This is a genomic window from Microcoleus sp. MON1_C5 (genome assembly GCF_036701875.1).
Taxonomy (GTDB): domain Bacteria; phylum Cyanobacteriota; class Cyanobacteriia; order Cyanobacteriales; family Microcoleaceae; genus Microcoleus.
Genome location: NZ_JAUBRN010000010.1, coordinates 1 through 57,671 on the forward strand (window position 1 = coordinate 1; position 57,671 = coordinate 57,671).

Consider the following 57,671-nt stretch of genomic DNA (forward strand, 5'->3'; position numbering starts at 1 on the left):
ATTTGAAGTTTATAAACCTAGAGAAAGACTGCAACCAGGAGATCAATACCTAACTAAACCTGAAATTGCCGCGAAAATGCTCAAACAATTGCGTGCGATGGGATTTAAATTTAATCTTGTCCTCGCAGATAGTTTATACGGAGAGAGCAGTAAAAATTTTATTCAAATACTAGATGAATTGAATCTAAAATTTATTGTGGCAATTCGCTCTAACCACAAAGTATGGGGAGTTACAGACGGGAAAGTCAAATATTCAGAGTGGCAAAGATTCAAACGTGTCTTCTCAGATTTAAGCTCGGAAGACAGATATATAAGAGAGATTATTTGTGGTGATAATCCGGAAATTAAATATTGGCAAATCACAACTGATAAAGAGGAGCTGCCCAAAAACACTACTTGGTATGTAATGAGTAAATTTCCCAACATTACACCCAGAGAAGTAGGTAATTTTTATGGCTTAAGAACTTGGGTAGAATATGGTTTGAAGCAAAGTAAAAACGAATTAGGATGGGCAGATTTTCGCTTAACTAATTATCCCCAAATAGAAAAATGGTGGGAAATTATTTTTAGCGCTTATTTGATGGTTAGCCTCCACTCTGAACAACTGCTAAAATTACCACCACAATCTGAATCTAATTTTTCATCACATCCTTGGTGGGATAAAGGAAAGGGGTGGAAGAATATTCTTAACAACCTCCGTTTAATACTTCAACCATTTGTACTATTTAACTTTATTAAACCTTGGCTACAAGTTTTTACTGTTCCTAAGTTATCCGAGGGCTTTTTTAAGCTTCAAATGCTTGTCAATAATTTAACTCGTTCAATTTTTCAAAACCTCAATATCCCTTATGGCACGTTTTCCTCTGCGTAGAGTGACAAAAGAGGGTTAAGGGTGCAACAATTTCAAATACAGTCATAGTGAGGCTATCGACCCCGTTACAGGTGGCTCCGTCCCACTTTATCATCCTCGACGGGATAACTGGAGCTAACACTTTACTTGGAGCAGCGATTCGACTCAAATGTTGGGCTTAACACCAACTGGACGCGCTACCATCGATCGGCTGCAACTCAACCGAGAAGGAGTAGTCAATCTTCGAGGAGTCCTGCATTCTATCGCTCTACATCCACCTCACAATGATTCGTAACTTAATTATTTTAAGTTGACTCAGATTCTAAGAAACCGGGTTTTTTACCAAATCTGCGGGCGGCACCGAAATATCTTCCTCAAAAACCCGGTTTCTGAACCCCCAAATTAATTCGACTGAATTTGCGAATTCAAAACCTTAGAAATACGATCGCGCGTTTCCTCCAAATGAGCCCGCGTATAAGCATCCGCATTCCGATCCAAATTCCGAATACTCTTGCTCAAACCCTCCCGCAACTGCCGCAACTCGTACCAAGCCAAACTCCGCGCATCCTCTGGAACATTCGTTTTTCGCAGCACCATTCCGATCAAAATCGCCAAATGTTCCCGCTGCAAAGAACGCCGAAAATTTGAAATTTGCATCTTCTTTTCCGGCTGCAAAACCTCTTGCCAGATATCCTTTTGCACAGTATCCAACACTTCCGGCAACCTCAAAGCAGTTTCCGGGGTCGATTTTAACTCCGCATCCCGCAGCCTCGCCAGCCGCGTCGGAGATAGCAAAACTCGCAACACAAACCGCTGCAAAAAAGTAATTCGATCGCCGATCGGGTAATCTAGAGGAAACACCAAAGCCGGACTTCCCCAGTGATCCCAGCGCGAAGGCGCCAATTTGTTGAGCAATTCCGGCGCAAAACTAAACGCATCCGGGGCAAAAACGTACTTCTCTAATGTTGCTAAAGCTTCTCGCTGCTGAGAAAGTTCGATCGGCACAAACGGCAACTTCGCATTAGTATCTCCAGGGCGAATCCGGTTAAACGACTGTCCCCCCACATACAAAGTAGTATTCATCACCTGCTGAACATAATACCCGAACACCGAATCAAACATCACCCGCAGTTCGTTATAACCGTCTTCCCCAACCGGCATTCGCTTTTCTAAACGCTTCCACATCGCCCTAGCATTATCCAATTGCCATTGCGAATACCTCAGCATATTAGCGCTGAGATCGAAAGTATTCGCAGCCGGATCGAGAATATCAACAGAATCCTCATCCGCCGCGTAAGCTAATTGCTGTTCCGCACCGCGGCTGGCAATTTGTTGCAGCGCTGGCAAGTCGCTGTTCGGGTTTGGGCCGCCAATCACCTTGTAACCGTACTCGATCGCCCAATCGTCATAAGGCCCTACAATCGTTGGAAAATAGTCGCCCTGCACAGTTCCCTGCGGTGCCAAATTAATCGGCACATAATCCATCACCGACGCCACCATACCTTGCGTGCGAGTTACCTGAGTATTGTTCAAATCCTCCGGTTGCAGCATCGTACTCCCGTGAAAATTGTGCCTCAAACCGAGAGTATGACCGACTTCGTGGGTAGTCAAAAATCGGATAAATTCATTCACATAATTGTCAATCGTCCCACTGCTAGGCGCTGCATTTTCCAACAGTGACCTCGACATTGCCCCGATCGCAAACTGTCGGCTCGATTCCAACCCAAAACACATATCCGAACTCGACATCAACCGCGATAAAGGCGAGCGTTTTTGCTCCTGGTATCTTTCTACCAAAGTCGGCAAATCATCAGCAATTCCACCTCGATCATTTTCCCCGCTGCTTTTTCCTAAATCCCCATTTTCTAACAGATTCAAATAGCGAGAATACATCCCGAACTGACAGGGATTAGTATTAGAACCGTTTCGCCCTTGAAAACTCTTAGATACCGAGCGATTTTGTTCCACCAAAGACCGATAGCCTTGTTTGATTTGCCAGACAATATTAGCATCCAACAGAATGTCAGCATCTAAAATTTGCCCCGTCAGCGGGTTAGTGCGAGACGGCCCAATGCCGGCAAACTGAGGATCAAAAGAACTCGACCAGCGAATAGTATTGTAGCGAACGTCAGCCGGGTCCCATTTAGCATTGTCCGGCATTTGTTTGACCTGAATTGCCTCAGTAAAACCTGCCTTTTCAAAAGCTTTGTTCCACTCCAAAACGCCCTCGCGAATTGCGTTTCGGTATTCGGGAGGCACATTATTTTCAATCCAAAACACGATCGGCTGCACCGGAGGCGACATCGGCGCCGTCGGGATTTGCTTTTGCAAATGCCAGCGATTGATATAGCGCACAAAAGGCTCGCGGCCGCTCTTGTCAGAAAAGTCCTTATATGCTGTGAGGAAATAGCCCACTCGCTCATCCGCAAGTCTGGGGCGGTAGCCGTTATTTAGCGGCACTTCCGAGAAACTGTAGTGAATGCGGAGGTTAAAAGCCCGACTGTCAGGAACCGAAGGTAAATAGTTAACCGCACTGTCATCATCGCTAGAAAAACCGTAAATAGAAGCAATTTCTACATTCAGCGGAAACGCTTTAACATCTTTAAAATAAGACTTGTCTTCATCGATCGAGTAAGAAGCGCCCAAAATCATCGGCAAAATCGCTTTTACCCCTGGTAAATCCCGCTTTTCGCTCATCAACAAATCGCCTAAATCGATCAGCAGAGTTTGTCTTTGCGAATGAATGCTTTTGAGCGGCAAAGAATAGAGAATCGACTCGCTAAATCCCCGTTCTACCGAACCTGCTTGCGGGTCGCCCGGACTTGTGCGAAAATTTATATTAGGAATCACAAACTGCACGTTATTTTGGACGCGCCGCAGTTGAAACAAGAAATCGCCGATCGGCATTCCGCTCAAAATGCCCGCTTCCCCCAAACCAGATGCCAATGTCACAAAGCACAGGAACTTTTTGTCGAGTTGTTGCGGTTTAATTTCCAGATATACTTTATCAGTTGCTTGATTGCGGTAAAGAGTAAATAGTCCCTCTAACTTTTGTGCGCCTTGGACAACCTGTTCAAAGGGTGCCAGAGTTTGCTGTTCGCTACTTTGTTCGTTGCTGGGCGGCCCAGAGGATAAAGCTAAAGGTAACCAGAAACCTTTATACAAACTGAAACAGAAAAATGCTAAAGATAAGATAAAAAATATCAAAGGCAGATTTTTTCTCGGAATTTTTATCTGTTGATTTTGGCTATTTTCAGGAAATATCAATCTTTTCATTTTCAGTATTTAGCCGCCGGAAAGAATAGTTTTGAGATAGTCGCGCCGCACTCGCAACGCTGGGAGCATCTAACTTCTAAAATAGCTCAAAACTCAAAATTCAAAACTACTGTTTCGCCGGCCAGGGAATCATGGGATCTTGAGCCAACCGCTTAGAAACTGCAATAGCACCGTAACGGTTGAGGTGGCTGGGGTCGGAAAAAGATTCCCGCGCCTGGGGCCACAATAAACTATTATCTAGGAAAATTAGTCCGCTTTGAGCTGCTAACTCTTGCATATATTGCCGGAATTCTTGTTCGTAACCTGTCCGCACCGGGTCTAAATAATCTTCAGTCAGAGGCATATTCACAAACACGAGATTGATGTTGCGAACCTTGGTAAATTCGATCAAATTTTTGAGTGCTAGAGCTTGTTCGCCTATCAATTTAAAATTTTGATAGTCGGAGTCGTAATAACCAGATACTTTCGGGTGCTTCTGAAAGTAAGTCTCGGGATTGAAGCGGATATCGATCGGCAAAAAGCCATTTGGTTGAAACTCGCTGACGGGTTTACTCGCAGCAGTTGGCTGGGCATTTTCCGTTGTTTGTTCACCCAGGGCTGCAGTTTGGGGGCTGTCAGTTGCAGCAGGGGCTGATGGATTAACGATCGATCGCAAAAACCCTTTGAGTCGATCGCGCTTTTTGTAAATTGCAGAACCCTCAACCAACTTTTTACTCACCAATTGCTGAACGTTAGCTTGAGTTTGCCCCAAATTGTTCACCAATTCAGTGGCAGTCGCCACCGGATTGTTGGCGCTTGCGTTCGATGTTTCGGCTTCTAATTGATTGGTGCGGATCAGAAAACTACCCCGGCTCAATTGCCTGTAACCTTCCGAAGAAGCGATCGCACTAAAAGTCAAATCCGGCCGCCCGCTGTTGAGAGCCCTCGCCCCGTCCGCCAACACCAGCAATTTCGGCAGTTGTTGCGGCGGCAAAATCCGGCGGATGAGCGAATCTACAACCTGGAGAGTAGCTCCATTCACCCCAAAATTGTAAGCCCTCAGCCCCGGGTAGCCCGAAGCTGCCAAAGCTGTTTCCAAAACCGCCGGGTCGATGCCCCGCAGCGCCCTCGAACTACCGACAATTAAAATATCCGGCGGTTTTTTGTGCAGGTGGATGTACTCTTGATAGCGCGCTATCTGCTCGTCAAGCTGCTGGCTCCTCAAAGTTGGGAACACCGCAGGAGCAGAAACATCAGCTACAGGAACGCTAGTATTTCCCGGTTTCGTAAACCCAGAGCCATTGAAAGCCTCTTGCTGGTTCGCGGGCGGCGACGGCTGCAACGGAATTTGAGGCAAATTTACCTCATCAGCAGGGGGAACGGGGTTCGGGGTTTCGTTCGGAAGTCGGGCTGTAACGTCGTCCACAGCCTTGGGAGAGGGATTTTGACAATTTGGGCCGCTGCAAACTTCCGAGGCGCTAGGAGCTTGACTGACAGTCGCAGATTGCAGAAATAGACCGAGGAGCCAATCGGTATTGAAAGTCAGCAGACAGCCGGCGATCGCCCAAATCAAAGCCATGCCGGCCGCGCGATCGGCTCTCACGCCACCGGGCGCAGCAGCATTCGTTGACAAACCATCGTTGGGAACAAACAAACCCGAAGCGACAAGCGGTTGCACCGCAGCTTGAACTAACTGCTCGCCCAGATTGTATCCGGGGAGTCTGATTTTGAAGCGGGGCCGCCAGGAGTTGGGCGTCGGAGCATCGAACACCAAATTGTCGCCCAAACCCGAAAAAGCCCCCTCATCCGCCGGTGCAAACTCCGGCACTGGTTCCTTTTCCAACACAGCCAGTTGCGACGGAGCAGGTGCGGGTGCCGCTGCTGATTCCTCGTCAACAGCCGTTCTGAGGTCGATTGCGTAGCGCCACAGCGGCACTTTCTGGCCCGCGCGGCGTCCGTAGACTCGCACCCCTGACACTCCCGGAATTTGTAACTGCCGCAAGAATTTAGCCACCGGCGGCCCGACCTTCGACTGAGAAGGGCAAGTCAGAGCTTCAGTCATGACGTGGAGCACGTCGGCTTTTTGCAGCACGACCGCCCGAATCCCTCCAGTTTCCAGCTTGCGCCTGAGACTGGGGTTGAGCAACCTGTTCAATAAAAAAGTCAAAGCCAATTGGTCGCCCTCAGCAGCCAGCGTTCTGGTGCTCGCAGCCAAGTCGGGATGGTGGGCAGCAGGCAAGTCCACCCAGTCTATCCACACCGGAGACTCGGGCGCCGCCTGAGAGTCCTTGGCTGGTTCTACGCCGTAGATAGTAGCTGCGCGGATTCCTTGGGGTGCGAAGGAAGCCAACAAAGGGGCGATCGTGTCGGTGGTTTGCTGCTTGTCGGGGTATTCTTGCCGTTTAGTCTTTTGTCCTTTTTTGGCAGTTTTGCTGCAAAACAGGTGGAGGGTTGCTTCTTTGAGGGTGGCCCGCACTTCGACTCTCGATGCTGCCAAGTGTTGGTTTAGCAGTTTGGCGATCGCAGGTACGTCTCCCCACCTGGCCCATTCCTTGAGAATTTTGTCCGGCGAAGTCAAATCCACCCGCAGCACCCAGTCCGGCTTCGCTTCGCCGCTGACTTGGCTGCCGATTAATGCTTCCCCGAAATCCTCTAGTTGCAGTTTCCGCAGCCTGGCTGCGATAGGTTCTGCCAGCAAGGAAGGGTCGGGGCTGTAAGCTGACTCGCACAGCACCAGCAGCCGGCGTTCCTTGGGCTTGATATTTTCCGGCGCCTGAGCCGGCAGGTTTTCCCGGCTGCTTTTGAGTTCTTTTTCGCGAATGCTTACTTTCACCGAAACTCCCATCGGCCCGAGGATTTCGCTGAGATAGCTGGCGATCGCCTCTGGATAGCCCCGGCGCGCCAAAGTTTCCGGCGAAACCGTCAATGTTCCACCGCCATCGCCCTCGCCTGAGTCAGCTTCGGGGGATTGAATCAAAGCCACCGCGCCACGGTTCGCTTTCTGCTGCGGGGGAACGGCGGAACGGAAAACTTCCCGCGTCGCAGCACCCGAAGTGTCGATCGTCACGGCGGAAGTTTCAAAAACTTCTGGGTATTGAATCCGGGAGGCGACGGGCAGACTTTCGGCGTCAAAATCCAGTTCTTCCCGTACTTGCGGCGGGTGGGTCGATGTTTTTACAGCCTCTGGTGTCTGTTTGAGTTTGTGATTTTGATTCTTAAATTGGTCGAAAAATCCGCCTCTTTTAGGGCTGGCTGGCGGTTCGTCGGGGGAACTCGCTGGCGGCGGCACTTCGGCAACTTTTGGTTCCGGTTGCTGTGGCTGTGGCTGCTGCTGTCGCTGCGGACTGCTGCAATCGAGCCGGACTGTCCAGTCATTTTGTCGGGAACCGATTTTGCGACCGCACAGAAACAACTGGTAAATTTTAGGTCGATCGGGCAGCAGTCGCGTTAAATCAGTGTGTTCGAGGGCGTTGGTAAATCTCGCCGTCACCAATTCTTGAGACGGGCACTGCGCTGCTTCGCACAAAATGTGCAGGTGATTTCCCCGCAAACGCGCTTGTACTTGAACTTCGGGAAGCCCTAAAGCTTCCCCGGCCCACTGCGACGCGCTCGATCGATTGTCTGCCAATATGCTCCCGTTCGCATTCAACATGAAACTCTAAATTTTGCCAAAGCTGGTTTTGTTTTCTAGAAATAGCACAGTTACAGATTTTACAGACAATTATTTGATTTGCCGAGCCTAACCGTTTTGTCTGGTTTAAGCCATGCTGGACTTAGTGTCTTGCCTTGTATCCCCTCGGCTTCGAGCCGTTGGGGAATATTTTTTTGATAATACCTCGACATTTTGGCACAGATAGGTTCAACTTAAGCCAAGTAACAAGTTATTCGTCATTAGTCATATCGTTTCCGTTTGCATCCGAATAATAATTAGACCTCTCTCATAATTCTTGTGGAACAGGCATCCTGCCCGTTCAAGACTGGCTTTTCGGGAAATGTCTATTATTTTCCGACTGTAGTGCTGTGGTTTCGTCATGCTCCGCGGAGAGAGTCGCACGATCGATATAATTCGGGGAGCATCCCGATTTTATACAAAGCGTTTTTTCCGAGTGCGAGCTTAAGATCTCGCGAGAAGATATTTATAGACTTGGCTGCCCGGGGACGATCGCTTGCAGGATATCATTCGGATATCACCGGATTTGATATCAGAAGTCATTAGTCAGAAGGCAGCGGTCAAGATGATTATTTGCCTTGTAAACTGAGGATTACGGATTGACACAGGAGAAATTTATGCCGTCGGAAAACCAAGACTTGCTCAAAACTAAAACACCTAACAGTCCAAAGTTGCCAGTTCCCTCAGACATTTTATTGAGCTTGGTCGCCTTACCCATGCTGGGCGGGTTGGTGGTGGCTAAAGCTGCTGCTGAGTTTGTTGCGTCGATCGGCGTTGAAAGCGAAGAAGTCTTTCGGGGTTCGCGCCTCCCCGTGCTCAACTTTCCTCAATCACACGACTAGAAAGCCCAAGGAAGGATGCTGCAGCTAGAAGTTTAATTTTTTGACCCCGCCTAAAAACGGATACGGTGCCACGTACTCCTGTCGTGGAGAGATAAAAATTTTCGACCCTAGTTCAACTTCCCAGATTTATCTTTGGAGTAAATCTAAAATTGTTCGACTGAGCGCGACTCAACTGACCGCTCGCCGAACCTCTCAGGCTGAGCGTCTAAAATCTAAAATCGCAAGTCAACAGATATGAAAGCTTGACAATAGGTACAATCTGTGGCCTAAGAATTAATCTTTCCTTATACTTTGTACATAAGTGCCTTCTACTTTCTACGTTGCAAGAAGTTGTCTCAAATTTGACTGCAAACAAAAGTGTTTTAGGCGAAACTAAACCATACAATTTTCTTGACACCCGCAGCTATTGAGGAACAGCCCGATGAGTTCAGTCCTCCAGTCTTCAGAACAGGCTATTGATGCAACATCTATTTCCCATTCTCCCGCTTACTCAAAATCAGACCTGTTTCTGCGCAATCGCCTCAAAGTAGTAGAGGACTTGTGGGAATCGGTGCTGCGACAGGAGTGCGGGCAGGAATTGGTGGATTTGCTCCAACAAATGCGATCGGTCAATTCCGCTGAGGGACAAGCCACTCACTTTCGCGACTCGAATGTCGTACAGCTAATCGAAAAGCTCGACCTTAACGCCGCCATCCGCGCGGCTCGGGCTTTTGCACTGTATTTCCAGTTAATCAACATTGTCGAACAGCACTACGAACAGCGAGACCAACAGCTAGCTTACGCTAGCAGCAACGACGCTGGGGGGCGGATGTTTTCTAAGCTGCCAGGACAAGCAACGGATGCCCCCGATCGCCCGCGGCACAGGGAAGGCCCAAGCCCCGCCCAAACAGCTCTGACCAATGCAGACAGCAGCGAGACGATCGCCCGAGATGCCGGCACTTTTCACCAACTGTTCCCGATGCTGCTGCGCTTGAACGTGCCGAGCCAGCAAATTCAGCGCTTGATCGATCAGTTGGACATCCGCTTGGTATTCACCGCTCACCCGACGGAAATTGTCCGCCACACGATCCGCACCAAGCAGCGGCGGATGGCGAAGATTCTCCAACAGCTAGACCAAGTTGACGAGAAATTTCAGGTGATCGGGGCCGACTCTCCAAGCCCCTATCCGGTGTCTTGCTGGGAAGCGGCGGCTCTCCAAGAGCAACTGATGGAAGAAATTCGCCTCTGGTGGCGCACTGACGAACTGCACCAGTTCAAGCCGACTGTGCTTGACGAGGTGGAGTACACTCTGCACTACTTTGATGAAGTCTTGTTTGATGCAATTCCAGAACTCTACCACCGACTCAAGCAAGCGCTGCACGCTTCTTATCCTTACCTGAAACCGCCGAGTTACAATTTTTGCAAATTCGGTTCTTGGGTAGGTTCCGACAGAGACGGCAATCCTTCTGTGACTCCGAAAGTTACTTGGCAAACCGCTTGCTATCAGCGCCATTTGGTGCTGTGTAAGTACATCAACGCCGTGAAGCGGCTGAACGAACTTTTGAGTTTGTCGCTGCACTGGAGCGACGTGCTGCCGGAATTGCTGGAATCTCTCGATCGCGACAAATCGGAATTCCCGGAGGTTTACGAACAATGGGCAATCCGCTACCGCCAAGAACCTTATCGGTTGAAGCTGGCCTACGTGCTGCAGCGACTGGAAAATACGCGCGATCGCAATTGGCGGCTCTACAAAGGAGACGAGTTGCAGCGGGAGCGCGAAGCTTTGTCAGAAAATCCCGGAATGACCGGCCTTTATCGATCGGGCGCTGAGTTTTTGACCGAGCTGAAGCTCATCGAACGCAATTTAGTGGAAACAGGTTTGAGCTGTCGGGACTTGGAAAATCTGCTCTGCCAAGTAGAAATTTACGGATTTAATTTGGCTTACCTAGATATCCGCCAAGAGTCAACAGTACACTCTGACGCTTTGAGCGAAATTGCTGAATACTTGCAAATTTTGCCCAAGTCTTACAATCAAATGTCGGAAGCCGATCGAATTATTTGGCTGGCAACGGAACTGCAAACTCGCCGCCCTTTAATTCCAGCAGAATTGCCCTTTTCTCCCAAAACTTGCGAGACGATCAATACCTTCCGGATATTGCGGCAAATGCACCAGGAGTTTGGCCCGGAAATTTGCCAAACTTACGTCATCAGCATGAGCCACGATGTCAGCGATTTACTGGCGGTTTTGCTGTTAGCAAAAGAAGCCGGACTTTACGATCCGGCGACAGGAATTAGCAGCATTCAAGTAGTTCCACTGTTTGAAACTGTGGAAGATTTGAAAAAAGCGCCGGAAGTAATGCAAAAAATCTTTGATTTGCCGCTTTATCGAGCTTTGCTAATAGGAGGATACGCGCAGGAAGTAGCGGAAAAAAGCGAAGAAAATATCCAATGTCCAATCGACACTCTCAAATTGCAAGAGGTGATGCTGGGCTATTCGGACAGCAATAAAGATTCTGGTTTCCTCAGCAGCAATTGGGAAATCCACAAAGCTCAAAAGGCTTTGCAAGTGGTTGCGGAAAAATACAATGTAGAGTTGCGGATTTTTCACGGCCGAGGCGGTTCTGTAGGGCGCGGCGGCGGGCCTGCTTACAAGGCAATTTTGGCTCAGCCTGGAAAGAGTATTAGCGGGCGAATTAAGATTACCGAACAAGGCGAGGTTTTGGCTTCTAAATATTCTTTGCCGGAGTTGGCGCTTTACAATTTGGAAACTGTGGCGGCGGCGGTAATTCAAGCTAGTTTGCTGCACACTGGTTTCGATGGCATCGACCCTTGGAATGAGATTATGGAAGAGTTGTCGGCGAGATCGCGATCGCACTACCGCCATTTAATCTACGAACAGCCGGATTTAGTTGATTTCTTCCACCAAGTTACCCCGATTCAAGAAATCAGCCAGTTGCAAATTAGTTCTCGCCCGGCCCGTCGCGGTGGCAAAAAAGACATCAGCGGTTTGCGAGCGATTCCGTGGGTGTTTAGCTGGACTCAAAGCCGCTTTTTGCTGCCTTCTTGGTACGGTGTCGGCACAGCTTTGCAAGAGTTTTTGCTGGAGGAACCGGAAGAACACATGAAACTTTTGCAGTATTTCTACTTGAAATGGCCATTTTTTAGAATGGTAATTTCTAAGGTGGAAATGACTTTATCTAAGGTGGATTTGCAGATTGCAGAACATTACGTGCAGGAGTTAGCTTTGCCTGCTGATAAGGAGCGGTTTAAGGCTTTATTCGATCAAATTGCTGCCGAATTTCACTTGATTCGCGATTTGGTTTTAACGATTACTGGACACCAACGTTTGTTGGACGAAGATCCGGCATTGCAGCGATCGGTGCAGTTGCGAAATGCGACGATTGTGCCTTTGGGTTTGTTGCAGGTTTCGCTGCTGAAACGCTTGCGGCAGCACGGTAGTGGCGGGGTTCCGGGGGTGATTCACTCGCGTTACAGCAAGGGTGAATTGTTGCGGGGAGCTCTGCTGACGATTAATGGAATTGCTGCGGGGATGCGGAATACCGGCTAAGGAAATAGTTTTGAGTTTTGAATTCGTAGCAAGGTGCGCGCTTACGCACCTTGCTACTGGTAGTTTCAGAATTCAGGCTATCGGCTAAACACTAAACAACATTGGACAACCAGTGCATTTGGTGAGAGATAGCCAGTCTCAGCCAATAGCTACGTTACTCCGGTCAAGACACCAAAAAGTGCTTTCCAGCTTTTTGCTCTGTCGTTCAACTTTAAACATCTGTATTTAGCTAAGGAAGTGAGTTGAGCCAAACAAGCCTGAGTAACTTTGACGAGGAAAAAATTACCTGAGCAATCAGAGTTTTAAATCAAATGTCCAACTTTGTCTTTGTTATTGACACCAACAAACGCCCCCTTAATCCTGTTCATCCAGGGTTAGCTCGTTTACTTCTTACCCAAAGAAAAGCTGCCGTCTTTCGTCACTTTCCTTTTACGATCATCTTAAAAACTGCATCAGCAGAAATAACTCAGCCTATCCAGTTAAAAATAGACCCTGGCTCTAAAACTACTGGCCTAGCATTACTCTCGAATGATGCGGTTATCTGGGGTGCTGAATTAACCCATCGCGGGCAAGCGATAAAAGATTCATTGGAATCCCGCAGAGCCATTCGTCGTAATCGGCGGCATCGTAAAACTCGTTACCGTCAACCACGATTTCTCAATAGAGCTCGTAAAAAAGGCTGGTTAGCTCCGACGCTCGATCATCGAGTGAAAACTACTATAACTTGGGTGAATAGGCTCATAAAGTGGGCGCCTATTACGGGTATTTCTCAGGAGTTAGTACGGTTTGATACGCAAGCTTTGATGAACCCGGAAATCAGTGGTACAGAGTATCATAGAGGCGAGCTAGCAGGGTTTGAAGTCAAGGAATATTTGTTAGCAAAATGGGGAAGGAAATGCGCTTACTGTGGAGTAGAAAATACTCCGTTAGAAATTGAGCATATTTTGGCGTCGAGCAAAGGGGGGACAAATCGGGTTAGCAACCTTACCTTGGCTTGCCATGATTGCAACCAGAAAAAAGGAAATGACCCCATTGAGAAATTCCTAAGTAAGAAACCAGATGTTCTCAGGCGGATTTTAGCCGCTTCAAAATCACCATTAAAAGATGCTGCTGCTGTTAACTCTACCCGATGGGCATTGTATCAAAGGCTTCAAGAAACTGGATTGCCAGTCTCCCTTGGAACTGGTGGCCGAACCAAATTCAATCGCGTCAAATTAGGTATTCAAAAACGTCACTATTTAGACGCTGCTTGTGTTGGGGTGGTGGAAAAGTTGTCGATAAAAATTACCAAGCCCTTGCTGATAACTGCAAAAGGATGGGGAACTCGCCGAATGTGCACGACTAACAAATATGGGTTTCCAATCAGACATCGTACTAGACAGAAAGCTTTTTTTGGCTTTCAAACTGGGGATATAATTCGTGCTATTTTGCCTACTGGAAAATTTGCAGGAACTCATGTTGGGCGCTTAACAGTTCGCGCAACGGGGGTATTTGAAATGGTTACACAGGTCGGCAAGGTTAGCCCAGTTAGGGCTAAATATTGCCTTGCGGTTCATCGAGTCGATGGATACAGTTATACCGCATAATCCACTTGTGTCCACTGAATCAGCGATTAGATTTGATCCGATCGCCCATTGTAGTCACAGCCATAGAAAACTGTTCGCTATCCTAGCTGAGATTTTTTATGTCTAAACGCAAACAGTCTGAAGGTTGTCGCCCGATGCTGCGGCGCACTTTTTTATTTTTAACCGGCATAGCTTTGGCGCGGGTTGCGGCTGACTATTTTGCGATCGCCCAAAACCGAGATAGTTTCTTGACTCTCGCTGGTCAACTGTGGCAAAAGTCACTCGCTTTTTTATCCAGTATACAATCCAATCAAACTCCTCAACCTCTGCCTAGTAATTCCATTCTAAAATCCGCGAAAACTCCTCAAACTCAGCCCAGCAATCCCATCGTTAAATCGCCGGAAACTCCTCAACCAAAGGCCGCGAATTCTCCTTTTGTGAAGTCTCAAACTCAAGTTATTAGACGTTCCGCTAATCAAGCAAAACCTGTACAACTCAGCAGTCAAAAGCTAGCTGGCGCAAGTTTTTATCTGACAACTATTGACATCGCCGACCCAGAAATTTATATCACAATTGGGTTAGCTAATGATGCAGCTTTTGCAAATACTTCTAAAGTAACGCGGGGTGACGAACCTTTTGAAAATATGGTGTCGCGTTACCGGGCTGCTGTTGTTGCTAACGGGACTTTTTTTGGTAAAGATGAGCAGAAATCTGTGCTGGGAAATATGGTGGCGGCGGGTAAGTTTCTCAAATACAGCCGATGGGAAAATTACGGCACGACTTTGGGGATTAAAGCGGGAAATCAATTGGAAATGGTGACGGCTAGAACTGAAGGTAAGCCGGATTGGAGCCAACATTGGTTTTCTCTGACTTGCGGGCCGAGATTGGTTAAAGGGGGGAAAGTTTGGCTGTCTCCTTTATCGGAAGGTTTTAAAGATTCTCATGTTTTGGGCGTGGGTTCGAGAACGGCGATCGGCTTTCCGGCTTCGAGGGATAAGTTATTTTTGGTAACTTTTTTTGACAGTTTGTCTTTGGAAGCAGAAGCTAAAGTTATGCAGGCGATCGGCTGTTTGGAAGCGATGAATTTGGACGGGGGCGCTTCGGTGGGTTTGGCTCATCAAGGGCAGATTTTATTGCCACCGGGCCGGAATTTGACGAATGTGCTGGTGGTTTACGATCGCGAAAATCCAGCGCCGGCTCAGTTAAAGGAGTCCTGGGAACGCTTTCAAAAGGGATCTCGACCTTCTCCCGATCCGTCCGTTTTTTTTGATTGATCTAGCAGAAGGAAGTTCGGCTTCCGTTGCACGCGATCGGGATGTAACGGATGGAAGAAAGAAGTCCGATGGAAGTCGGAATCGAGGGAGCATCGCGATTTTGGGTAGTGATCCCGAGGGAAGGATGAGAGAATTAGAGATAATGCTATAACCAGTGCTGGGGATACGTCCTTTCTGCCGCTAAATTATTAAAGATGACGGCGCACAAGACCAAGATTATTGATCCCTCAAAAGCAGGTGTTAGCAAAAATTTCCAGTCTGGTTTGGTCATCATGACGACTAAGGCAACTGCTCCCGAAGGCGGATGTAGAGTTCTGGTAATCTGCATAATTCCGATCGCACTAGAAACAGCCATTCCCATCGCCCAGGGAGAAGAACCGAGAAAATGCACAATCATTAAACTGGTGAGAGCAGCTAAGAAATTGCCCCCAATGACATTCCGGGGTTGAGCCAAAGGGCTGTCAGGGACACCAAAGATCAGAACGCTTGTAGCGCCAAACGGAGCCATTAGTAAAGGAGTATTAGTTTTTAGAGCAAGATAGGACGTTGCAGTAATTGCCAAAAAACTGCCAATCAAACTCCAAAAAATATGCCGAGGATGAGGTCTGTCTATTGGGCAGGTCAATGGACACGATCGCCATCTCCCAAAGGTTTTAAACCAATAACTTTCCCATTTCAGTCGAATTTTTTTACTGTCAATCATAAATTAGGTTACTTGATAACCAGGCTTCTTAAATTGTCTGAACTAACCTCCGGTAAAGTTAAGATATCATAACAATTGCTCAAAAAGTAGCTAAAGGCACAGATTTTTTACTTCTATGCCACTCAAGCAGCAGCTAACCACTCGCTTGGAACCCACTAGCAAGTTTGGTCGGTTTTGCAACAGACGTTATCGGCACTCGCACAACTTCACCGTTAGCCGTCAGAGTTATTGATGAGGGTAAAGCCAGAGGTTACTTGTAAGGTGCGATGCCCAGTAAGCATAAATTGAAAGATCGCACCCACACTTTGGATAAGTCTCTAGTAGAATGCGATCGCCGTTTTCTGGTTAGTGCGATCTTCTCGCTCGCACTCGGATATAATTACGAACTTAATCTTGGTTACGGAGAGTTTTGCCACTCGGCGGTAAGCTTGCGGAAATTGTATTGAGACGCGCCGGGGTGACAAGTAACGCAACTGCTGATATTTGCGGGTTGTGGCAGTTTTACTTTAGGGTGCAGTGCTTTGAAATAGCGAGAACTGGCGACTCGGTAGGCGAGTTCTTCGTCTTTGGCTTCGGAACGGGAAAAAGTTTGCAGGTAGTTCCAGACTAGCAGGCGGGGCGGGTCTACTAGCAGTTGGATGGTTTGTCCGTAGTGTTGGGAATCTTGCAGCAAGCGGCGCCAAGTTTCTGTAGGTAATACTTGCGGCGGTAAACCGATGTGACAGGTGGCGCAGTTTTCTAGGTACAGTTGCTGTCCGAGTTGGTAGCGTTCGGGAATGCGATCGACCGTACCAGTATCCTCGATCGAAGACACCTGAGCAAGTCGCGCGGGAGTGCGAGAGTAGGCAGTCTGAGCTGCAACCCATCCGCCACAGGTACAGCAGATAATTATCAACACTAGCAACGTTGAGTAAAGCCCCCGCAAGCCTACTCTGCGACGTTTGCGGGGTTTTTGCTGTTTCATAATTCTGAATTTATTTTTGGTTAAATCACTGGTATGCTCATGCCTTCGCGGGCTAAGCAGGCATTGGCGAACGTTGCCTGCACCTCTGCTTCGACTCGATCGAGAAAATTGTCGTCGTGACCCGGATCGTGGTGAAACATCACGATTTTTTTGACTCCAGCAGCTTTCGCTACTTCTACTCCTGCTTGCCAAGTCGAGTGTCCCCAGCCGACTTTCGGGGTTTTGAAGTTGTAATACTCTTCGTTGGTGTAGTTGGCGTCGTAAATCAGCACGTCGGCGTTGCGAGCTAGGTGTACCACGTTCTCGTCGAGGCGATCGGGAAAATGTTCTGTATCGGTGCAGTAGACGGCCGTGTGTCCCTCCCAGGTGACTCGATATCCGATCGCGGTGTTGGGATGGTTGAGCAGTGCTGTTTCTATTTTCACATCGTCGAGTTCGAGAATATCCCCAGGCGTCAAATCGTTGAATTTGAGGTCTGACTGCATCACTTGGATGGGGACGGGAAAATTGGGGTGCACCATTTGGTCGGCAAGACGGTGTTTGATGGTAGTGCCGTTGGGGGCGATCGCACCGTAAATGTGAAAGCAGTTCCCCGGGATAAAGGCGGGAGTAAAAAACGGAAACCCTTGAATGTGATCCCAGTGAGTATGACTAAAAAACATATGGGCTTCCACTGGCATTTGCCGCAGCAAGTTTAGACCCAGAACTCGCAGGCCCGTACCGCCGTCAAAGATCAGGCGTTTTTTACCCAAGCGCATTTCTACACAGGAGGTGTTACCTCCGTAGCGAAGTGTTTTGGTGCCGGGGGTGGCTATGCTGCCCCGCACGCCCCAAAACTGAACGACAAACTCGGTCAAAGGACTATTTTCCATTGTGGCTTTGCGATCGGAAGGCTGTGAATTGGGTAGAGAGGGTGCGGAATCTGGCATTTTTTTTAGTTTTGGCGGCAGGAACTTGGGAGTTGAAATCTTAGTTTTTACTTTTTAGTTTTTAGTTTTTAGCAATCTGTACTATAATCAAGCGCTTTATCGGGAAACCATCCGAGTGCCGAACACTTGGGCTGTTAGAATTCTCAACCTTACGGGTTGGTGTAGGAGATGTCACGCTTGAGAGATTATTTTTTGCATCATGCGGGCTGCCCGGCGTGTTCTGTGTTCTGAGATTAAGATAGCGCCGATCTATCTAAGTGTTAGGGTAAAATTTCCTCACACGTAGAACGCATTCCCCAGGGGTATAATTTGCGCTTAATCTTACTCTAGGAGTAGTATTTTTTTCAAGATTGGGGCTGGGGCTGGGTTTTGAGGAATGCCGTTCCGGTGACTCGGCATTCACGACTGATTTGACCTTCTAGCTACCCGTTCCTCGACTGCATCCTTAGACCGGCAGCGGTTGCCTTAAGTTCGGCCTCCTGAGTTTTTAGTCGGGTTGTAGTCGAGGAGTGCGGGCTAGGGGCTTATTTGCGATCGGCTGCGATGCACTTTTCCACTAAGGCCATGACTTGATCGACATCTTGCCAACCCTGAATTTCCGTGACTTTTTTCTCCAAATTTTTGTAGGTTCTAAAAAATTCGGCAATTTCGTCCAAGCGGTGGGGGGCTACGTCTTTGAGGGACTTATAGTGAGCGTAGCGCGGGTCTTTGTCGGGAACGCACAGGAGTTTTTCGTCCCTGTCGCCTCCATCGATCATTTCCAGCATTCCGATCGGACGGGCTGCGATTATGCACCCTGGAAATGTGGGCTCATCCATCATCACCATGCCGTCGAGGGGGTCGCCATCATCGGCTAAGGTATTGGGTATGAAGCCGTAGTCGCAGGGATATTGGACTGAGGAAGAAAGCACCCGATCGAGAGCAAAGGCTTGCAAGTCTTTATCAAATTCGTACTTGTTTTTGCTACCGGCGGTAATTTCGATGAGGACGTTGAGCAGTCCTGGTTTCGGCTGTGCCGGAATTAGCGATAAGTCCACAACAATATCTCCAAGTTAACAGATGATTGGGATGAGTGCTACTTGCCAAATCCCTTTGATAGCATTTTACGGGCGATGGGGGCCGACGGTTGCATGAGATTGACACAAAGCGGGACAGTGCGATCGGCGTTGCACAATTTGAGGAGGATGCTTGCGGGGTGTCCTGCCTGCTGGGAAAATACACTGAATGGGCGTCCCGCCCGTCCCACAGTTTGAGGGGGCTATGGTTTGAGAGGGCGAGGGAGATATTTTCAGAACCATTTATTATTTTTACCGTCTGTCAAAGTTCTTTGAATTTTCAATCCCAACCACTGGCTTAGTTCTGTAGCTAACCACTCGATTTCTGATTCACTTAGTCTCTGCTTTACTCCTAGTCTATATTTTTGGTTGCCGGCTTGAATAATCATCTGAGAAACTCTGTTTGATTTCTGTTGCGTGTCGGGAATAGTATATTCAACTTGTTCAATTTCCAACTGGCCAATGTCCGGTCTGGGAGCTGGCTGGAAATGATTCCATCTCAGCCCCAGCAGATGGCTGCTATAGGATATTTGTTGGCGATCGATTACCAGATGCAATTCCCGAAATAGTGCAAAGAGCGACATTACTCCAGCCGCTAGTAAAAAACTTCCTGATATCATCCTCAAAACCAATGGATTTATCGGAATTTCGTAATAATTAATCCACAACACCATACTCGCAGGAACCGCACCCGAAAGTATGGAAACCCAATCAAAAGCGAATCCATGCGGCGGAATTACAATCTCTATCAACTCCGAATTTTTTGTTAATTTAATATCGCTGCCTCGCGGCTGCACGGGCATCATACTTTTGGGTATCTCGCGGGGATTTGCGAGGGAGTTCCATGCTTCCCCAGCCGAAGATAACCGTTTTTCCAAACTCGGTTCGGTCATCCACTCCAGCCAATCAATTAAATTAGGATTTAGTTGCGTTACCCGATCGGCAAATTGAATTTTTAAATCCTGCTGCGACAGTTCGGTGGGATGTAAACCTGTGACCAAATAAATTAAAGTTGCACCTAAACCGTAGAGGTCAGAAGCTGGAACGGAGCGCCCGCCAAATTGTTCTGGTGCCATATATCCGTAAGTTCCCACTACTGTAATTGTGCCGCCAAATTTTGCCGCTTGGTTCTGCACCGAACCGAAATCAACTAAATAAACTTGTCCCACCGAGTGACCGGATCTGCTGTGCAGTAAGATATTGCTGGGTTTAATATCGCGGTGAATAACAGGCGGATCTTGCTGGTGCAAATAAATCAAAATTTCTAACAGCGATTTAGCTAATTCTTTCACCTCGCTTTCGCTAAAAGTACGCCCCGATCGCAAATGCTCTTCCAAATTTTTACCCTCTACATAAGTCTGTACCAGGGCAAATCCTTTGCTGTCTGGTTCGTCAATTTCCAGGTAGTCGAGGTAGCGCGGAATTGATGGGTGAGAAAGTGCTTTTAAAGTTTCCGCTTCCCGTTCAAATAGCTTAAGATCTTGCCATTCAAAATCGCTGCCGAGGAATAGCTGTTTGATGACAACTAATTCTTGAGTTTGTAAGTCACGAGCCAGCAAAGTTTGCCGACCAGTTTGTTTTCCCAGTTGTCGGTGCACTTCATAGCGTTCTGCTAATATTTGGCTGGTCATGTTTTTTTACATTAATTTTAATTTAAGGTTATCGTCGGAGTCCATAAACCTGGTTTTTTAGCGAGTCTGGGGGTGGCAGCGAAGTATTTTCGTAAAAACCAGGTTTCTAGGAGTCGGAGTGCGTCCCGGACTGTAAAATGTAGATTACAGTCCGCTTTCTATTTGATACCACCGGGCAATAGACTTGCTACTTGCCCCCATTGACAGTCCTGCAATCAGCGACGGTGCAAACAGGAAGATAATATCCATATCAATATTGTGGCTCGGCGAAACATTCATTATCCCCTCTATAATCGCATTCACGATAAAAAAGTAGACGATGCTTGTCGAGGTACAGAGTAAGATACTAATCGCGGTTAAAACCTGTCGGTGAAGTTTGGGATTAGTTAGGGGAAAAAACCACAAGCGCGTGACGATTCCTACCATTATTCCGTTCCCCAACCCCAGCAGCAAGCCGAGATAAAGACCGATAAATCCTCCGAAAATTGTCCCCACTACCGGAATAATAAAGGTGCTGTAAATTGCTGCACAAGCTCCTACAGCTAGGGTTCCCATCCCAGTGCTGCGCCCGATCGCATTATTGAACAAGCTAGAGGTATTCACGGTTTTTCCCTGTCTCAATGGCAGGGAATATTTATTGATTTGCTGCGGTTTTTCTAGAACTTCTTTTGCGATCTGGACTGAGGCGGGACGGCGTTCTAAACTGGGATGTGTCATCCACTTCAGCCAATTGGTAAAACCTGGACTCAGTTGGCTGAATTGCTCGAATTCGATCTGCAAATCTTGTTGCGGTAAATCGGCAGGATGCTGCTTGGTAATTAAGGCAATTAACGTCGCTCCCAAGCCGTACAAGTCGGAAGCGGGAACCGCCCTCCCGCCAAATTGTTCGGGTGGCATATAGCCGTAAGTTCCGACAACTGTGACTGTTTTTCCCTGTTGGGTTGCTAGAGTTTGAACTGCACCGAAATCGACTAGGTAAACTTCGCCGACGCTGTTTCCCGATCGATTCTTGAGTAAAATATTGCTGGGTTTAATGTCGCGGTGAATCACCGGGGGCTGTCGCTGGTGCAGGTAGGCGAGGATGTCTAATAATGCTGTTGCTAATTGTTTGACTTCGCTTTCGCTGAAGGTGCGGCCGTCTGAAAGATATTCTTGTAGGGATTTGGCTTCGATGTAACTCTGAACTAGGGCGAATCCTTTGCGGTTGGGGGTGTCGATTTCAAAGGAGTCGAGATATCGGGGAATTGCCGGATGGGATAGGGATTTTAAGGTTTCGACTTCTCGCTCGAACAGTTTTAAGTCTTCCCAGTTAAAGTCGCTGCTGAATGAGAGAAGTTTGACTACTACTTGCTGTTGCGTTTTTAAGTCGCGGGCGAGTAAAGTTTGCCGTCCTGCTTGCTTGCCGAGCCGCCGATCGCACTGATAGCGATCGGCTAATATTTCTTTTGACAAATCGCCGATGTTTTGTCCGCTCATGTTCTCTTGCCCTAGAACCGATTACACCTAGTGTAGTTGACAAAAGTGCAATAATCGGAACTTTTCGGGCTACAGCAAAAAACTTTTTCTGTCAAAGAGCAACCGCCTTTAAGAGCCAGCGATCAAGCACCATAAAGACGCCCCTGAGTTAAGCTTGAATTTAATTTTGGATTTGCTTGTAAATTGACTGCACTACGTCGAGCAGGCTCAAAACTTGCTGCCATTCGGGGGCATCGGGCTTGTAGCTTTTGGCGCGCTGAGTTTTCAAACTGTGGTGCAAGAGGGAAAGCAGCTCGTCTGGAGACTGTAAGGAATTTTCATCTTCATCTGCTGGGGTTTGGGCTGCATTTTCTTCGATATCTTCTTTAATTTTTTGTGCTCTATCGGCGAGGGCTAAAGATCTGCCTGCAAGGTTTTCCGGCATTTTGGGCTGTTCCGACAAAGACGCGCTGGTTAGTTCTACCAATAGTTGACAGACTCGATCGACCCATTCGCGATCGTTTACTGAAAAGGAACCAGATTTGAACACTTGCCCGTCAGGTCTTTGCTGAATGCTTTGTACCTTCTGGATCAGAGGGATAGCCTTAACAGTGATGTTTTCCGGGATTCTGGGGATATCTGACAGGGAGCTCCGAGCAATCTCCAGCAATAGTTGGTAAACCTGATCTACCCACTCAACATCTCCCGATTGCGAATTCCAATTATTCATAACTGACGCTAGTGGTTTTCTATATCTAAGACTAGAACATTGATTATCTGCGAAGGAAGCTCTTTTTAGGAGCCACTAACGCTATTAAGACTTACGCGGGCGGTGTGATAAACCCGGTTTTTGAGCGGATGTTTCGTCGCCTTTCTCCAAGATTTTTCTCAGAAACCGGGTAACGCTGCCGCCAGTCATAACTATTTTTAAGCGCTTCAAATAATAGAAGTGCTAAGTTTGTTGCCGTAGGTAGTGCGAAGGAAACACGTAGGGCGAAACCCCGGCATCTCGCTTGCAAATTCAAATCCGGTTATATAACCATAATACCTGTTGGAGCTTATTTACAATTACCTCAATAGGATATTCAGGTTAATAGGTGGTGGGGTGGGAGGCGCACCCCCCGATCGCGATTGCCCCACCCGGAACCCTGGCGCCACCGCGAGGATTTGCTGTGGGCTACTGCTATTTTTCTGTGAGATTCCACACACCATCCCAGTTGAGTACATCTGAAAACGCATGCTGAAATAACATACAGCGATCGACGTGCAATTTAGCTGCCTTGTTTTTCGGGTCAACATCCAGAACCGCCTTAAATTCGCCTTCAGCGTCTGTAAAGGCTTGCTTGGCTTTTGGTTCTAAGGCTTTCTTAAACTCGCTCAGCAGTTTTTTCACCCGATCGAGTCCCAGGTTTTCAAATTCCTCATCTAACATTTCTGCAACTGTCTCGCAGGCCCGACTTTTAATTTTCGCCTGCAATAGCTGCCTGATCTCTGCGGGTTTCAGCCTCTTGATTTGGGGATTTGATGGTTGTAAGATGTCTGCTTCCAAGAGCTTTTTGACTTCGCCTTCTTGCAAGTATTTAATATCGTCTGCTGATAGCGGCTTGATTTTTGCTTGCAGCAGCATTTTGGCTTCGTCTTCCGAGAGGTTTTTGATTCCTTCCAATTTCAGCAGTTGGATTTCTGTCTGCAACAGTACGATGAGTTTGTCGGCTTCTGACAGGTTTTTCGGATCGTACTCTGACAGCTTTTTCAGTTGATATAACAGCTTCCTTAGTTCGTGTTCCAACTGTTGCTCTAGATTGTAGGACAGTTTCTTAATCTCTGCCTCCGGCATTTCGGCGACATCCTTTAAGATGTTTTTCACCTCACTTTCTGAGAGTCTTTGGCTGACTGGAGTTTTGTAATGTTCGCGCCCCTTGGTGTAATGTTCTATAATTTGTTGCTGTGTTTCGGTTAGTGACTTGCCCACTGGCGAGTATCCCTCGCGGATGCCGACGAGTTCGTAAACGATTACGGGTTCGCTTTTGCCCTTGACAGTAATAAAGTCGAGTTCTCGCACGTAGAGCCGATCGGCATAATCTCTGTAAGTATTGTCGCTGATGATCAAGTCGGTGCCGTATTGCTTGCTGGCGCCTTCTAAGCGAGAGGCGAGGTTTACGCCGTCTCCGATCGAAGTCAATTCCATGCGTTTGCTACTGCCGATGTTGCCGCTGACAACTTCATCGGAATGCACGCCCATACCGATGCCGATCGGCAATTCCCCATGTGCCATGCGCTCTTGATTGAACTCTGCCAGTTTTTCCCGCATTTTCACTGCGGTTTGCATCGCGCACCAAGCATGATCCTCTAGGGGCGCTGGAGAGCCAAAAACTGCCATCAGAGCGTCGCCGATGTATTTGTCGAGAGTCCCTCCGTACTCGAATACGACATCTACCATCACTTCAAAATATTTGTTGAGCATCACTACCACTTCTTCGGCTTGCAATTTTTCCGTAAGTGTGGTATAGCTGCGAATGTCTGAGAACAGCACTGAAACGTTTTTGCGCTTACCGCCCAATCCAATATCCCCTGAAGCTAACAAAGCTTCGGCTACTTCAGGCGTCATGTAACGGTACATCAAGTTCTTGACTTGCTTGGCCTCGCTAATATCTTCCATGACGACTAACGCGCCGTTGACCTTGCTGGGGTCGATCGCATCCGTCATAGAATTTATCGAGAGATTGATACTCTGCGGTTTCCCTACACAGGATACCAAAACTTGATCGGGGTAATACTGCTGGCGATCCTTATCGTCTTCGGGAGACAAAGACGCATCAAACCACTTAGCAAAATCGCCTTTTTCTAACTTAATTAACTCGCGCAAAGATTGACCTTCGGCTAATTCGGCATCGCTGACACCCAGTAATTTTGTGGCACTGGGATTGGTCGCTACTATATGGCCTTTTTTATCTGTAGAAATCACGCCGTTAGTCAGGGCGTGCAGCATATCTTTTTGTCTTTGTTCTTGCTGTTTGACTTCTGCAAACAGTTTGGCGTTTTGCAAGGCGACTCCTGCTTGGATATTAAACGCCTTCATAAATTCCATGTCGCTGCGATTGAAACTCGCTTTCCATTGTTCTGGGGCTTGTGGCCAGTTTTCGGGGTTGTAGGGGGGAAATTCTCCTTGTTTTTTTTTGTTCATTAATTGAGTAACTGCGATCAATTTGTGATCGGCATTAAAGACTGGCATACAGAGCATACTGCAAGTACGGTAGCCAGTTTTTGGATCCACTTCTTTGGCCATTTCAGCGCGAGGATCGTCGTACACGTCAAAGGGAATCAACAGCGGTTCGCCGGATTCGGCCACGATGCCTGCAAAACCTGCTGTTCTGGGTATGCGAAGTTCTTTCAAGCTGCCGGCGAACGGGATTTTCGTCCACAGTTCGTCTTTCTCTTCATCGATCAGCCACAGCGTGCTGCGATCGGCGTTCATGAGTTCTTGGGCCTGATCCATCACCCTTTTTAGGGTATCTTCTAAGTCTAAACCGCTCTGAGAAAGAGCGTTGACGGCGTTCATCAGCGCTGTCGCGGCCCGTTGTCTTTGAGTTGCTGCGTAGAAAGATTTAGAAGACTCTAGAATTAGGCGAATCGACGGGGCAAATTCTCGAAAAACTTGTTCGTCTTCTTGAGTAAATCCTGCCTTGTCAATCTGTGATTCTAAAGTACCATAATGTTGGTGGTTGGGTTTGAGTTTATTAATCAGTTGAACTACTGCTACTAACTCTCCTGTTTCTTCGTTGAGCAGGGGCATCGCCAGCATTGTATAAGTGCGATATCCATTTTTTTCGTCAAATTTTTGGGCGTTAGCCGATCGGGGGTCGTTATAAAAATCATAAGGAATGTTCACCACTTTTTTTTCCGTGGCTACTTCTCCCGCAATGCCCACATGGGCGGGAACTCGGATCTCTAGACTTTTGCCATTTTCGTCTTTAGCGACGATCGCCCAGAGTTCATTTTTTTCGTCGTCTAATAAATATATCGTGCTGCGATCGGCATTTAGCAATTCCCCGGTTTTGAGGGTAATCGACTGCAACATTTCGTTAAGGATGGCGTCGAATCCCTGCGCGTCAAGAATATTGTCCAGCATTCCCAGGGTTTGATTGACAACCTTAAGTTTCTCTTCTACTTCCTTAACTACTTCTGTAAAGCTTTCCTTATTTAGGAGATCGAGAACACCGGATAATCCTGGACTTTTGGCAAGAGCGCTACTGCTAGAGGAAGGCTGAGAATATTTTTCCTGATGGTTTTCACTGACAACAGTAAAATCATGGTTTTCACTGACAACAGTGGCCTCTACTGTCACTGTCGTGTTGTTTTCCATAGCTGGCAGATTGGGAGATGCAGATTTCATAGACCTTTACAGAATCTTAAGCGTAAGGGTTAGTCTCTAAGCTAGGAGAGCGGGCAAGTTCATTAGTGAGTCACCTGTCGCACAAAACTCAATTATGTGTGAAAGTATTTCCCAGTTTACAGAACTCCGGCCACAGGCCAAGGGAAATTCAGTTGGCCTTGCTGCTGAACGGAGGGTGGGAGAGTAACGAGGCTATGGGAGTGCTGCAATCTTTTTAGAGATCGCGAATGTTGTTTAAATGGTTTATTAACTGATTTTGACATTGTGCGTACCTGGTTTAAGTAGGTTCTGCCGATCTTTGAGCCGATCGCCTGCAGGAACATGAATGCGTACTGCTGGGAGGACTGCTGAAAGAGGGATGGCATTGTAGGACTATCGGCAATTGTGACACCACCAGTTGCTAGTGATGTGTGCCCTTCTCTACACAATTGTGGTTTTTAACTAGAATTTCTCTCAATTTTGCTGCTCTTAGCTTTCATCCCGTAACTAAACTCACGGGGCTTTCAGCTTTTTTTTGTAAAACTTGCGGTTGCCATTTTTAGTGTAACCTCCGGATCGGAAAAACTCCGCCTTTTAACCCCACGATCGGCTTGAGGGTCAGCTTAGGGTTTGGCAGACTGAGTTTGGCGCAATCCGGCGGCTTCGACAAGCAGGGATTCGGCGAAGGCGATGGCTTCTGTTGCTGAGCGGCCGCTGGCGAGTTGAGCCAGTTCTTCGCGCCGCTGCTCACTGTTGAGGGCGGCCACTCTGACTACTGTACGTTCCATTGGTTCGGAGTTGGCTGCGGGTTCCTCGATACTTGGTTCTGCTTCGATCGTCTGTTTGTTGACGCGAAAATGAAAATCAGCCATCGCAGCGATCAGCGGCTGGTGGGTAACGCAGAGAACTTGGTGTTTGTCGGAGAGTTGGTAGAGTTTTTTGGCGATCGCCCCGGCGACTCTCCCGGAGACTCCGGCGTCGATTTCGTCAAAAATCAGCGTACCGGCACTTTCTATTTGGGAAAAACAGGCTTTGATGGCGAGTAGAAAGCGGCTCATTTCTCCCCCGGAGGCGATCGCGCCCAGAGGTTGCAAAGGTTCGCCCGGATTGGGGCTGAAACAAAAGGCGATTTGGTCGGCACCGGTAGCGGTTGGGGTACAAGGCGAGATCTCGACTTGAAATTGCACTTTTTCCATTGCTAATGGCTTAAGTTCTCCTACGAGGTGCGTTTCTAGTTTGAGGGCTGCTTCGCGTCGCAGGGTGGTGAGGTGGTTGCAAGCGTCTTTTAATTGCTCTAAAGCGTTCTGATATGCGAGTTCTAAGGCTTCCATTGACTCGCCTCCTTCTAAAAGTTCGTTCAGTTCGTTTTGGATGCTTTGGTAGTAGGCGATCGCTTCTTTAAGCGGCCCGTATTTGCGGCAAATTTGTTTGAGTTCGCGAATCCGATCTTCTACTTCTTCGAGTCTTTCGGGATCTGCTTCTAATTGTTCGCCGTAGCTGCTAATTTGCCGGCTGGCTTCTGTGGCTTGAGCTAAAGCATCGCTGACCATTTCTAGGATTGGTTGCAATTGCACGTCGTAAACCGCCATGTCGCTTAAAATTACTTCGGCTTTGCTCAACAAGTCGGCGGCTGATGCGCTGTCGCCGTCGTTTTGGTACAGGGCTTGGTGGACTTGGTAACTCTGCTGCTGCAATTCGACGACGTGGCCGAGTCGGATTGATTCTTGTTCTAGCTGTTCGAGTTCGTCGGGGTCCTCGATGTGGGCTTCGCCGAGTTCTCGGACTTGGTATTCTAACAAATCAAGTCTTTGCAGTCGCTGCTGTTCCGACTGACGCCTGCGTTTGAGGGCTGTTTTGGCGTTGTTGGCTCCCAGCCAAGCGGAGGCGATGATCGATCGTGCTTCAGTAAGCTTTTTGCCGCCGTATAAATCGAGCCATTCTCGCTGGAGGGTTTCTTGTCCGAGGTGGACGGTTTGGCCTTGGGCGGTAATTTCGACCAGCCGATCGCGCAGTTGATCCATTAACTGGCGGTTGACGAGAATTCCGTTCAAGCGCGATCTGGTGCGTAGAGCACCGCTTGATGCGTTAATTTCCCGGCTGCAAACGGCTAAATTTCCGTCTATGGGTTCGATTTCTTGCTCGCCCAGCCACAAAGCTGCGGCTTTGTCCAATTCAAAGGTAGCTTCCAATATTGCCCGCGCTGCTCCGGTGCGAATCGAGCGGCGATCGACTTTCCCGCCCAACACTGCATCGATCGCATCTAGAATAATCGATTTGCCGGCCCCGGTTTCCCCTGTAAATACGTTCAAACTCGGGCCAAAATCTAGATCCAGGCAGTCAATTAAGGCAAAGTTTTCTATTCTGAGGGATATTAACATGGGGAATTTGGAATTTGGAAATTGGAATTGGAAATTGGAATTAGTAATTAGTAATTAGTAATTGGGAATTGGTAACAACTGTCAACTGGCAACTGACTTCGGCTATAGTTTCAACCACCCAAACAAATCTCCTACCGTCAGCCGCAATTCTGCTGCCCAATCTGGAACGGGCAACACTTCTTCGGGTTTTGCTAAAATTTCTGGTTGCTTTCCAGGGGAATAAATTAAGATCGAGCGCACCATCGGATCGATCAGCCAACCCATTTGAGTGCCGTTTTTCAGACAGTGTAAAATATTCCCAGTTACTTTAGTTTGACTCTGCCCTGGAGACAGAATTTCAATTGTCCAATCTGGGTAAGTTTCAAATACATTAGCAACATCCCCATTTTCATCAACTGGTATTCTTTCCCAAGTAAATACTGTGACATCTGGCACGATTGACCTGCCGTCAAAAGTACACCGCAATTCAGGAAAAGCTAAGGCAATTTTCTGAAGCTTAACAGCGACATTGATGGCTGGGACTAATTCACCTTGAATCCGGCTATGTTTTCCTTGTGGCCTAGGTTTTTGGATGATTTGACCGTTGATATATTCGCTAGCTGGTTCGGTTTCTGGCAGTTTTAGAAACTCGGACAAAGTTAGTGTTTTTGTTTGTATTTGTACCATTTTTTACTCCTTTTATTCCATAAAACCCAAATGTTTTCTAGCAGCAAGAGTTACCATTCTGCCCCGACTTGTCCGCTGCAAAAATCCGATTTGCATTAAGTACGGTTCGTATACATCCTCAATGGTTTGAGTATCTTCTCCTGTCGAAGCTGCGAGAGTTTCTAAACCCACCGGCCCACCGTTAAAGTTCTCAATCATTGCTGTCAAAATCCGTCGATCTGTCCAATCTAAACCCAGCGGATCGACGTTGAATAATTCCAGGGCTAGTGAGGCCACTTCGGCATCAATTGGCTTTAAGTTTTTGACTTCGCTGTAGTCTCTAACTCGCCGCAGCAAACGGTTAGCGATCCGGGGCGTTCCGCGAGCTCTGCGGGCAATCTCTATGGCTCCTTCAGGAGTGATTTTAGTGTCGAGAACTTGGGCGGTTCTTTGGACAATTAGACTGAGTTCGTCTATTTCGTAGTAGCGCAATCTTTGGATCAAGCCGAAGCGATCGCGCAATGGAGATGTCAGGGACCCGACTTTTGTGGTTGCTCCTACTAAGGTAAAGGGTTTCAGGGGAATGCTGCGGATTTTGGCACTTTTGCCTTGACCGATCGTAATATCTAAGCGGCAGTCTTCCATCGCCGGATAGAGGATTTCTTCTGTAACTTTAGATAAGCGGTGAATTTCGTCGATAAACAGCACGTCGCCTGCTTTGAGGTTGATCAGCAATCCCACAATATCTCGCGGTTTTTCTAAAGCTGGGGCGGTGGTGATTTTGCATTCAACTTCCATTTCTGCTGCTAGAATTAGCGACATTGTGGTTTTGCCCAACCCTGGCGGCCCGTAGAGTAACAGGTGATCCATCGGTTCGCCGCGAGATTTTGCGGCTGCAATTGCGATCGCCAAAACTTCTCTCAAGTCTTTTTGCCCGATGTATTCAGCTAACCGCTGGGGTCGGATTTTGTCGTCTTGTTTGCTGTTGATTTCGTCGGGTAGTTCTTGCGATTCTAGCAGCGATTCCGCCTCGGGTTTGGCCACTTTTTTGCGACGGGCCGGGGCTATGTCTTCGGGTAGATTTGGGTCGGGGGGCTGTTGTTTGGAGGAGATAATAGCCATATTTATTTGCGATCGGGCAGCGGGAAGTGTTTACAATTGTTGTTAGCAGAATCTTTAAAATTATTGAGTTCGTTATGAGTATTCCATCTTCTTTATTAGCATCGGAAAGCATAACTTTTGAGGGGGCGATCGAGCTGACTCAATCTTTACTGTCGTTCATTGAGGCTAATCGACTTTTACAAGCCGACATCCAGCAAGCTGTTACATCTCTGGTGAAAACACAGAACGGTGCTAGGGGTTTTTTTGTCACCTATCTAACGGATGATCGACAGGAGGCAGATCACCCGTCACCCGGAGTAGTCGAGGCGCTGCGATCGGCTCCTGAGATCGTAGCAGAACTGCTGGTGAAAAATTTGGCGATGTCGGCGGCAATGGTTGTGCATCATTCGCGCCAGCAAAAGCAGGAAATGGCGGCCGATTCTGCTAGAGTGCAGGAGCGATCGCGCAATTTAATTCAAATCCTGCAAATACCAGCCTGTCAAACTATAGCGTCGCAAATGCTAGAAAGTTTGCAGAGTGCCAACGGCAAGTATGAAAAATTTTTCCAGCGGTGGGGCTACGACGACGAGCAAAAACTAGCGATGGGTTCGGCAGTTCGATCGGCGATCGGCTAAAATAACCTCCGAAGGAAGAGGAAAGAAGAAAGAAAGAAGAAGCCGAAGCTAGGGTGGCAGATCCTTGATCAAAGCGGCGGGGCTGTGGAATAATTGCGGTTTAACAAAAGCTGCACAATTGTAGCTTGAGTTGATTTAGGTGTGAAGCTAGTGAACGAGGGCGAAAAAATTGCTGAGAACGGTGAAAGGAGTTGCCCAAAAAGCCCGAAGGGTGCGCGGCAGGCTGCCCGCAATTACGCCCCGGCGGTGGGCGAAGCTGAATCTGCTGGCAACATTGGTGCGCCGGGACTTGGAAGCTCAATACAAAGGCTCGATTCTGGGCAATTTGTGGCCGCTGCTGAATCAGCTATCGCAATTGGTGATTTACACATACGTATTTTCGATCGTCCTCAAGGTAAAGCTCAGCCTTGCAGGCTTCCCGGAAAACAGCGACATTACATTTGGAGTCTGGCTGTTTGCAGGTTTGTTGCCTTGGAGTGCCTTCACCAGCGGTTTGATCAAGTCGGGAGTATCGGTGGTGGGGCAGCCGAATTTAGTGAAAAAAGTGGTATTTCCTCTCGGTTTGCTGCCGCTAGTGCCGATTTTTACAGCTTTTATTGAAAGTTCTCTGGGTTTAGCAGCTTTGATTGTGATAGTAGCAGTATCGTCGCAAAAGCTCAACGCTACTTTATGCTTACTGCCGTTGGTGTGGATACCTCAGTTGCTGATAACTGCTGGTTTGGGATATTTGACAGCGGGCTTGACTGTATTTTTGCGAGACATTCCTCAGACATTAGGTGTTATTCTAAATTTTTGGTTTTATTTGACGCCGATCGTCTACCCAGCATCAATCATCCCCCAAGAGTGGCGAGGGTGGGTATTTTGGCTAAATCCAATGGCCGCCATCTCGGAGGTTTATCGAGACCTCATACTGCTTGGAGAAGTGAAGCATTGGGGCGAATGGGGTGTCGCCACGCTGATTTCTGCTGTTATATTTTGTGGAGGTTTGGCGGTTTACCGGCGTTTGCGTCCCGCTTTTGCTGACGTGCTGTAAATTTGTGTGATATCTACAGTCAATCTAAAATCTAAAATCTAAAATCTAAAATCGATTGTGCTGTAAATATGTTTGAGATTTCAAGTCAATCTAAAATCTAAAATCTAAAATCTAAAATCGATTGACTGCCGCCAATGACAGAAAATGTAATTTCACTAAAAAATGTTTCCAAATGCTTTAAGCGGTACGATCATCCAGGAGACCGCTTAAAGGAAATTATTTACCCCAGCAAAAAACTGGCTGACGAATTTTGGGCCCTACACGACATCAATCTGGAAATTCCTCAAGGACAAACTCTGGGAATCGTCGGTCGCAACGGTTCGGGAAAAAGCACTCTCCTGCAAATAATTGTGGGGACGCTGACTCCTACCGCAGGAAGCGTGGAGGTTAAAGGGCGAGTCTCCGCTTTGTTGGAACTCGGAAGCGGGTTTAACCCGGAATTTACCGGGCGGCAAAATGTGTTTTTTAACGCTCAGTTACTGGGATTCAATCAAAAACAAACTGAAGAAAAATTTGACGATATAGCTGCTTTTGCTGATATTGGCGATTTCATCGAACAGCCAGTCAAGACTTATTCTAGCGGTATGTTTGTCAGGCTAGCTTTTGCTGTTGCAACTAGCGTCGAGCCAGATATTTTGGTGGTTGACGAGGCGCTTTCGGTGGGCGACGAAGCTTTTCAACGCAAGTGTTTTGCCCGCTTGCAAAGCATTCAGGAAGGTGGCGGAACAATTTTATTTGTTTCTCACGCTGCTACTTCTGTGGTGCAACTTTGTACGTCGGCGATTTTAATGGATAGCGGTGAATTGCTGCTGGCTCACACGCCGAAGGTGGTAATTTCTAAGTATCAAAAGCTGATTTATGCCGATCCGGATCAGGTTGTGGGGTTGAAGTCAGATATTCGAGCTCTGAACCAACTGACAAAACAGGAAAGTCAAGACCACCTTCAGGAGGCTAATTTAGAAAGCACAAAGAGGGAAGTTAAACCGGAGCAACATCTCTCTAAACCCAAGGAATATTACGATGAATTTTACGATCCGGGGATGATACCGTCGAATACGGTAAGGTATCCGTCTCGCGGAGCGGAAATTATCAACCCCCACATCGAGACGCTGAAGGGAAATGTGGTAAATCACTTGCTAGGCCGTCAAGATTATATTTATACTTACTCGGTCACTTTCTCGCGGTCAACTTCCAAGGTTAGGTTTGGAATGTTGATTAAAACGATAAGCGGTTTTGAGTTGGCGGGTGCTTCTTTGAAGGCTTCTACTCAGTCAGTTAGGTATGTGGAAGCGGGAACGACAATTGTAGTTAAGTTTCAGTTTAAATGTTTGCTGAATCCCGGGGTTTATTTTCTGAATGCTGGGGTTGTGGGAACGGTTGATGGAGATTTAACTTATCTGGATCGCTGCGTTGATGTGGCGATGTTTAGAGTTCAGTCTTGTACAGAGTCCTGCGGTAACGGCATCGTTGACTTGCTGATCGAACCGTGTTTAACTGTTGTTAATGCTGATTCTATAGTGAAAGAGCAGTCAACAGAGGTTATCTAAAATTCTGTAAAAACAATGAGCGATATCAATTTAGATTTAGTCGAAAATCCCGTAATCAAAGCATTTATTCAAGATCAAGCTAAGTTGCCCGAAAATTTTAAACTGAATATCTGCGAAGACGATGAAATGTATTTGTTCAGCTTGAAGAACGTCAAAGACGATCGCGATCGGGCTTTGGTGCGCTATTATTCGATCGGGCGTCGCATCTTGGATACGGTTAAACAAGTTGTGGAATGGCATTTTGGCAGTTTTGAAAATGTCCCCTCTTTTCTAGATTTTGCCTGCGGTTACGGTCGATTTACCCGGTTTTTGATTCAGGAAATGTCGCAGGAACAAATTTGGGTTTCTGATATTTATGCTAACGCGGTTAAGTTTCAAACGGAATACCTGGGCGTCAACGGTATTGTCTCAACGGGAGAACCAGAAAATTATTTAATTGACCGAAAGTTTGACTGCATTCTGGCTAATTCTTTTTTCAGCCATATGCCGGAAAAAACTTTTACAAGTTGGTTACAAAATTTGTATGATTTGTTGACTCCTAACGGCATTTTGATGTTCAGCGTTCACGATGAGTGTTTGCGTGCAGCTAATACAGAAATGCCGACCAAGGGTATTTTGTTTAGTCCTAAAAGCGAAAGTCAGTCTTTAGATAAGGAGGAATACGGCACAACTTATGTAACTGAAAAGTTTGTGAGAGAATGTGTCGAGAAAGTTAGCGGAGGCAAAGCTTTTGTTCACCGCCTCAAAAAAGGCATATGCAGGTTTCAGGATTTGTATGTTGTAACAAATGAGTTAGTTAGAGATTTTTCGGAGTTGAAATTCCATCATCATCCGGAAGGATATATTGATGTTGCTGCTTTTACGAATAAGGAAAATTTGTATCTGGAAGGATGGGTGGCTGATGTGAATTCCGGCGGTCGAGTTGAGGAGCTGCAAGTGCTGGTAAACGGCGAGGTTGTACAGAAGTGCGAGCCTTTTTACGATCGTCCTGATGTGGCTGGATATTTTGAAAATGATGGGGCTTTGCAGTCGGGTTGGAGGTGTTATTTACCAAAAAACACGGTGGCGCAGCAGGATGTGTTAATAGTCAAAGCAATCAATAACTATGGTTTAGAATGGATTCTGGAAACTTGCACTGTTAAATCGCTGCTTAACCAAAGGCAATCGCAGTCTTTGTTGGGGTCTACCCAGACAAAACTCAAATTACTCGAGACTCAGTTAGCCTCGGCTAAGATAGAAGGGGAGCAAAGCCAAAGTGAGTTAATGATTACTCAAACGAAGTTGGAAGAAACTCAAACTGAATTAGTTTTAGCTCAAACGCAGTTGGAGCAAACTCAAAATCACTTATTATCGGTGCAAATGCAGTTGGATAAAACAGAAAATGAGCTAATTAATTTTAAGCAAAAACTAGAGCAAGCGAACAGTCGGGTTTTGGCAATGGAAAGCAGCAAGTTCTGGAAGATCAGAAGCGCGTGGTTTCAAGTCAGGCGCTCCCTGGGCTTAGCGGGAGAGTAGCGAGTAAATTTGGTGTGGGAATTAGGGCGAGGGAGAGAAATTGTGAGTACAAATGACAGCAAACCGTCGGTTTTTATTGTTACCGGAATGCACCGTTCCGGTACGTCTTTAACAGCTTCTTTGTTTCAGAAAGTCGGGGTTGATATTGGCAAAAAGTTAGTGGGCCCGGCCGACGGAAATGTGAAAGGTCATTTCGAGAATGTTGATTTTGTGGAGTTTCACAAAAGTGTTTTGCGATCGCAGGGTATTGATGAACTCGGATGTACGTTTGAAAAAACGATTCCGGTAGCAGCGGAATACGTGGAAATCGCCAAACGCGCGATCGACCAAAATCAACAAACTCACAAACATTGGGGTTGGAAAGACCCGCGAACAGCCCTTTTTTGGGATTTTTGGCTGACTTTGCTCCCCGAAGCTAATTTTATCTGTGTTTATCGATCGCCCTGGGAAGTAGTCGATTCCCTTTACCGCCGGGGAACCGATGTCAGCTTGCTGCAAAATCCCGAAATGGCAGTAAAAATGTGGATTCACTACAATCAAAAAGTTTTAGAACTTTACGAACGTTTCCCCGATCGCTGTCTCCTAGCCAATGTTTACCCCATCGGCAACACTCCTGAACTTTTCCTCGATCGAGTCAACGAAAAATTTAATGTTAACTTAGGTGCCATACCGGGCGACAATTTTGAAGAATCTTTATTAGTCAACGATATTGTCAAAAGTCACAGACCGAGTTTAATAGAAAAATATTTTCCCGAAGCATTAGAACTATATGAACTTTTGGAAACCCAAGCTGGCAATCTCAGCAGCGAATCGAAAGGTGCGATCGATCAAGTTATTCATTTCCCAGCCTCTCCAGGCTGGCCATTTGAAGATTGGCTAAAAATCCGCTTACTGGAAAAACAGCAAAAAATTAGGTCTTCCGAACTCAAACAGTGGCAAGAAGAATTTCACCAGGCCCAGGCGAAAGTGTTGGGATTAGAGACAGAATTAGGAGCAACTCAAGTACAGCTTGCAGGCAAAGAATCAAATTTTCAAGAAGCTTTAGCAAAACTCCTCGGATTAGAAACAGAATTAGGACAAACTCAGGTACAGCTTGCCGGCAAAGAATCGCAATTTCAAGAAGCTTTAACAAAAGTCTTAAAATTAGAAGCAGAATTAGGACAAACTCAGGTACAGCTTGCCGGCAAAGAATCGCAATTTCAAGAAGCGTTAGCGAAACTCTTGGGATTAGAAACAGAATTAGGACAAACTCAGGTACAGCTTGCCGGCAAAGAATCGCAATTTCAAACAGCTTTAGCGAAAGTATTAGAATTAGAAGCAGAATTAGGGCAAACTCAGGTACAATTTGAAGAGACTGAATTTATATTGCAGCAAAAGTTAGCTGAGTTACTTCAGTTAGAAACAGCACAAAGTCAAACTCAGGAAAAATTAAAGGATACTCAGGAAAATTTAGAACAAGCCCGCCAGGAAAATGAAAAATTTCGTGCAGAACTTGCTATAATTAAGTCTTCAATATGGTGGCAAGTGAGAGAAAAGTTGTGGGAAGTTCAGCGCAAAATCCGCGACTTGTTCCCTAAATTTATTTTTTCGTTAGATCAACCCACTACTTGGCAAGTTTGCGATTCCCACCTGCTAATTGTCGGCTGGGTTTTTCACCAAAAAAGAGAGACTACAGCAGTCCGGGCCAGAATTAAAGACCAGAGTTTCGCAGGCGTTTACGGCCTAGACAGAAGTGATATAGCGCTCGCACACTCTAATATTCCGGCTGCGAAGAAATCAGGTTTTACAATTCAATTGGAAGCGCCTGCCGGACGGCACGAAGTGCTACTGGAAGCGCAAGATGAGCGAGGTAAATGGCATTTGTTGGCAGCTTATCCGTTGTTAGTTTCAACGATTCAAGCATCGTTAGATGTACCGGTGGTGTGGGAACAGCGTCAGGGTCAAATTTTGTTTGCAGGTTGGTGCTGCCACCACGATCGCAAAATTGCTAAATTAAGCTTGTTGTGCGGCGATACTTCTGTAGAATGCGCCTACGGTTTGCGGCGAAAAGATGTCGGCGAAGTCTTCCCCGACTGGGTTAACAGTTCGGAAAGCGGTTTTGAGGCCCTTGTCGATTTGCCTCCGGGCGAATGGCACGTTTCTCTGCAAGCTGAGTTAGAAACCGGGGAAATTTTGTCTTTTCAAGCGCCGAAAATATTGACTGTGCGGCGCTACCATATTTGGCAGCGAAGTGCTGATAAATTTGAGGAGTTATCAAGGTTTACAGCCGCAATCCAGCAGCGGGCGAGGGAAAGAAAACAGCGTCTGGGCAGGATTGTGCCGATGCCTTGGGAAATTGTGAAAGTGCTCCGCCAGTTGGGGAAGATTTACCGACAGCAAAAACAGTTTACTGCGCCGGGAGATTTGCTGCCGCCTGCGGGTTTTGTGGTGCCTCAACCCATTGATAGATATGACGCATGGCTGGGTGTGAATCAGTGGAACGATCGCGCGCGCGATTACTTAATTTCTCGGTTAAAATCCTGCCGGGAACCCCTGCCAAAAATTTCGGTAGTAATGCCAGTTTACAACCCGCAGATAGATTTTCTCGAAAGTGCGATCGACAGCGTAATCAATCAAGTTTATCCAAACTGGGAACTCTGCATTGCCGACGATTGCAGCACCGATTTCACTGTTGCTGACACTTTGAAAAACTGGGTTCAAAAGGACGATCGTATCCGCATCACATTTCGTACAGAAAACGGCAACATCAGCGCAGCCACCAACAGCGCCGCCGCCCTCGCAACAGGCGACATCATCCTGTTTTTAGACAACGACGACGAACTCACTCCCGACGCATTAGGCGAAGTCGCCTTATATTTTGCCTCACATCCAGCCACAGATTTTCTCTATTCCGACGACGACAAAATCGACACTAAAGGTCGCCGCTTCGCGCCGCAATTTAAACCGGAATGGTCGCCGGAACTGCTGCTTTCCTATATGTATCTCGGTCATTTGTGCGCCGTGAGAAGACACATTTTTGAACAAATAGGCGGTTTGCGGATAGGTCTTGAAGGCTCGCAAGATTACGATTTTGCATTGAGAGCAACCGAAATTTCTCGCCACGTCGCGCACCTGCCGTTAGTGCTGTATCACTGGCGAACCGCACCCGGTTCTACAGCCATATCTGGGGCCGCGAAACCTGCCAGTTTTGCCGCAGGTCAAAAAGCCATTCAAGATGCACTAAACCGTCGCCAAATTAACGGCAATGTCGCTCAGCACGCATGGGCGATTAAAGAAAATTTGGGCATATTTTCCCAGGATTTCCCGGATAATGGCCCATCAGTAACGCTAATTATTCCTACTAAAAATCAGCTTAAATTGCTGAAAGCCTGTCTGGATTCTCTAGAAACTACCACATATAAAAATTATCAAGTTGCCGTCATCGACAACGAAAGCGACGATCCTAAAACTCTAGAATATTTAAAGCAATTAAATTGCCAAGTTTTGCATATAAAAAATCCTGGTGGCAAGTTTAGTTTTGCAGCAATTAATAACCGCGCTGCCGAACAAGTTTATAGCGAATATGTGTTGTTTTTGAACAACGATACTGAAGTAATTAACCCGCGCTGGCTGAGTCAAATGGTGGGATACGCTCAAATCCCTGGCGTGGGTGCAGTCGGCGCGAGGCTGTTATATCCCGACGGCAGAATTCAGCACGCGGGCGTAATTCACGGGCTGCATCACGGCTTGGCTGGTCACGCTTTTAAGCTGATGAACAGCGACAATCGAGGCTATCTGTCTCAAGCGATGGTAACGCGAAATTACTCTGCGGTAACAGCCGCTTGCACGATTACTCCGCGTCAATTGTTCTTAGAATTGGGCGGTTTTGATGAGGAGAATTTTGCTGTTGCTTACAATGATGCAGATTACGGATACCGACTGTTAGAACGGGGTTATCGGTGCGTATATTGTCCCGATGCGGAGTTGTTGCACAAAGAGGGAACTTCTAGGGGTTTTACCGACAATCCTCAAGAAGTGGCGGCTTTTAGACGCAAGTATGCGGGGAAAAAGGACAGTTTTTACAGTCCTCACTTGTCTTTAGAAGATGAGTATTTTCATATTCAACCCCGACGGGTTTTTATGAAGGAAGAAGGAAGTTCGGCCACGGATTCTGTAACGGATGTAACGGATGTAACGGATGTCAGGAATAAGGAAGAATTAGAATTTGCTGAGTGTGGTTTGTTATCAGTAGCAAACAGTTCTATCCACCCTATCAAAGTTTTGATGTGCAGCAATTCGCTGGATTTCACTGGTGCGCCGCTGCATCAGTACGAAATCGCGGTGAAATTGGCGGCTGAGGGTGTGATTAAGCCGATCGTACTTTGCACAACAGAGGGGCCTCTGCGTCAAGCTTACCAACAGCAGGGAATTGAAGTAATTGTGCGCGACAATCCTCTCGAACACATCTACCAGCGCGATGCTTATGATGAAGCCATCCGCAGTTTTAGCACAGAAATTGCAAGTTTAAAAGTAGATACAATTTATGCCAATACTTTAGAAAACTTTTTTGTAGTTGATGCGGCGCGCCAAATCGGAATTCCTGTGGTGTGGAACGTCCACGAAAGCGAACCTTGGCAAACTTATTTTAACAGGTTTGGTTCTGAGATTGCGGCCAGAGCTTTAGAGTGTTTTCGCTTTCCTTACAAGGTAATTTTTGTGGCGGATGCAACGCGGGACAGGTATTTGCCTCTCAACAGCCACCACAATTTTACGGTGATTCACAACGGCTTAGATTTGAGCAAACTCGAAAATTCGCAGAATTCTGAATTGGCTAGAAAAACTTTAGGTGTTGCAGCGGAAGATGTGGTTATTTTGCTGCTGGGAACGGTATGCGAACGCAAAGGCCAGCAGGATTTAGTTAAGGCACTTTCACTTTTGCCGGACAAATGGCACAAAAAAATTAGGTGTTTTATTGTGGGCGATCGCCCGAGTATTTACAGCAATAAATTAGCCGATTTGGTGGGGGAATTGCCAGAAGAGTTGCGGCAAAGGGTGACAGTAGTCCCAGAAACTGGAGAGACGGCCAAATATTACAAAGCGGCTGATATTTTTGTTTGCACTTCTCGCGTTGAAAGTTTTCCGAGAGTGATTTTGGAGGCGATGGCTTGCGATTTGCCAATTATTACAACGCCTGTTTTTGGAATTAGAGAACAAGTGCGGCCGGGAATTAATGGTTTGTTTTATACGCCCGATCGTCCGGAGGAATTAGCAGCCTCATTGAATAGTTTATTGGAGGATAAATATTTGCGTCAGCGATTAGCAGAAAATGCTAAATATGTGTTAGAGTCGTTGAATACTTTTGCAGAAATGACTGAAGCTTATGGTCAATTTTTTAGAGAAGCTTATTTTACTCCTAAAAACTAATCGTTCAAGATTCAATGGTAAGAAAGTATGGCGTAAAATTTCGAGCATCAGGGAAGAGAACACCTCAAATGAATTAACAGCTAAAATTTACTGGGAGACTAACCCAACAGCCGCCATTGGGAAGCAGGGTTACTGGTTGTCTAATCCGATTATTGAAAAAGCTATAAACCATCGGCTGTCAGGTGGTAAGACTCAAGGTTACTGGCTAACCTGGTTAATCAATAATTTTTTCAAAAAGCGACGGTTTGATAACCTGTTGTCTATTGGTTGTGGTGTGGCAAATCACGAAATCTTGAGGGATAAATTAGGATTTGTCAATCAAATTGATGCCTTTGACTTTTCAGAAAAATCTTTAGAAATTGCTAGAAAAGATGCTGCCGCAGCAGCAGTAGAAATTAATTGTTATCAAGACATTTTTAATTCATTTAGTATTGATGATAAAAAATACGATATAGTTTTTTGCTCAGGTTCGCTGCATCACGTCATAAAACTAGAACGATGTTTATCAATTCTTTGGAAATGTTTAAAACCAGATGGATATTTTATTGTCACTGAATACATAGGAGATTGCTACAATATATATAATCAAGCTCAATTGGATTTGATTAATCGCATTTACAAATGTTTTCACTACACGCTAAGGTCTGGAACAACTGAAATATTTTCGAGTCCAACTATTGAGAAAGTATTTACGAGAGACCCTTCAGAAGCAGTCCGGTCAAAGCTGATACTTCCGTTTTTAGAATTCTACTTTGATGTGGAAGTCTTGAATCTAGCCGGTGGAGGGTTGCTTCACGAACTTTACCCTTTGTTAGATCACGATCAACTTTCAGACGGAGAACCCAAGAGTGAAACGATCGTCAAGTTATTGCTTGACATTGAACAAATCTTAATGGCTGTACCCGGAGGACTATTAAGCGATTTTTGTTTGTGTATTCTGAGACATAAAAAACCAAAAACAGAGGATAAATATTTGCGTCAGCGGTTAGCATAAAATGCTAAAGATGTGTTAGATTCATTGAAGATTTTGGCAGAAATGACTCAAACTTACGGTAAAATTTTTCTAGAAGCTTATTTTATTAAAAAGTAACCGTTCCAGATTCAAGGGTGAAAAAGTATGGATTCAAATTATGATCGTATGGAAGATAACATCTCCGATCAATTTACCGCTAAAAAATATTGGGAGACTAACCCAACAGCCGCAATTGGGAAGCAAGGTTACTGGTTGTCTAATCCCATTATTGAAGCAGCTATAAACGAGCGGCTGTCAGGTGGTAAGGGTAATGGTTATTGGCTAAACTGGTTAGTAAATAAATTCTTCAAAAAGCGACGGTTCGAGCGTCTTTTGTCTATTGGTTGCGGCGTCGGCAATCACGAGATTCTGATGGCCAAATTAGGATTAGCTACTCAAATTGATGCCTTTGACTTTTCAGAAAAATCTTTAGAAATTGCTAGAAAAGATGCAGCAGCAGCGGGAGTAGAGATTAATTTTTATCAAGATGACTTTAATTTGTTTACGATTGATGATAATAAAAAATACGATATAGTTTTTTGCTCAGGTTCGCTGCATCACGTCAGAGAACTAGAACGATGTTTATCAATTCTTCGGAAATGTTTAAAACCAGATGGATATTTTATTATCAATGAATACATAGGAGATTGCTACAATATATACAATCAAAATCAAGTGGATTTGATTAATCGCATTTACAAATGTTTTCACTACACGCTAAGATCGGGAACAACTGAAATATTTGCTAGTCCAAGTATTGAGAGAGTATTCGCGAAAGACCCTTCAGAAGCAGTCCGGTCAAAGCTGATACTTCCGTTTTTAGAATTCTACTTTGATGTGGAAGTCTTGAATCTAGCCGGCGGGGGGTTGCTTCACGAACTTTACCCTTTGTTAGATCACTATCAACTTTCAGACGGAGAACCCAAGAGTGAAACGATCGTCAAGTTATTGCTTGAGATTGAACAAATCTTAATGGCTGTACCCGGAGGACTATCAAGCGATTTTTGTTTGTGTATTCTGAGACCCAAAAAACCAAAAACAATGGAAATAATACCGCCTAAAATAGACTACGAAGAAGCTTGGGATAGCTACGCCCAAGAATGGAAAGACAATAATCCTGAACTCGCTTATTTGGGCGATGAATGGATAGGGAAAGGTGCCGGTGCGGCTAACTCGCTATCAGAATATGAATCCTTGATAGAACAGCAATTTATTGCACCGTACATCAAAAAAGAACATAGGGTTTTAGAAATTGGTATCGGCGGCGGAAAAACAGGTTCGCTGTTGCTGAAATATTGCGATCGACTAATTTGTGCCGACATTTCCAGTCAAATGCTGCAAGCCGCCCGATCGCGCTTGGGGAGCGATCGCGTTTCTTACGTCAAACTCGACGGTTTAACATTAGACAGCATCGCCCCGTCCTCAGCCGATGCCTGCTTTTGTTACGATACAATGGTACACATAGAGCCGGTAGACATATTCAACTACCTAACTCAAATTCCCAAACTACTGCGGGGCGATCGAATTTGCGTCTTTCACCACGGCAATATTCTCAGCGAATTAGGGTGGCAAAAATTCGCCAGCGAGTGGGACAAAAACCTGCTGGGACGCAGAGACGGCACTGCATTTTCAGTTATGACTGATACAATTATGGAAAAATTTCTCACTCATTTAAACTATGAAATCATCCTGAAAAATACATCTTCAGTACCGCGAGATTGCGTCTGGATATGCAAAGCACCAACCCCCAATGAATAAAACCAAAGCTTTTTAGCCGACTCTAAATATTTTATTCCAACTAAGAACAGAAAACAGTCAACAGTCAACAGTCAACAGACAACAGACAACAGACAATGAAAGCATTATTTCTCCATCCCAACTTCCCCGCCCAATACCGCCACATTATCACGGCGTTAGGCGCAGATCCCAAAAATCAAATTGTTTTCGGCACTAAAAACGAGCGCCCAGAGTGGAACATTCCCGGCGTTCGCAAAGCAGCATTTACCCCCAGCCGGGAACCCCACGCGCAGACTCACCAATACGTCCGCCCTTTAGAAAGTGCCGTCATCTACGGACAAGCCGTATTTAGAATGGCAGAACAACTCAAAGCAGACGGTTTCGTACCCGATATTATCTGCGGACATTCCGGTTGGGGGCCAACATTATTTGTCAAAGAAGCTTTTCCAAATACGCCGCTTTTGTGTTATTTCGAGTGGTTTTATCATGCTATTGGTTCCGACGCAGATTTCGACCCAGCGGAACCTTTAACAGTTGACGATATGGCCAGAATTAGAATCAAAAATGCGCCGATTCTGATCGATTTATATTCTTGCGATTGGGGTGTGTCGCCCACTTATTGGCAGCGATCGCAATTTCCGCCAGAATTACAACAAAAATTATCCACACTCCACGACGGCGTAGATACCGATTACTTCAAACCAGACCCCGGTGCTAAACTGGTTTTGCCTAACTTAGACTTGTCTGGCGTTGATGAAATTGTCACCTACGTATCGCGGGGAATGGAACCTTACCGGGGTTTTCCCGAATTCATTGAGTCGATCGCCTATGTACAAGAACGCCGCCCCAACTGTCACGTCGTAATTGTTGGTTCAGAAAGAGTTTGTTACGGGCGTTCTTTACCCAACGGCGAGTCTTACAAAGACTATATGCTCAAAAAAGTACCGCTAGATTTGTCGCGAGTTCACTTTGTCGGGCCGCTACCTTACGGACTGTATTTAAAAGTAATTCAAGCATCGGACGTACACGTTTATTTGACCAGACCTTTTGTACTATCTTGGTCGATGATTGAATCTTTATCGACAGGATGTTTAGTAATCGGTTCCGACACAGGGCCAGTCAGAGAAGTTATCCGCGATGGAGAAAACGGTTTGCTAGTCGATTACTTCTCACCGAAACAAGTAGCCGATCGCATTGATGAAGTTTTAGACCATCCTACCCGCATGGCAGAAATTCGCATCAAAGCCCGTCAAACTGCCCTAGAACGCTACAGTTTAGCTAAAATGCTACCGCAACATTTACAACTAATTGAGCAAGTAGCCAATCGTTCCATGCCGCCTACAGTTGGTATGGAACCAGAACGGGAATTAGCAGCATCTTTTGCAGTGAGAATTTAGCAATAAAGTTGGTCAGCACTAAACCCCTGAGCATAAGCTCTCCTGTGCGACTACACCGCACAGGAGACTCCACCCACTAGACGATAAACATCGGGACATCTGGACGTTTTAGTTGCCAAATTAAATAGTTTGATAGCAGTCCGTTAATCCCTTCTAGGCTAGTCGCAAACTAGCTTCGAGAGCAATAATTTAGGCGTTGCATAATAGCGGGATGATTTTGATTTTTTTTGTGGGATGGGCGTCCCGCCCGTCCCGTGTATTTTCGGGCGTTGCATAATGGAAGTATGAACTGTCCTAAATGTGAATCCGCCCCAATCAGCAATAGCAATGGAGCATCTCATATTTGTAAAAATACTTCTTCTCCTTCCTTCCTTCTGCCTCCTGCCTCCTGCCTCAAAACTCCAATTTCTAGCTTGGCTGCCAAAGTGAGAGGCTACCGAAGGCTTCTATCCGTTTCTTACTTCATTACCTAAAGTATTTGAATATCCCCCTGCCCGATCGATTTTGATATAGTTGTGCAACCCTTAAAATTTATTGAACTCCCCTTCAGTTAAAATCAACTAAGAAATACCCAAAGCTGTTTCAGACATCGTAATTAAATTATTAGCAAAATTTTTCTGGTGAATTGGAATATCAATAATAAAGATTGCCCCCTGATTAGGAGCTGAAATACAATTGAGCTGGCCCCCGTGTTTATCCACTACAATCTGATGGGAAATTGACAGCCCAATACCAGTACCCTTCCCGATAGGCTTAGTAGTAAAAAATGGCTCAAATAGGTGTTGGCTAATTTCTTCGGTCATCCCAGGGCCGTTATCCTTAATATGAATTAACACCCGATTAGATTCCGTGACCTCCGTGCGAATGAAAATCTTAGAAGGATTAGCTTTCATTTCACTTAACGATCGCGTCGTATTATAATCATCTATGGCATCAATAGCATTAGCAACAAGATTCATAAACACCTGGTTAAGCTGACCCGCATAACACTCTACCAGAGGCAGATTGCCGAATTCTTTAACCACCTCAATGGCAGGTCGATCGCCCCTTCCTTTAACGCGGTTATGCAAAATTAACAGAGTGCTATCAATACCCAGGTGAATATCCACCGGTTTCATTTCAGATTCATCCAATCGCGAGAAGATTCGCAGCGACTGAACAATTTCCCGAATCCGGTCTACACCTACCTTCATTGAAGTCAGCAATTTAGGTAAGTCTTCAACCAAAAAATCTAGTTCTATTTCGTCTATTTTATCTTCAATTATTTGCCCAGCCGCAGGGAATTCTTGGTGATAAAGATTGACTAGATCAATCAGATTTTGGGTATAATCATGGGCATAAGAAATATTCCCAAAAATAAAATTAACGGGATTATTGATTTCATGGGCTACACCTGCAACAAGCTGACCGAGAGAAGACATTTTTTCGCTCTGCACAAGTTTAGTTTGGGTCAATTGCAATTCGCGAAAAGCTTTTTCTAAACATTGAGCTTGGGTTCGCAATTGAGCTTCCGATTCTTGCAATCCCGCCTCTGCTTGCAGACGCTCTTGAATCTCCTGTTTGAGCAATTGATTGGATAGAAAAAGTTCAGCCGTCCTTTCGTCAACTCGCCTTTCCAACTCCGATGCCAGCTTCAACAGCGAGGATTCCGCTTTGACACGCTGTTCGATTTCTGCTTGCAAGCACACATTTTGCTCTAGGAGTTTCTTCGACAAATTGCGGAGCTTCATGTGGACATTAACACGAGCTAAAACCTCTTCATGCTGAAGAGGTTTAGTGATATAATCCACCGCACCCAGACTCAAACCTTTAACCTTATCCACCGTATCAGCAAGAGCCGTCATAAAAATCACCGGAATGTCTCTCGTTAAATCATTCGCTTTCAAACGGCGACAAGTTTCAAACCCATCTATTCCCGGCATAAGCACATCCAACAGAATCAGATCGGGCGCAGCATATGCGACCTTCTGGAGAGCACTTTGTCCATCCCTAGCTACCAATACTTTGAAGCCATAATCAGCCAAAAAATCGAACAGGACACCTAAATTAGTCGGAGTGTCATCTACGATTAAAATGGTGCTTTGTTCGGCAAGTTCACTACTCATTGGTTGTCGTCCTATATTGTTTAATAAACTGTAGGATTTGTTGTTCTTCAAATCCTTTCGCTAACTGGCGCAGATGGGTAGCAAAGGGAACCCATTGCTCATTGAGTTGTTCGAGTTTTGCAGCTCGCTCCGCAATCCCTCGGAGATCGCCCATCATTGCTAGATCGAATAGAACGGCCATTTCCTCATCGGGGGGAGCTACAATTTCAGAACTTAGAGATTTTTTTTCTCCTTCTGCTCTCCTAATCTCTTCCAAATTTTTTTCATAAATCCATTCTAACTCTAAGTGAGTACGTAATTTTTCTAAAAGCTCCTCGAGTCGTATGGGTTTCGGAATAAAATCATTGCAACCTACCTCGGCACTTTGTTGTCGATCGAAATCAAAAACGCTGGCAGAAGTAGCAATCACCACTAACTTAGTCTGACCTAGTGATTGGCGAAGCCGGCGCGTTGCTTCTAAGCCACTCATTACTGGCATCATCAAGTCCATTAAAATACAGTCGGGTTTAAACTCTGCTACCTTGTTTAAACAGTCCTGACCCTCCGTTGCTTCCAGAATTTCAAATCCTAACGGCTGAAGCATTCCTGCCATGATCGAGCGATTCTGCCACTTGTCGTCAGCTATGAGAATTTTTCGTTTTCCGCCTTTGAAACCAACGATTGTGTGGGCATTGGCTTTGGCTGCATTAGTCGCCCATTCCGATACCTCTGGCAAATCTAAATCGAAGAAGAAAATGCTCCCTTGTCCTAATGTACTCTTCACCTTTATTTCACCGCCCATCATCTGGACTAATTGGCGGCTAATTGCCAGTCCCAACCCGGTTCCTTCAACCTTGCGGTTGGCATCCCCTACTTGGTGAAAAGGCAAAAATATATCTTGCAATTGCTCTGGTGCCATACCAACTCCGGTATCTTCAACTTGAAACCGGATTTTGCCATCCTGATATCCTACTTTGAATGCCACCCCACCTTTTTCGGTAAACTTAATCGCATTGCCGAGTAAGTTGATTAAAACTTGCCGCAACCTTTTTTCATCACCCTGGACGGCAATAGGTAGTGGGGTAATTGCCTCGTAAATCAGGGAGATTCCCTTTTGTTCTGCGCGAATATTGCAAATTTCAGCCAGACCTTCCAAAAATTCTGATAAATGGAAATTACTCAGGTGAATTTCCATTTTTCTCGCTTCGATTTTAGAGAGGTCTAAAATATCGTTAATCAGGGTTAAGAGGTGATCGCCGCACTGACTAATCACGTTCAGACTATCCTTTTGCTGGTCAGGTAAGTTTTTTTGTCGTTTGAGGATTTGCGTGTAACCCAAAATGCCATTAAGTGGGGTTCGGAGCTCGTGGCTCATATTAGCCAGAAACTCACTCTTGGCAGAGTTGGCGGCTTTCGCTAATTCTTCTGCTTTTTGTAAATGGATATTTTTTTCTTGTAACTGTTGCGTTCTTTCTGCCACCTTCGCTTCTAAAGTAGCGTTTGCTGCTTCCAAATCGTTATAAAGACGGGCATTTTCAATCGAAATAGCTGCTTGAGAAGATAAAAGTTGTAAAACTTCTAAACGCTCGGGAGTAAAAGCACCAGTTGTGAGATTATTTTCTAAATACAGAATCCCAGTAAGTTTTCCTTGATGGATGATGGGAGTACATAATACTGACTTTGGTTTTTGGTTGACGATATAAGTATCCGCCGTAAAGGTTCCCTCACAAGTCGCATCGCTTAATACAACATTTTCCTGAGTTCGGGCAACATAGTTAATCAAAGATATGGGTAGTTGCTGACTATTTTCCACTGGTATTGTTTGCAGCACTTCTACATCGCTATCTACGGTTCCATAGGCTTCTATTAGTAAACTTCCCGCTTTTTCTAAAATGAAAATGCCACTTTGAGCGCCCGCATTCTCAATCGCAATTTTCATCAATTTTGCCAACAGCTTACTCAGTACAATTTCACCAGAAAGAGCTTGGGATGCTTTGATCACAGTAGCTAAATCTAGAGATCCTGCACTTCCTGCACTCGTCGAGGTAGTGATCATCGTGACCTGGCTACCTTGACTTTCGGGCTTGGCTATCCGGGAAAATATTTGAGGATATCTCGCTTCCAAATCTTTGACTATAGCTTTAGCTCCCCAGCGAATATATCCGTAGCGAGCATCGGTTAAATAAATCCGAGCAATTTTATCTTTAGAACGGGAAAAATAAAAGTCTCCTGCTAATTCGTTGGCTAATGCTTCTTCTTGGATGTATCCCTGTTCTTTGGCTCCTGCTATGGCGCGATCGTAATAATCGCTCGCTTCTAAAGGTTGTCCCAAAATCCGCGCTTTTTCTGCTTCTACTAACTCATACTTGTGCTGAAAATTGCAGGGCGCATGGAACGCCCAAGTCTTCATTCTTTCTTGGTTAGCTGCTACTACACTTAGATATTTTTCTTTCTCTTTTGGCGAGGCTTTTGGATACAGTGCTAGGAGGGAAAGAGAATGGTAAAAGTTGTCGATACTCATGTGGATTAATCCTGCACCCATGCTGGCGTATTTTAATGCTAAATCAGCAATCCTCACTGTTTGATTAAACTCTTTAAATAAATAAGATAGCATCATTTTGCCGGCATAATAGGCATAGAGCAAAGTCCCATTGTTAGAAGCTAGAATTCCTGGCAGTAGTTCTTCTTCATTAAAGCTTGCACCTAGTAAATTGTATTTGTCTGAGTTTTTGTCCAGTAAATTGTCAACTATTTGCTGGTGAACTTTCACAAATAAAGTATCATATTCTTGTTTGAGCTGAATAGTCATAGCAACATATTTTGCCTGTTCTTGCTCAACTTTTTGTAGTTCTCCCCCGCTAAAAAATAAGTGATTGCAATAATTTGCTATACTGTGACAAGCATATTCTATATCTCCAGTTTCTATACCACTTTGAATAGCCTCAACCAAAGATTCTAGGGTTTCCTTAAGCGGATCTTTCCAAAATCTGGCTAGACAATTAAATATACAAATTATTTTTGATTTAAGGGTAAGTGCGTTAAATTGTTCTAGTAAAAAAATAGCTAATTTGCCAAATCGATATCCAGAATCTATGTCTCCTAATCCTCCACAGAGTAACACTCCATACCAAAGATAAGCAAAAGCAGACTCAGGCGAATTTCCATACTTAATAGACAAGGCTATTTTTGTATAAAGAATTTGCGGAAACATCGCAGGATTTACAATAAAAGCTGGTGTTATAATAAGATTTAATATTCGCATAGCTGCGAGTTTATCGGGAGCTGTCATTGTGGGCAAGTTAGCTAAATCATCAACTCTCAGTTCTTGAGGTGGTTCTGGCTCTAAGCTAATTCCGAACATTTCCAGAACGGCGAGTCCATTATCTATAGCTGATATTCTCCGATTTTGAGACATCTCTAATTGAATTCTAAGTTCATAGACCTTGCCTTTTTCCAGAAGGGTTTTCGCTTGTTTCAGGCTCGTCTCAGATAACTGTTGCGCTAGCTCATAATTAGTGTTTATATATTCAGTTTCTGCTGCTTCCAGATGCAGGTTAAACGTCAGCTCATATTGACTCTCCCAGCTATCCTGAGGGAGAACTCCTAAACCCACATTCAAATATTTGACAGCCGACTCATAAGCTGTGGCAGCTTTGGCTTTCTGTCCAGCGATCAGATTCAGTTCTGCCAACTCATATCTTTCCCACTCCAAAGTGATTAAATCGGTGCCGTAATTTAGTTGGTTAACCAGTGCAAAGATATTTTCTTTTCGTTCTTCAGGGGTTGTGGAATTCAGCAGTAGTTGACCAATTTTTCGGTGAGTTTCTTTTTTTTGATCCTCGGGTATCAGAGAATAAGACGCCTGTTGCACTCGGTCATGCAAAAACTTGTAGGTGACATTAAACTGCTCCGTTGAGTTTTCTGTAGATATTTCCGATTCAAATAGCAGGGGGATTTTGTAGAAATTATTTAGTGGCAGAACGAAACCCGCTTGTAGCGCTTCCCATAAATCCCTTGCCGTCTCTGACTGAGATTTTTTATTAGCAATTGCCAAAACGTCTAAACTAAATTTATCTCCTATACAGGCAGCTAATTTTAAGACATTCTGCGTCTGGGAGGATAGCTTTTGAATTTGGCTGACCATCAATTCGACGACATTATCGCTGATATCAATGCCTTGAAGCAGTTGGATATCCCATTGCCAACAAACTCGATCGAAATCAAAGGATAAAATTTTGTCTTGATAAAGGGATTTGAGCAGTTGAGTTAAGAAGAAGGGATTTCCCTGGGTTTTGTTAAAAACTAACTCAGCCAGGGGTAAAACTTCGGAAATGTGACTGCGAAGAGTTTCGCTCACTAATTGGTTAACATGAGAGAGCTCTAAAGATTGGAGGATAATATTATTTACTCTTGCCCTAGTATTTTGAATTTGCTCTAAGGTATAAATTAAGGGATGAGTGGCACTGACTTCATTATCTCGATAAGCCCCAATTAATAGCAGATATTTACTATCTGGATCGGTCATAATTAGCTGGATAAGTTTGAGGGAAGCCGAATCTGCCCACTGCAAGTCATCCAAAAATATCACTAGGGGGTGTTCGGGTTTACTAAACACCTGTATAAATTTTTGAAACACTCGATTAAATCGGTTTTGAGATTCAGTGGATCCCAAAGTCGGAACCGCAGGCTGTGGATCAATAATCTTTTCTACTTCGGGAATAACCTCAATAATAATTGACCCATTGGCACCAAGTGCTTCGAGAATTTTAGCTTTCCAAATTGCTATTTGAGCAGAATTTTCAGTGAGCAGTTGCCGCATCAATCCTTGAAATGCTTGAATTAAAGCAGCATAAGGAATATTCCGCTTAAACTGGTCAAATTTACCGGAAATAAAATACCCTCGTGCTCCGACTATAGGTTTATCAACTTCGTTAACTAAGGAAGATTTGCCGATACCTGAATAACCGGAAACTAGCATCATTTCCGTTGTCCCACCACTGACGCGAGCGAAGGCTTCTAGCAAACTAGCAACTTCTCTTTCCCGTCCATAGAGCTTTTGCGGAATCATAAATTGGCTGTAGGAATCTAGTTGACCTATCATAAAGGGGAAAATCTCTCCAGCCGAAAGCATCTGCTGGCAGGTTTCCAAGTCAATTTTTATTCCGAAAGCACTTTGATATCTATCTTCAGCAGTTTTAGATAATAATTTCATTACAATTTCAGAAACTGCATCCGGGATTTCTGGATTGACCTTTTTAGGTGGTATGGGTGCTTTAGCTATATGGCAATGAACGAGTTCTAGGGGGTCTTTTGCGGAAAAAGGTAGCTTACCCGTCAGCATTTCATAAAATGTAATACCAAGGGAGTAAAAGTCGGTACGGTAGTCCACTGACCGGTTCATTCTGCCGGTTTGTTCCGGTGAGATATAAGCAATAGTTCCTTCTAATAAGTTGGGATTTGTGACAGTTTGATTTTCTCGCTCTAAAAGAGAAGCAATGCTAAAATCAATAATTTTTACTTCTTTTGTCTCTGAGTCAATTAGGATATTTGAGGGTTTAATGTCTTTATGGATTACATTACTGTGATGAATTTCTCCCAGAGTTTTTGCCAACTGAATTCCGATTTTTAGAAAGGCGTTTATAGCCAAGGGTTGATTGTTAAGAAAATCTTTCAAAGATTGACCGCTAAAATTTTCTACTATCAGCGCTAAGCCGTTATGATAGTTTTCTAAGGCTATGGGTTTGACTATTCCTTGACTGTCTAAATGTCGGAGTATTTTATGTTCGTGTCTTAATCGGGAAATTTCTTCGATTGTCGGATGCTCAGCTTTGAAGGTTTTGATAATTGCTGAGGTTCTATCACTCTCTTTGATGCCGCGATAAATAATAGTATTGACACTTTCGTAAATAGCTGCGCTTAGGTTGTAACCCAAAATAGTAATGCTCATGTGCGTAATTTCACTAATAACAAGTTTAAAAGCAGGCGGTATTTCAGTAGGTCTACTGATATTTATGACAGAACAGAATTAAAAAACAATTTTCAATGCACTATAAATAAGTATAATCAAAGCTTTTTGAAGAATATTTAAATTTTAACAAATCTCAATATGGTTGTTTGGTAGTTAATATGCGAGAATATTAAAAATATATTAAATGTTTAAGTAAAGTCATGAAAAAATTCACGGCAAAATTGCTGCATATACCGATGTGATAGTAGAGGATAGCTGGGACACAGAAGAGACGATTATTTTATCGCTTAGAGTAATAAAGAAAACAGCAGTTGATCCACTATGTAGTCCAACCAATTATTGTCTTTATCAAAATAAGGTAGTCCTACATAGTCACGACTACCTTATTTTAACAGCAAAAAATGGCTGTACTTGCTTGAAAATACCGATTTTTGTTATTATTGTTAAAACTCAACTAAATTCCTATGAAATCAACTACTAGGGCGCTGAAAGAATGGAATGTAGCAGTTAATGCTTTGGAACAAGGTCAAACGATTGTGCTGTTGCGGAAGGGGGGAATTCGCGAGCAAGCAGGACAGTTCAATGTCAATGAGAAACAGGTTTTGCTGTATCCAACTTTTGAACACCAACAGCCTGATTTATTAAAACCGGATTTTGCGAGTCAGGTAAAAACTGTAGAATCTGGTTGGCATCCGGAAAATATTAGAATTGGCAGTTGGGCGGAGATTACTGATGTTTTTTTGGTAGCTTGGGAACCGGCAATTACGGCGCTATTTTCGTACCATATTTGGAATGAAAATTTTGTCAGCGATCGCCTGAAATGGAAACAAAATCAGCCAATTTATATTTTATTGCTGCGGGCTTATCGCCTTGCAGAAACCCGCGAAATTCCATACATTCCTGAATACGGCGGTTGCCGTTCTTGGATCGATTTGGCAGATGCTATTTCGCTGGAGGGGAGCCAAGCTGTTTTGAGCGATCGAGAGTACATTGAACGCTCCAATGAAATCCGCAATTTGATAGCAAATCCTGCGAATGCTTCTGGTTCGCAGAGAGTGACAACGCTGACGGAAGGTAGCCAGGATTTTAGTCCTCATTAATAGTTTTTAAGGTACTTTTCGAGAGGCGCGCTTCTACCACACCCAGCCCAAAATCCGCAGCTAAGGCCATTAAAGCCGCCGGAATTGCCCCAGCCAAAAGTAACTGATTGTTGACGGTAGCAACGCCGCGAAAAATAAACACCCCCAAGCCACCCGCGCCAATTGCAGCGGCGATTGTAGCAAGTCCGATCGCAATTACTGTGGCAACTCGCACGCCCGCCAGAATCACGCCCAGTGCCAGGGGAATTTCCACTTGCCATAACAGTTGCATATCAGTCATCCCCATGCCTCTTCCTGCTTCCGTAATCGCTGGATCGACGCCGACAATACCGGTATAAGTATTGCGGATAATAGGCAGTAAAGAATACAAAGTGAGGGCGATAATTGCCGTGTTATCGCCTATTCCACCCACTACCGGCACCGGGATTAGCAAGCCAAACAAAGCTAAACTGGGAATTGTTTGCATAATATTAGCAAATCCCAAAATGGGCTTTTTCAATTTTGGTTTTCTCGTGACTAAAATCCCGAGGGGAATCCCCACACTAATAGCGATAAAAATTGCAACAGTTACTAAATATAAATGCTCGGTGGCGCGCTGAATTATCTCCGCGCCATAGCGGTTGATAAAAATTATCATCGGGTAATTGGTTATTGCTGATTGCTGTCAACCTTATAAATCATTTTCTATTTCAGGACTTGGTTCACCAGGATAGAAGCGAGAGTCCAGAATTTCCTCAAAGCTATAAAGGCAATTTTGAGGAAATGTTTTGAGAGGTAAATCAGTTTCTCCTACTGCCAAATCTCTACCGTTTTGATAAGCTTCTTGGAAAGCTTCTTGCAAGTAAGGTTTCAGACTGGGGTTATCTTGTATCAGTCTCTGAGTGTCCCGCCGCTGCACTCGAATTGTAGACAGCCAGCTACGACTCCGCTGCTGGGGCTGATATTGCCACTTCAGCAAATGTCCCAGCAAAATGCTCAAACGATTTCTAAGCTCTTGACGTTCCTGTTTGCCCAAAGATTCAATCTCTTCAATTAAATTGGGCAAGTCAAGTTGACTCCACTGACACTTGCGAAGTAACTGGGCTTGTTCTTGCGTCCAAGCATAGAAGTCTGTCTCGTAAAGACTGTGCATCGTTTGATTATCAGCTTAGTTACTAAAACTATATTATCCAACTTTTGCTAAAATTATTCTAATCTAGCTACTTGCAAACAGTCAATAAATGCGCGAGCTTCTGGATGCTGAGATTTTAGAAAATCATCGGGCGATCCCACTTCAACCAACCGTCCGTCTTGCATCAAACCAATTCTAGAAGCTAACAAAAAAGCTTCTTGAATGCCGTGAGTCACAAAAATCACAGTTTTGCCGAGTTGCTGCTGCAATTGACCAAATTCTCGCTGCAATTCCAGACGAGTAATCGGGTCTAAAGCACCAAACGGTTCGTCCATTAACAATATCGGAGGGTCAGCCGCCAGTGCTCTAGCGACGCCTACCCGCTGCCGCTGTCCCCCGGATAACTGATGGGGATAGCGTTTGGCGAAGTGCTGGGGGTCGAGGTTGACTAATTCTAACAGTTGCCGGACGCGAGATTTAATACGATCGCCCTCCCAACCTTCCAATTTCGGCACTAAACCGACGTTTTGCTCGACGGTAAAATGGGGAAATAAACCGATTTCTTGAATCACATAGCCAATTTTTCGACGCAGTTGAATGGGGTTCCACTGAGTTGTCGGTTTTCCCATGACAAGAACTTCACCGCTGCTTGGCGTTAGTAAATTGTTAATCAATTTCATGGTGGTAGTTTTACCACTCCCGCTTCGTCCCAGCAATACTAAAACTTCTCCTTGCAGCACTTTGAAATTGAGTTTGTCTACTAAATGCCTGCGGTTGAGGCGATATGTAACGTCGAGGCATTCGACAGCAACTTCATTATTGAGAGGCATGATTAGTTTGGGTGATTTTGGTTTTGAGCAACTTAAAATCGGCGACCATCGGAAAACAATTCCTAATCTAAAATCTAAAATCTAAAATCGACTTGATTTTGCCATTCTAGCAATAAGGCTCGACATTGGAGGCAAGTTAATTTTTTAAGCAAGTCGCGAATTCCGTCTCGGGTGACAGGATATTCAGCACCGATAAGTTCGGGGTTTACTGTTGCTGTAGGGTGCAATTCTGCAACAAAACCGTAGAGTTTTTGATTGGAGAAGGAACTGTTTATTGCCCAGCCGACGGTGTTAATCGGTTCGATGCGGGCGATCGCGCTTTCTGTCACGCCTAGCTCTTTTTTGAGTATAGCTGGAACTTCCGCTGCTGGCGTGGCTTCGGCTTCTACGCGACCGCCGGGAAAATCCAGGGTTGCTTCTGCCACGCCGGGGCGATACATCGGTGGCGGAAACAGCAATTTGTCACCTTGAATGGTCAAGATTACAACTGAATCAGCTCTTTCTACTCGCCAATATTCTACTGTTTTTCCTTCTGTTGTTTCGAGATGTTCCGCGATGAGTTTTACCCAACGAGAGTTGATTTCTACAAAGCGGTCTAGAGTTTTCCACTGGGATTTTGGAGTTGGGTTCATGTCGGAATTTTTGAAATAAATCAGATGTTGCTTGCTATGGTAGGCGATTTTTGCCGAGCTGAACAATAATGATCGACCTTTTCAGCTTTGAGCCAGTGTTTTCCTCTCGATTGTAAATTTTTGCTACAAGCTTACACATTCGCCTAGATAATTCGGTAACATAGACTACAGAATTAAAGTTTATCTGCGCCTTCGCTCTGCGTTGTTTCAACCAGGCACTGGTGCAGACTCTTAGCTCAAAAGGAGTAGTTATGCAACTGCAAACAGATATTCGTACTTGGCAATCCCAAGCAACGCCAGGAAGCTTCGCCAGTGTCCGCGACTGGGAAAAATTTGGCTGCGCCGTACCTGCACCAAAATTGGCTCCTTCTATGTGGGTTAAATTGTTCAATCCGCCAACAGCATTCAGCTTTGACGAAGCGTGGCTGTTGTGTGAATGTTCTGATGACAAGTGGCTAGCTTGGATTCCTGATTATGGCGAAATTTTACTGAGTACACATGAATTTTGCGCTACTAAATCCTAAATTACGCAGACAAACTTTCATAAACCGGGTGTTAAAATCCATATCCCTCGGGTTCCACGGGATATTTTGGACAAAAGCTGGTTTCTGCGTAATTATGTCGTTTGCAGTGAGGAATGCAAGTCCTCAAAGTTTGATAAGGACTTGCATTCCTCTCTGCAAACCCCTTATATGATGTCGTTCCAGCGGACATCATATAAGTCCTAATAGATATTAATTGAAATTTCGCCAACAAAAAGAGCAATAGAAAACCTATTGCTCTTTTTGTTCAAAAACACTCTCTAGTTTTTATCTGTAGATAGCGGAACTTATATCAAGTGGTCTCGATTGACCCTAATATCGCTGCGGTGACGGGTTTACTGTATTGATGCTTGCATGGAAGATATTGGTGAACCCGCCCTTACAGCAATTACGGTCAATTTAGCCGTCATGATATTGCTGGTTTATTTGCAAACTGCACGGTTATTTACGTTTCTAACAATCGTGCCTACTCTGCCATTAATCCGAACCGGGTTCTTCGTGCTGGCTCGAATCAAGAGAGGCTGTTTGGCGAGACATTCTCTGATTGATGTTGCCCAGGCGGTGAGAGCTCCGGTGTATTCTGTACGACCCGCTGGGGCGCGAAACTGATCGGTAATTAGGAAATCCGAGGTGATGCTAGTGTCAGTACCAACATTGGTAATAATGGGAAAGTCAAAGGCTCTGGGCAAGGTTCTGTCCTGGATTCTGCCCGGTAGCAACTGGTATTTCATTGAGCCACCCTTGTAGTCAAAATCTACTTGAGGGCTTGTGGGAGGGCTTGTTTGAGCCAACCCAGGAACAGGCAGGCTGGCTACCAAAACGGTGCAAAAACTCCAAAATAATTTCGATTTCATCTGATTCATCTCCTCAACTTTATGACGATTAGCAC

At 45.4% G+C, this 57,671-nt stretch carries 35 protein-coding genes; 15 read left to right on the plus strand and 20 right to left on the minus strand.

The genetic code is table 11. The features are described 5' to 3' along the window. The coding region (locus QUA71_RS07050; RefSeq protein ID WP_333283617.1) for a transposase at nucleotides 1-871 on the plus strand (871 nt) is incomplete at its 5' end. 381 nt (nucleotides 872-1,252) lie between these two features. Here the strand turns inward: QUA71_RS07050 and QUA71_RS07055 are convergent. Both QUA71_RS07055 and QUA71_RS07060 read right to left on the minus strand, forming a co-directional pair. Beyond that, nucleotides 1,253-4,126 (minus strand): zinc-dependent metalloprotease, encoded by a 2,874-nt coding sequence (locus QUA71_RS07055; protein WP_333283619.1) that lies wholly within the window; start codon nucleotides 4,124-4,126, stop codon nucleotides 1,253-1,255. Between the two features lie 106 nt (nucleotides 4,127-4,232). After that, complete coding sequence (locus QUA71_RS07060; RefSeq protein ID WP_333283621.1) at nucleotides 4,233-7,757, minus strand: hypothetical protein; 3,525 nt, start codon at nucleotides 7,755-7,757, stop codon at nucleotides 4,233-4,235. A gap of 617 nt (nucleotides 7,758-8,374) precedes the next feature. Between QUA71_RS07060 and QUA71_RS07065 the strand changes: the two genes are divergently transcribed. The 4 genes from QUA71_RS07065 (at nucleotide 8,375) to QUA71_RS07080 (ending at nucleotide 15,003) form a co-directional block, all read left to right on the plus strand. Beyond that, entirely contained in the window at nucleotides 8,375-8,617 is a 243-nt protein-coding gene (locus tag QUA71_RS07065; protein ID WP_333216035.1) for a hypothetical protein, read from the plus strand. 421 nt (nucleotides 8,618-9,038) lie between these two features. Next, nucleotides 9,039-12,164, plus strand: coding sequence for a phosphoenolpyruvate carboxylase (gene ppc / locus QUA71_RS07070; RefSeq protein WP_333283623.1), 3,126 nt, complete (start codon nucleotides 9,039-9,041; stop codon nucleotides 12,162-12,164). A gap of 311 nt (nucleotides 12,165-12,475) precedes the next feature. Then, nucleotides 12,476-13,750 carry an RNA-guided endonuclease IscB gene (gene iscB / locus QUA71_RS07075; protein WP_333283625.1) on the plus strand — a complete coding sequence of 425 codons (1,275 nt, stop codon included), beginning with the start codon at nucleotides 12,476-12,478 and terminating at the stop codon, nucleotides 13,748-13,750. Nucleotides 13,751-13,848: 98 nt separating this feature from the next. Next, nucleotides 13,849-15,003 (plus strand): phosphodiester glycosidase family protein, encoded by a 1,155-nt coding sequence (locus tag QUA71_RS07080; RefSeq protein ID WP_333283627.1) that lies wholly within the window; start codon nucleotides 13,849-13,851, stop codon nucleotides 15,001-15,003. Nucleotides 15,004-15,148: 145 nt separating this feature from the next. Here QUA71_RS07080 and QUA71_RS07085 read toward each other — a convergent pair whose 3' ends face one another. From QUA71_RS07085 to ruvB, 11 genes are all read right to left on the minus strand, one after another. Further along, nucleotides 15,149-15,706: an HPP family protein gene (locus QUA71_RS07085; protein WP_190656936.1), complete on the minus strand. Its 558-nt coding sequence runs from the start codon at nucleotides 15,704-15,706 to the stop codon at nucleotides 15,149-15,151. A gap of 397 nt (nucleotides 15,707-16,103) precedes the next feature. Further along, nucleotides 16,104-16,670, minus strand: a complete 567-nt coding sequence (locus tag QUA71_RS07090) for a diheme cytochrome C (protein WP_333283629.1) — start codon at nucleotides 16,668-16,670, stop codon at nucleotides 16,104-16,106. Between the two features lie 20 nt (nucleotides 16,671-16,690). Then, the gene (locus tag QUA71_RS07095; protein ID WP_333283631.1) at nucleotides 16,691-17,599 is read right to left on the minus strand and encodes an MBL fold metallo-hydrolase; all 909 of its coding nucleotides are present in this window, start codon (nucleotides 17,597-17,599) and stop codon (nucleotides 16,691-16,693) included. 524 nt (nucleotides 17,600-18,123) lie between these two features. Continuing rightward, entirely contained in the window at nucleotides 18,124-18,636 is a 513-nt protein-coding gene (locus QUA71_RS07100; RefSeq protein ID WP_333283632.1) for an inorganic diphosphatase, read from the minus strand. A gap of 251 nt (nucleotides 18,637-18,887) precedes the next feature. After that, on the minus strand, nucleotides 18,888-20,285 hold the full coding sequence (locus QUA71_RS07105) for a serine/threonine-protein kinase (RefSeq protein WP_333283634.1): 1,398 nt from the start codon (nucleotides 20,283-20,285) through the stop codon (nucleotides 18,888-18,890). Between the two features lie 144 nt (nucleotides 20,286-20,429). Next, a complete protein-coding gene (locus QUA71_RS07110; protein WP_333283636.1) occupies nucleotides 20,430-21,761 on the minus strand; it encodes a serine/threonine-protein kinase in 1,332 nt (443 codons plus the stop codon). A 160-nt stretch (nucleotides 21,762-21,921) separates the two neighbouring features. Then, nucleotides 21,922-22,470 carry an inorganic pyrophosphatase gene (locus QUA71_RS07115; RefSeq protein WP_333283638.1) on the minus strand — a complete coding sequence of 183 codons (549 nt, stop codon included), beginning with the start codon at nucleotides 22,468-22,470 and terminating at the stop codon, nucleotides 21,922-21,924. Nucleotides 22,471-22,923: 453 nt separating this feature from the next. Beyond that, a complete protein-coding gene (locus QUA71_RS07120; protein WP_333283640.1) occupies nucleotides 22,924-26,133 on the minus strand; it encodes a GAF domain-containing protein in 3,210 nt (1,069 codons plus the stop codon). Between the two features lie 602 nt (nucleotides 26,134-26,735). Further along, nucleotides 26,736-28,490, minus strand: coding sequence for a DNA repair protein RecN (recN, locus tag QUA71_RS07125; protein ID WP_333283641.1), 1,755 nt, complete (start codon nucleotides 28,488-28,490; stop codon nucleotides 26,736-26,738). 102 nt (nucleotides 28,491-28,592) lie between these two features. Continuing rightward, the gene (locus QUA71_RS07130) at nucleotides 28,593-29,156 is read right to left on the minus strand and encodes a Uma2 family endonuclease (RefSeq protein WP_333283643.1); all 564 of its coding nucleotides are present in this window, start codon (nucleotides 29,154-29,156) and stop codon (nucleotides 28,593-28,595) included. A 12-nt stretch (nucleotides 29,157-29,168) separates the two neighbouring features. Beyond that, a complete protein-coding gene (gene ruvB, locus QUA71_RS07135; RefSeq protein ID WP_006634589.1) occupies nucleotides 29,169-30,257 on the minus strand; it encodes a Holliday junction branch migration DNA helicase RuvB in 1,089 nt (362 codons plus the stop codon). Nucleotides 30,258-30,331: 74 nt separating this feature from the next. Between ruvB and QUA71_RS07140 the strand changes: the two genes are divergently transcribed. The 8 genes from QUA71_RS07140 to QUA71_RS07175 all read left to right on the plus strand — a co-directional run bounded on the left by QUA71_RS07140 (nucleotide 30,332) and on the right by QUA71_RS07175 (nucleotide 44,515). Next, a complete protein-coding gene (locus QUA71_RS07140) occupies nucleotides 30,332-30,871 on the plus strand; it encodes a hypothetical protein (protein ID WP_333283645.1) in 540 nt (179 codons plus the stop codon). Between the two features lie 181 nt (nucleotides 30,872-31,052). Beyond that, nucleotides 31,053-31,904 carry an ABC transporter permease gene (locus QUA71_RS07145; RefSeq protein ID WP_190656963.1) on the plus strand — a complete coding sequence of 284 codons (852 nt, stop codon included), beginning with the start codon at nucleotides 31,053-31,055 and terminating at the stop codon, nucleotides 31,902-31,904. 134 nt (nucleotides 31,905-32,038) lie between these two features. Beyond that, nucleotides 32,039-33,451: an ABC transporter ATP-binding protein gene (locus tag QUA71_RS07150; RefSeq protein ID WP_333283647.1), complete on the plus strand. Its 1,413-nt coding sequence runs from the start codon at nucleotides 32,039-32,041 to the stop codon at nucleotides 33,449-33,451. Between the two features lie 15 nt (nucleotides 33,452-33,466). Beyond that, the gene (locus tag QUA71_RS07155) at nucleotides 33,467-34,966 is read left to right on the plus strand and encodes a methyltransferase (protein WP_333283649.1); all 1,500 of its coding nucleotides are present in this window, start codon (nucleotides 33,467-33,469) and stop codon (nucleotides 34,964-34,966) included. Between the two features lie 42 nt (nucleotides 34,967-35,008). Then, nucleotides 35,009-40,369, plus strand: a complete 5,361-nt coding sequence (locus QUA71_RS07160) for a glycosyltransferase (RefSeq protein WP_333283651.1) — start codon at nucleotides 35,009-35,011, stop codon at nucleotides 40,367-40,369. Then, nucleotides 40,326-41,363 (plus strand): class I SAM-dependent methyltransferase, encoded by a 1,038-nt coding sequence (locus QUA71_RS07165; protein WP_333283652.1) that lies wholly within the window; start codon nucleotides 40,326-40,328, stop codon nucleotides 41,361-41,363. Before QUA71_RS07160 ends, QUA71_RS07165 begins: the two co-directional genes overlap by 44 nt. A 123-nt stretch (nucleotides 41,364-41,486) precedes the next feature. Then, nucleotides 41,487-43,139 (plus strand): class I SAM-dependent methyltransferase, encoded by a 1,653-nt coding sequence (locus tag QUA71_RS07170; RefSeq protein WP_333283654.1) that lies wholly within the window; start codon nucleotides 41,487-41,489, stop codon nucleotides 43,137-43,139. A 95-nt stretch (nucleotides 43,140-43,234) separates the two neighbouring features. Beyond that, on the plus strand, nucleotides 43,235-44,515 hold the full coding sequence (locus QUA71_RS07175; protein ID WP_006634596.1) for a glycosyltransferase family 4 protein: 1,281 nt from the start codon (nucleotides 43,235-43,237) through the stop codon (nucleotides 44,513-44,515). Between the two features lie 560 nt (nucleotides 44,516-45,075). Here QUA71_RS07175 and QUA71_RS07180 read toward each other — a convergent pair. Then, the gene (locus QUA71_RS07180) at nucleotides 45,076-46,620 is read right to left on the minus strand and encodes a response regulator (RefSeq protein WP_333283656.1); all 1,545 of its coding nucleotides are present in this window, start codon (nucleotides 46,618-46,620) and stop codon (nucleotides 45,076-45,078) included. Continuing rightward, entirely contained in the window at nucleotides 46,613-52,546 is a 5,934-nt protein-coding gene (locus QUA71_RS07185) for an AAA family ATPase (protein ID WP_333283658.1), read from the minus strand. Before QUA71_RS07185 ends, QUA71_RS07180 begins: the two co-directional genes overlap by 8 nt. Before the next feature lie 485 nt (nucleotides 52,547-53,031). Between QUA71_RS07185 and QUA71_RS07190 the strand changes: the two genes are divergently transcribed. Continuing rightward, the gene (locus tag QUA71_RS07190; RefSeq protein WP_333283660.1) at nucleotides 53,032-53,667 is read left to right on the plus strand and encodes a DUF1802 family protein; all 636 of its coding nucleotides are present in this window, start codon (nucleotides 53,032-53,034) and stop codon (nucleotides 53,665-53,667) included. Here QUA71_RS07190 and QUA71_RS07195 read toward each other — a convergent pair. The 4 genes from QUA71_RS07195 to QUA71_RS07210 form a co-directional block, all read right to left on the minus strand. Then, nucleotides 53,654-54,304 (minus strand): ABC transporter permease, encoded by a 651-nt coding sequence (locus QUA71_RS07195; RefSeq protein ID WP_333283662.1) that lies wholly within the window; start codon nucleotides 54,302-54,304, stop codon nucleotides 53,654-53,656. The genes QUA71_RS07190 and QUA71_RS07195 overlap by 14 nt on opposite strands. A 33-nt stretch (nucleotides 54,305-54,337) precedes the next feature. Further along, a complete protein-coding gene (locus QUA71_RS07200; protein WP_333283664.1) occupies nucleotides 54,338-54,799 on the minus strand; it encodes a DUF29 domain-containing protein in 462 nt (153 codons plus the stop codon). A 53-nt stretch (nucleotides 54,800-54,852) separates the two neighbouring features. Further along, nucleotides 54,853-55,608, minus strand: coding sequence for an ATP-binding cassette domain-containing protein (locus tag QUA71_RS07205; protein ID WP_333283666.1), 756 nt, complete (start codon nucleotides 55,606-55,608; stop codon nucleotides 54,853-54,855). 74 nt (nucleotides 55,609-55,682) lie between these two features. After that, on the minus strand, nucleotides 55,683-56,240 hold the full coding sequence (locus QUA71_RS07210) for an NUDIX hydrolase (RefSeq protein ID WP_333283668.1): 558 nt from the start codon (nucleotides 56,238-56,240) through the stop codon (nucleotides 55,683-55,685). Nucleotides 56,241-56,491: 251 nt separating this feature from the next. On the opposite strand from QUA71_RS07210, the gene QUA71_RS07215 reads away from it, so the two are divergent. Continuing rightward, the gene (locus QUA71_RS07215; RefSeq protein WP_333283670.1) at nucleotides 56,492-56,764 is read left to right on the plus strand and encodes a hypothetical protein; all 273 of its coding nucleotides are present in this window, start codon (nucleotides 56,492-56,494) and stop codon (nucleotides 56,762-56,764) included. A 440-nt stretch (nucleotides 56,765-57,204) separates the two neighbouring features. Here QUA71_RS07215 and QUA71_RS07220 read toward each other — a convergent pair whose 3' ends face one another. Further along, complete coding sequence (locus tag QUA71_RS07220) at nucleotides 57,205-57,636, minus strand: hypothetical protein (RefSeq protein WP_333283671.1); 432 nt, start codon at nucleotides 57,634-57,636, stop codon at nucleotides 57,205-57,207. Between the last annotated feature and the right edge of the window lie 35 nt (nucleotides 57,637-57,671).

Bases quoted from the DNA above. Each gene is read 5' to 3' on its own strand.
- QUA71_RS07120 (WP_333283640.1), bottom strand. From the start codon at position 26,133: ATGAAATCTGCATCTCCCAATCTGCCAGCTATGGAAAACAACACGACA.
- QUA71_RS07115 (WP_333283638.1), bottom strand. From the start codon at position 22,470: ATGAATAATTGGAATTCGCAATCGGGAGATGTTGAGTGGGTAGATCAG.
- QUA71_RS07185 (WP_333283658.1), bottom strand. From the start codon at position 52,546: ATGAGCATTACTATTTTGGGTTACAACCTAAGCGCAGCTATTTACGAA.
- QUA71_RS07080 (WP_333283627.1), top strand. From the start codon at position 13,849: ATGTCTAAACGCAAACAGTCTGAAGGTTGTCGCCCGATGCTGCGGCGC.
- QUA71_RS07175 (WP_006634596.1), top strand. From the start codon at position 43,235: ATGAAAGCATTATTTCTCCATCCCAACTTCCCCGCCCAATACCGCCAC.
- QUA71_RS07095 (WP_333283631.1), bottom strand. From the start codon at position 17,599: ATGCCAGATTCCGCACCCTCTCTACCCAATTCACAGCCTTCCGATCGC.
- QUA71_RS07180 (WP_333283656.1), bottom strand. From the start codon at position 46,620: ATGAGTAGTGAACTTGCCGAACAAAGCACCATTTTAATCGTAGATGAC.
- QUA71_RS07130 (WP_333283643.1), bottom strand. From the start codon at position 29,156: ATGGTACAAATACAAACAAAAACACTAACTTTGTCCGAGTTTCTAAAA.
- QUA71_RS07205 (WP_333283666.1), bottom strand. From the start codon at position 55,608: ATGCCTCTCAATAATGAAGTTGCTGTCGAATGCCTCGACGTTACATAT.
- QUA71_RS07200 (WP_333283664.1), bottom strand. From the start codon at position 54,799: ATGCACAGTCTTTACGAGACAGACTTCTATGCTTGGACGCAAGAACAA.
- QUA71_RS07105 (WP_333283634.1), bottom strand. From the start codon at position 20,285: ATGACCAGCCAAATATTAGCAGAACGCTATGAAGTGCACCGACAACTG.
- ppc (WP_333283623.1), top strand. From the start codon at position 9,039: ATGAGTTCAGTCCTCCAGTCTTCAGAACAGGCTATTGATGCAACATCT.
- QUA71_RS07210 (WP_333283668.1), bottom strand. From the start codon at position 56,240: ATGAACCCAACTCCAAAATCCCAGTGGAAAACTCTAGACCGCTTTGTA.
- ruvB (WP_006634589.1), bottom strand. From the start codon at position 30,257: ATGGCTATTATCTCCTCCAAACAACAGCCCCCCGACCCAAATCTACCC.
- QUA71_RS07215 (WP_333283670.1), top strand. From the start codon at position 56,492: ATGCAACTGCAAACAGATATTCGTACTTGGCAATCCCAAGCAACGCCA.
- QUA71_RS07140 (WP_333283645.1), top strand. From the start codon at position 30,332: ATGAGTATTCCATCTTCTTTATTAGCATCGGAAAGCATAACTTTTGAG.
- QUA71_RS07170 (WP_333283654.1), top strand. From the start codon at position 41,487: ATGGATTCAAATTATGATCGTATGGAAGATAACATCTCCGATCAATTT.
- QUA71_RS07190 (WP_333283660.1), top strand. From the start codon at position 53,032: ATGAAATCAACTACTAGGGCGCTGAAAGAATGGAATGTAGCAGTTAAT.
- QUA71_RS07155 (WP_333283649.1), top strand. From the start codon at position 33,467: ATGAGCGATATCAATTTAGATTTAGTCGAAAATCCCGTAATCAAAGCA.
- QUA71_RS07150 (WP_333283647.1), top strand. From the start codon at position 32,039: ATGACAGAAAATGTAATTTCACTAAAAAATGTTTCCAAATGCTTTAAG.
- QUA71_RS07060 (WP_333283621.1), bottom strand. From the start codon at position 7,757: ATGTTGAATGCGAACGGGAGCATATTGGCAGACAATCGATCGAGCGCG.
- QUA71_RS07110 (WP_333283636.1), bottom strand. From the start codon at position 21,761: ATGAGCGGACAAAACATCGGCGATTTGTCAAAAGAAATATTAGCCGAT.
- QUA71_RS07085 (WP_190656936.1), bottom strand. From the start codon at position 15,706: ATGATTGACAGTAAAAAAATTCGACTGAAATGGGAAAGTTATTGGTTT.
- QUA71_RS07090 (WP_333283629.1), bottom strand. From the start codon at position 16,670: ATGAAACAGCAAAAACCCCGCAAACGTCGCAGAGTAGGCTTGCGGGGG.
- QUA71_RS07220 (WP_333283671.1), bottom strand. From the start codon at position 57,636: ATGAAATCGAAATTATTTTGGAGTTTTTGCACCGTTTTGGTAGCCAGC.
- iscB (WP_333283625.1), top strand. From the start codon at position 12,476: ATGTCCAACTTTGTCTTTGTTATTGACACCAACAAACGCCCCCTTAAT.
- QUA71_RS07055 (WP_333283619.1), bottom strand. From the start codon at position 4,126: ATGAAAAGATTGATATTTCCTGAAAATAGCCAAAATCAACAGATAAAA.
- recN (WP_333283641.1), bottom strand. From the start codon at position 28,490: ATGTTAATATCCCTCAGAATAGAAAACTTTGCCTTAATTGACTGCCTG.
- QUA71_RS07165 (WP_333283652.1), top strand. From the start codon at position 40,326: ATGGTCAATTTTTTAGAGAAGCTTATTTTACTCCTAAAAACTAATCGT.
- QUA71_RS07195 (WP_333283662.1), bottom strand. From the start codon at position 54,304: ATGATAATTTTTATCAACCGCTATGGCGCGGAGATAATTCAGCGCGCC.